The sequence below is a fragment of the Gordonia cholesterolivorans genome, from assembly GCF_039531975.1.
GTDB lineage: Bacteria > Actinomycetota > Actinomycetes > Mycobacteriales > Mycobacteriaceae > Gordonia > Gordonia sihwensis.
Genome location: NZ_BAAARB010000012.1, coordinates 56,241 through 113,069 on the forward strand (window position 1 = coordinate 56,241; position 56,829 = coordinate 113,069).

General features: G+C 67.1%; 54 protein-coding genes (1 of these 54 cut by a window edge). 29 read left to right on the plus strand and 25 right to left on the minus strand.

Annotation, left to right across the window (positions count from 1 at the left end; all coding sequences use genetic code 11):
* Positions 1-7: 7 nt before the first annotated feature.
* Both ABFX36_RS12070 and ABFX36_RS12075 read right to left on the minus strand, forming a co-directional pair.
* Complete coding sequence (locus ABFX36_RS12070) at positions 8-1,438, minus strand: NAD(P)/FAD-dependent oxidoreductase (protein ID WP_006895064.1); 1,431 nt, start codon at positions 1,436-1,438, stop codon at positions 8-10.
* 92 nt (positions 1,439-1,530) lie between these two features.
* Positions 1,531-2,151: a GNAT family N-acetyltransferase gene (locus ABFX36_RS12075; protein WP_006895062.1), complete on the minus strand. Its 621-nt coding sequence runs from the start codon at positions 2,149-2,151 to the stop codon at positions 1,531-1,533.
* A 119-nt stretch (positions 2,152-2,270) separates the two neighbouring features.
* Between ABFX36_RS12075 and ABFX36_RS12080 the strand changes: the two genes are divergently transcribed.
* Genes ABFX36_RS12080 through recD form a run of 4 tightly spaced genes read left to right on the plus strand, consistent with a single transcriptional unit; the run spans position 2,271 to position 11,400 of the window.
* Entirely contained in the window at positions 2,271-2,702 is a 432-nt protein-coding gene (locus ABFX36_RS12080; protein WP_062367703.1) for an acyl-CoA thioesterase, read from the plus strand.
* Between the two features lie 60 nt (positions 2,703-2,762).
* The gene (gene recC, locus ABFX36_RS12085; RefSeq protein WP_346076529.1) at positions 2,763-6,143 is read left to right on the plus strand and encodes an exodeoxyribonuclease V subunit gamma; all 3,381 of its coding nucleotides are present in this window, start codon (positions 2,763-2,765) and stop codon (positions 6,141-6,143) included.
* The gene (locus tag ABFX36_RS12090) at positions 6,140-9,508 is read left to right on the plus strand and encodes a UvrD-helicase domain-containing protein (RefSeq protein ID WP_346076531.1); all 3,369 of its coding nucleotides are present in this window, start codon (positions 6,140-6,142) and stop codon (positions 9,506-9,508) included. The genes recC and ABFX36_RS12090 overlap by 4 nt, the downstream gene beginning before the upstream one ends.
* Positions 9,505-11,400 carry an exodeoxyribonuclease V subunit alpha gene (gene recD, locus ABFX36_RS12095; protein WP_346076533.1) on the plus strand — a complete coding sequence of 632 codons (1,896 nt, stop codon included), beginning with the start codon at positions 9,505-9,507 and terminating at the stop codon, positions 11,398-11,400. The genes ABFX36_RS12090 and recD overlap by 4 nt, the downstream gene beginning before the upstream one ends.
* Positions 11,401-11,408: 8 nt before the next feature.
* On the opposite strand, the gene ABFX36_RS12100 is transcribed toward recD, so the two are convergent.
* On the minus strand, positions 11,409-12,173 hold the full coding sequence (locus ABFX36_RS12100; protein ID WP_006895056.1) for a PIG-L family deacetylase: 765 nt from the start codon (positions 12,171-12,173) through the stop codon (positions 11,409-11,411).
* A gap of 50 nt (positions 12,174-12,223) precedes the next feature.
* Here ABFX36_RS12100 and htpG point away from each other — a divergent pair, with 50 nt between their 5' ends.
* Both htpG and ABFX36_RS12110 read left to right on the plus strand, forming a co-directional pair.
* Positions 12,224-14,164, plus strand: a complete 1,941-nt coding sequence (gene htpG / locus ABFX36_RS12105) for a molecular chaperone HtpG (RefSeq protein WP_039866851.1) — start codon at positions 12,224-12,226, stop codon at positions 14,162-14,164.
* Positions 14,165-14,168: 4 nt separating this feature from the next.
* Positions 14,169-14,639 (plus strand): nitroreductase family deazaflavin-dependent oxidoreductase, encoded by a 471-nt coding sequence (locus ABFX36_RS12110; protein WP_006895053.1) that lies wholly within the window; start codon positions 14,169-14,171, stop codon positions 14,637-14,639.
* A gap of 127 nt (positions 14,640-14,766) precedes the next feature.
* On the opposite strand, the gene ABFX36_RS12115 is transcribed toward ABFX36_RS12110, so the two are convergent.
* From ABFX36_RS12115 to ABFX36_RS12135, 5 genes are all read right to left on the minus strand, one after another.
* Positions 14,767-14,910 carry a hypothetical protein gene (locus tag ABFX36_RS12115; protein WP_156150511.1) on the minus strand — a complete coding sequence of 48 codons (144 nt, stop codon included), beginning with the start codon at positions 14,908-14,910 and terminating at the stop codon, positions 14,767-14,769.
* A 121-nt stretch (positions 14,911-15,031) separates the two neighbouring features.
* On the minus strand, positions 15,032-16,066 hold the full coding sequence (locus ABFX36_RS12120; RefSeq protein ID WP_346076537.1) for an LLM class F420-dependent oxidoreductase: 1,035 nt from the start codon (positions 16,064-16,066) through the stop codon (positions 15,032-15,034).
* A 137-nt stretch (positions 16,067-16,203) separates the two neighbouring features.
* Positions 16,204-18,405, minus strand: a complete 2,202-nt coding sequence (gene katG, locus ABFX36_RS12125) for a catalase/peroxidase HPI (protein ID WP_062367709.1) — start codon at positions 18,403-18,405, stop codon at positions 16,204-16,206.
* A gap of 38 nt (positions 18,406-18,443) precedes the next feature.
* On the minus strand, positions 18,444-18,905 hold the full coding sequence (locus ABFX36_RS12130) for a Fur family transcriptional regulator (protein ID WP_006895049.1): 462 nt from the start codon (positions 18,903-18,905) through the stop codon (positions 18,444-18,446).
* A gap of 9 nt (positions 18,906-18,914) precedes the next feature.
* On the minus strand, positions 18,915-19,958 hold the full coding sequence (locus ABFX36_RS12135; RefSeq protein WP_006895048.1) for a phosphotriesterase family protein: 1,044 nt from the start codon (positions 19,956-19,958) through the stop codon (positions 18,915-18,917).
* 177 nt (positions 19,959-20,135) lie between these two features.
* Between ABFX36_RS12135 and ABFX36_RS12140 the strand changes: the two genes are divergently transcribed.
* On the plus strand, positions 20,136-20,789 hold the full coding sequence (locus ABFX36_RS12140) for a phosphatase PAP2 family protein (protein WP_006895047.1): 654 nt from the start codon (positions 20,136-20,138) through the stop codon (positions 20,787-20,789).
* A 14-nt stretch (positions 20,790-20,803) separates the two neighbouring features.
* A complete protein-coding gene (locus tag ABFX36_RS12145; RefSeq protein ID WP_346076541.1) occupies positions 20,804-22,735 on the plus strand; it encodes a serine/threonine-protein kinase in 1,932 nt (643 codons plus the stop codon).
* A 10-nt stretch (positions 22,736-22,745) separates the two neighbouring features.
* Here ABFX36_RS12145 and ABFX36_RS12150 read toward each other — a convergent pair whose 3' ends face one another.
* Positions 22,746-23,456, minus strand: a complete 711-nt coding sequence (locus tag ABFX36_RS12150) for a CPBP family intramembrane glutamic endopeptidase (RefSeq protein ID WP_062367710.1) — start codon at positions 23,454-23,456, stop codon at positions 22,746-22,748.
* Between the two features lie 148 nt (positions 23,457-23,604).
* On the opposite strand from ABFX36_RS12150, the gene ABFX36_RS12155 reads away from it, so the two are divergent.
* Positions 23,605-25,992 carry an ATP-binding cassette domain-containing protein gene (locus tag ABFX36_RS12155; protein ID WP_062367711.1) on the plus strand — a complete coding sequence of 796 codons (2,388 nt, stop codon included), beginning with the start codon at positions 23,605-23,607 and terminating at the stop codon, positions 25,990-25,992.
* A gap of 23 nt (positions 25,993-26,015) precedes the next feature.
* On the opposite strand, the gene ABFX36_RS12160 is transcribed toward ABFX36_RS12155, so the two are convergent.
* Both ABFX36_RS12160 and ABFX36_RS12165 read right to left on the minus strand, forming a co-directional pair.
* Positions 26,016-26,501: a nuclear transport factor 2 family protein gene (locus ABFX36_RS12160; RefSeq protein ID WP_062367712.1), complete on the minus strand. Its 486-nt coding sequence runs from the start codon at positions 26,499-26,501 to the stop codon at positions 26,016-26,018.
* A 56-nt stretch (positions 26,502-26,557) separates the two neighbouring features.
* Positions 26,558-27,343 (minus strand): SDR family oxidoreductase, encoded by a 786-nt coding sequence (locus tag ABFX36_RS12165; protein ID WP_062367713.1) that lies wholly within the window; start codon positions 27,341-27,343, stop codon positions 26,558-26,560.
* Positions 27,344-27,455: 112 nt separating this feature from the next.
* On the opposite strand from ABFX36_RS12165, the gene ABFX36_RS12170 reads away from it, so the two are divergent.
* Complete coding sequence (locus ABFX36_RS12170; protein ID WP_062367714.1) at positions 27,456-28,310, plus strand: MarR family transcriptional regulator; 855 nt, start codon at positions 27,456-27,458, stop codon at positions 28,308-28,310.
* Positions 28,311-28,322: 12 nt separating this feature from the next.
* Here the strand turns inward: ABFX36_RS12170 and ABFX36_RS12175 are convergent, their stop codons facing one another.
* On the minus strand, positions 28,323-28,763 hold the full coding sequence (locus ABFX36_RS12175) for a MarR family winged helix-turn-helix transcriptional regulator (RefSeq protein ID WP_045538462.1): 441 nt from the start codon (positions 28,761-28,763) through the stop codon (positions 28,323-28,325).
* Between the two features lie 246 nt (positions 28,764-29,009).
* On the opposite strand from ABFX36_RS12175, the gene ABFX36_RS12180 reads away from it, so the two are divergent.
* The 5 genes from ABFX36_RS12180 to ABFX36_RS12200 are packed head-to-tail and all read left to right on the plus strand — an operon-like array spanning position 29,010 to position 33,449.
* Positions 29,010-29,657: an ABC transporter permease gene (locus ABFX36_RS12180; protein ID WP_174302276.1), complete on the plus strand. Its 648-nt coding sequence runs from the start codon at positions 29,010-29,012 to the stop codon at positions 29,655-29,657.
* On the plus strand, positions 29,654-30,886 hold the full coding sequence (locus tag ABFX36_RS12185; RefSeq protein WP_062367715.1) for an ABC transporter ATP-binding protein: 1,233 nt from the start codon (positions 29,654-29,656) through the stop codon (positions 30,884-30,886). The genes ABFX36_RS12180 and ABFX36_RS12185 overlap by 4 nt, the downstream gene beginning before the upstream one ends.
* Positions 30,886-31,656, plus strand: a complete 771-nt coding sequence (locus tag ABFX36_RS12190) for an ABC transporter permease (protein WP_006895037.1) — start codon at positions 30,886-30,888, stop codon at positions 31,654-31,656. Before ABFX36_RS12185 ends, ABFX36_RS12190 begins: the two co-directional genes overlap by 1 nt.
* Positions 31,653-32,657, plus strand: a complete 1,005-nt coding sequence (locus tag ABFX36_RS12195) for a glycine betaine ABC transporter substrate-binding protein (protein ID WP_231650211.1) — start codon at positions 31,653-31,655, stop codon at positions 32,655-32,657. The genes ABFX36_RS12190 and ABFX36_RS12195 overlap by 4 nt, the downstream gene beginning before the upstream one ends.
* Positions 32,658-32,711: 54 nt before the next feature.
* Positions 32,712-33,449 carry a 1-acyl-sn-glycerol-3-phosphate acyltransferase gene (locus ABFX36_RS12200; protein WP_062367716.1) on the plus strand — a complete coding sequence of 246 codons (738 nt, stop codon included), beginning with the start codon at positions 32,712-32,714 and terminating at the stop codon, positions 33,447-33,449.
* A gap of 10 nt (positions 33,450-33,459) precedes the next feature.
* Here ABFX36_RS12200 and ABFX36_RS12205 read toward each other — a convergent pair whose 3' ends face one another.
* From ABFX36_RS12205 to ABFX36_RS12225, 5 genes are all read right to left on the minus strand, one after another.
* Entirely contained in the window at positions 33,460-34,023 is a 564-nt protein-coding gene (locus ABFX36_RS12205) for a peroxidase-related enzyme (RefSeq protein ID WP_006895034.1), read from the minus strand.
* Positions 34,024-34,120: 97 nt separating this feature from the next.
* A complete protein-coding gene (gene bluB, locus ABFX36_RS12210; RefSeq protein WP_006895033.1) occupies positions 34,121-34,774 on the minus strand; it encodes a 5,6-dimethylbenzimidazole synthase in 654 nt (217 codons plus the stop codon).
* A gap of 80 nt (positions 34,775-34,854) precedes the next feature.
* Positions 34,855-35,364: a GNAT family N-acetyltransferase gene (locus ABFX36_RS12215; RefSeq protein ID WP_006895032.1), complete on the minus strand. Its 510-nt coding sequence runs from the start codon at positions 35,362-35,364 to the stop codon at positions 34,855-34,857.
* Positions 35,361-36,107, minus strand: a complete 747-nt coding sequence (locus ABFX36_RS12220; protein ID WP_006895031.1) for a methyltransferase — start codon at positions 36,105-36,107, stop codon at positions 35,361-35,363. The genes ABFX36_RS12215 and ABFX36_RS12220 overlap by 4 nt, the downstream gene beginning before the upstream one ends.
* A complete protein-coding gene (locus ABFX36_RS12225) occupies positions 36,104-37,096 on the minus strand; it encodes an iron-containing redox enzyme family protein (protein WP_006895030.1) in 993 nt (330 codons plus the stop codon). Before ABFX36_RS12225 ends, ABFX36_RS12220 begins: the two co-directional genes overlap by 4 nt.
* A 90-nt stretch (positions 37,097-37,186) precedes the next feature.
* On the opposite strand from ABFX36_RS12225, the gene ABFX36_RS12230 reads away from it, so the two are divergent.
* Positions 37,187-37,411 (plus strand): CDGSH iron-sulfur domain-containing protein, encoded by a 225-nt coding sequence (locus ABFX36_RS12230; protein WP_081598062.1) that lies wholly within the window; start codon positions 37,187-37,189, stop codon positions 37,409-37,411.
* 22 nt (positions 37,412-37,433) lie between these two features.
* Here the strand turns inward: ABFX36_RS12230 and ABFX36_RS12235 are convergent, their stop codons facing one another.
* Complete coding sequence (locus ABFX36_RS12235) at positions 37,434-39,230, minus strand: acyl-CoA dehydrogenase (RefSeq protein WP_006895029.1); 1,797 nt, start codon at positions 39,228-39,230, stop codon at positions 37,434-37,436.
* 158 nt (positions 39,231-39,388) lie between these two features.
* Between ABFX36_RS12235 and ABFX36_RS12240 the strand changes: the two genes are divergently transcribed.
* Entirely contained in the window at positions 39,389-40,006 is a 618-nt protein-coding gene (locus ABFX36_RS12240; RefSeq protein ID WP_006895028.1) for a TetR/AcrR family transcriptional regulator, read from the plus strand.
* 13 nt (positions 40,007-40,019) lie between these two features.
* Here ABFX36_RS12240 and ABFX36_RS12245 read toward each other — a convergent pair whose 3' ends face one another.
* Together ABFX36_RS12245 and ABFX36_RS12250 are read right to left on the minus strand one after the other, a co-directional pair.
* Complete coding sequence (locus ABFX36_RS12245) at positions 40,020-40,472, minus strand: MarR family winged helix-turn-helix transcriptional regulator (protein ID WP_006895027.1); 453 nt, start codon at positions 40,470-40,472, stop codon at positions 40,020-40,022.
* A gap of 51 nt (positions 40,473-40,523) precedes the next feature.
* Positions 40,524-40,712, minus strand: a complete 189-nt coding sequence (locus ABFX36_RS12250) for a TSUP family transporter (protein WP_045538450.1) — start codon at positions 40,710-40,712, stop codon at positions 40,524-40,526.
* A gap of 365 nt (positions 40,713-41,077) precedes the next feature.
* On the opposite strand from ABFX36_RS12250, the gene ABFX36_RS12255 reads away from it, so the two are divergent.
* Positions 41,078-41,479 (plus strand): hypothetical protein, encoded by a 402-nt coding sequence (locus ABFX36_RS12255; protein WP_231650209.1) that lies wholly within the window; start codon positions 41,078-41,080, stop codon positions 41,477-41,479.
* A gap of 589 nt (positions 41,480-42,068) precedes the next feature.
* On the opposite strand, the gene ABFX36_RS12260 is transcribed toward ABFX36_RS12255, so the two are convergent.
* On the minus strand, positions 42,069-42,365 hold the full coding sequence (locus ABFX36_RS12260) for a helix-turn-helix domain-containing protein (RefSeq protein ID WP_006895015.1): 297 nt from the start codon (positions 42,363-42,365) through the stop codon (positions 42,069-42,071).
* Positions 42,362-42,715 carry a type II toxin-antitoxin system RelE/ParE family toxin gene (locus ABFX36_RS12265; RefSeq protein ID WP_006895014.1) on the minus strand — a complete coding sequence of 118 codons (354 nt, stop codon included), beginning with the start codon at positions 42,713-42,715 and terminating at the stop codon, positions 42,362-42,364. The genes ABFX36_RS12260 and ABFX36_RS12265 overlap by 4 nt, the downstream gene beginning before the upstream one ends.
* Positions 42,716-43,502: 787 nt before the next feature.
* Between ABFX36_RS12265 and ABFX36_RS12270 the strand changes: the two genes are divergently transcribed.
* From ABFX36_RS12270 to ABFX36_RS12295, 6 genes are all read left to right on the plus strand, one after another.
* Positions 43,503-44,609, plus strand: coding sequence for a tyrosine-type recombinase/integrase (locus ABFX36_RS12270; RefSeq protein ID WP_278127435.1), 1,107 nt, complete (start codon positions 43,503-43,505; stop codon positions 44,607-44,609).
* Positions 44,606-44,938: a helix-turn-helix domain-containing protein gene (locus ABFX36_RS12275; protein ID WP_005203177.1), complete on the plus strand. Its 333-nt coding sequence runs from the start codon at positions 44,606-44,608 to the stop codon at positions 44,936-44,938. Before ABFX36_RS12270 ends, ABFX36_RS12275 begins: the two co-directional genes overlap by 4 nt.
* Positions 44,939-45,320: 382 nt before the next feature.
* Positions 45,321-46,475 carry a hypothetical protein gene (locus ABFX36_RS12280; RefSeq protein WP_346076552.1) on the plus strand — a complete coding sequence of 385 codons (1,155 nt, stop codon included), beginning with the start codon at positions 45,321-45,323 and terminating at the stop codon, positions 46,473-46,475.
* 273 nt (positions 46,476-46,748) lie between these two features.
* Positions 46,749-47,855, plus strand: a complete 1,107-nt coding sequence (locus ABFX36_RS12285; RefSeq protein WP_346076554.1) for a tyrosine-type recombinase/integrase — start codon at positions 46,749-46,751, stop codon at positions 47,853-47,855.
* Positions 47,852-48,184, plus strand: a complete 333-nt coding sequence (locus ABFX36_RS12290) for a helix-turn-helix domain-containing protein (protein WP_346076555.1) — start codon at positions 47,852-47,854, stop codon at positions 48,182-48,184. The genes ABFX36_RS12285 and ABFX36_RS12290 overlap by 4 nt, the downstream gene beginning before the upstream one ends.
* 359 nt (positions 48,185-48,543) lie before the next feature.
* Positions 48,544-49,695 (plus strand): hypothetical protein, encoded by a 1,152-nt coding sequence (locus ABFX36_RS12295; RefSeq protein WP_346076557.1) that lies wholly within the window; start codon positions 48,544-48,546, stop codon positions 49,693-49,695.
* Between the two features lie 31 nt (positions 49,696-49,726).
* Here the strand turns inward: ABFX36_RS12295 and ABFX36_RS12300 are convergent, their stop codons facing one another.
* Positions 49,727-51,085 carry an MFS transporter gene (locus ABFX36_RS12300; protein WP_346076559.1) on the minus strand — a complete coding sequence of 453 codons (1,359 nt, stop codon included), beginning with the start codon at positions 51,083-51,085 and terminating at the stop codon, positions 49,727-49,729.
* A gap of 73 nt (positions 51,086-51,158) precedes the next feature.
* Between ABFX36_RS12300 and ABFX36_RS12305 the strand changes: the two genes are divergently transcribed.
* Together ABFX36_RS12305 and ABFX36_RS12310 are read left to right on the plus strand one after the other, a co-directional pair.
* The gene (locus tag ABFX36_RS12305; RefSeq protein WP_346076560.1) at positions 51,159-51,548 is read left to right on the plus strand and encodes an ArsR/SmtB family transcription factor; all 390 of its coding nucleotides are present in this window, start codon (positions 51,159-51,161) and stop codon (positions 51,546-51,548) included.
* Between the two features lie 45 nt (positions 51,549-51,593).
* Positions 51,594-51,758, plus strand: coding sequence for a helix-turn-helix transcriptional regulator (locus ABFX36_RS12310; protein ID WP_346076562.1), 165 nt, complete (start codon positions 51,594-51,596; stop codon positions 51,756-51,758).
* Positions 51,759-52,156: 398 nt separating this feature from the next.
* On the opposite strand, the gene ABFX36_RS12315 is transcribed toward ABFX36_RS12310, so the two are convergent.
* Both ABFX36_RS12315 and ABFX36_RS12320 read right to left on the minus strand, forming a co-directional pair.
* On the minus strand, positions 52,157-53,692 hold the full coding sequence (locus tag ABFX36_RS12315; RefSeq protein WP_067478257.1) for an acyl-CoA synthetase: 1,536 nt from the start codon (positions 53,690-53,692) through the stop codon (positions 52,157-52,159).
* 115 nt (positions 53,693-53,807) lie between these two features.
* Positions 53,808-54,446 (minus strand): TetR/AcrR family transcriptional regulator, encoded by a 639-nt coding sequence (locus ABFX36_RS12320; RefSeq protein WP_006897085.1) that lies wholly within the window; start codon positions 54,444-54,446, stop codon positions 53,808-53,810.
* Between the two features lie 98 nt (positions 54,447-54,544).
* Between ABFX36_RS12320 and ABFX36_RS12325 the strand changes: the two genes are divergently transcribed.
* The 3 genes in view from ABFX36_RS12325 to ABFX36_RS12335 are tightly spaced (at most 52 nt apart) and all read left to right on the plus strand, a layout consistent with a single transcriptional unit that may run on beyond the window.
* Positions 54,545-55,432, plus strand: coding sequence for a CoA transferase (locus ABFX36_RS12325; RefSeq protein WP_008382193.1), 888 nt, complete (start codon positions 54,545-54,547; stop codon positions 55,430-55,432).
* A 23-nt stretch (positions 55,433-55,455) separates the two neighbouring features.
* Positions 55,456-56,661, plus strand: a complete 1,206-nt coding sequence (locus tag ABFX36_RS12330; protein WP_006897083.1) for a thiolase family protein — start codon at positions 55,456-55,458, stop codon at positions 56,659-56,661.
* 52 nt (positions 56,662-56,713) lie between these two features.
* Positions 56,714-56,829 carry the 5' portion of a long-chain-fatty-acid--CoA ligase gene (locus tag ABFX36_RS12335; protein ID WP_008382195.1) on the plus strand. 1,558 nt of this gene lie beyond the right edge of the window, so the window shows 116 of its 1,674 coding nt (coding positions 1-116); the start codon lies at positions 56,714-56,716; its stop codon lies beyond the right edge, outside the window.

Here is a 56,829-nt window from a genome sequence, read left to right on the forward strand (position 1 = left end):
CGATCGGTCAGCCGGCAGTGTCGGTCCGTTCGGGGCCGTCGCCGTCGGCGCGGGCGGCCTCGGCCAGCCGGAGCCGTTCGAGATAGGACAGTTCGGTGAGGGCGGTCCGCGCGTACACCTGCTGCTCGGTGACCGCCAGCTGAGTGCGCCCGCGGGTGTTGAAGGCGAAGAACCAGTTGATGATGGTGTTCAACCGGTTGCGGAAGCCCACCAGGTACACCAAGTGGAGTGCGAGCCAGCCGAGCCAGGCGATGTAACCCTCGCTCTCGAACTTCCACTTGGTTCCGGGGATCGGCACCTGCATCACGGCGCTGAAGCGTGAGACGGTGGCCATCGAGCCCTTGTCGAAGTAGCTGAAGGGCTTGCGCTGGTCGGGCGTCTGCCCCTTGCGGATCTCCGCGAGAATCGCGTCGGCGGCGTACCGGCCGCCCTGGATCGCGCCCTGCGCGACTCCGGGGACGCCGTCGACCGCCATCATGTCGCCCACGACGAAGACGTTGGGATGACCGGGGATCGTGAGGTCCGGTCCCACCTTCACCCGGCCCGCGCGGTCGAGTTCGGTGTCGGACTGATCGGCCAGCACCTTGCCGAGCGAACTGGCCTGCACACCGGCCGACCACACCTTGCACTGGCTCTCGATGCGCCGGGTGGTGCCGTCCTTCTCCTTGACGGTGAGACCGTCGTAATCGAGATCGGTCACCATCGCACCGAGTTGCACGTCCACGCCGAGGCGTTCGAGCCTGCGTCGCGCCTTCTCGCCGAGTTTGGGGCCGAAGGGCGGAAGAACGGCGGGCGAGGCGTCGAGAAGGATGACGTTCGCGTCGGTCGGATCGATGTTGCGGAACGCGCCGCGGAGCGTCTTGTCGCTCATCTCGGCGATCTGACCCGCCAGTTCCACACCGGTCGGGCCCGCACCGATCACGACGAAGGTCAGCAGCTTCTTCTGCTCGGCCGGATCGTTGGAGAGCTCGGCCTGCTCGAAGGCGCCGAGGATGCGGCCGCGCAGTTCCAGTGCGTGGTCGATGGTCTTCATGCCGGGTGCGTACTCGGCGAAATGATCGTTGCCGAAGTACGACTGGTCGGCCCCGGCGGCGATGATCAGGTCGTCGTAGGCGGTCTCGGTGACGCGCTCGAGCAACTGCGAGCGGACCACCTGGTTCTCGAGATCGATGTCGAACACCTCGCCCAGGAGGACCCGGGTGTTCTTCTGCTTCCGCAGCACCACCCGGGTGGCCGGGGCGATCTCGCCCTCGGCGATGATGCCGGTCGCGACCTGGTACAGCATCGGCTGAAACAGGTGATGGGTGGTCTTCGCGATCAGGGTCACGTCCACGTCGGCCTTCTTGAGGCGCTGTGCCGCGAACAGACCGCCGAAACCGGAGCCGATGATCACCACCTGTCGGCGGCGCCGCAGGCTGGTGGCTGGGCTGCTGGTCATTGAATGTCTCCTGGGTGGTGGGTTCACATGACGAGGTGAAGCGGATGCTCGGTGATGCCGGGCCCCTGACCGATCACGGTAGTCCGCGACGATCAGGCGGTCATCTCGACGGTGCCGGGGCCGCGCGCACGGTGCCGGGGTCCGGACGGTGCGACGGCTGCGGGCCGGCGGGTCCGGAGCCAATCGGCGCGGCAGATCTCGTACTCCACATCGTGACCGGTGAATCCGTCGTCGAACTGCTCGCGACGCAGGTGTTCGGCCGCCAGACGCATGCCGAGTTTCTGCATCACCCGCTGCGATCGCATGTTGTCCGGGTGAGTGCTGGCGAAGATCCGCTCGGTCCCGGTCTCGGTGAAGGCGACCGAGATCAGTGCGGACGCCGCCTCGGTCGCCAGTCCTCGGTGCCACGATTCGCGCCGCAGCCGGTAGCTGAGCTCCAGCTCCGGCACCGCCGAATGCCGGGGTGCCCGCAGCCAGACCCAACCGGTGAACAGCCGGGTTCGGCGGTCGAACGCGACCCAGAGGCCGGTTCCGCATTCGCGGAACTGCGCCTGGGATCGGGGGATGACCCAATCGGTGATCATCGCCGGCGCAGTGGCTTCGCCTCCGGTGACGAACTCCATCACCACCGGGTCGGCGTCCAGGCCGTGCAGCAGCGGTGCGTCGTGAGGTGCCACGGGGCGCAGCCGAAGTCGTCGAGTCCCGATGTCCACGTGGGGAGTGTATCGGCGACGACCGACATCGCGGCGCGACTTCGGGTCCGTCGGCGAGGCGCACCGACCGACCCGTCCCGGCGGGCCGGACTGTCGGAGGTGGGCGATAGGGTGCACGCATGCCCGACACACCGTTCGTCGTCGAGATTCAATTGCGCTGGGGTGACATGGACCCGCTCAGCCACATCAACAACGTGCAGTTCGCGCGGATCCTCGAGGAGGCTCGGGTCCGGGCCATGCACCTGTGGTTCCAGAAGGACGATCGGCGGTTCGGCTTCCTGATCGCGCGGCAGGAGATCGAGTTCGTCACTCCGCTCCTCTATCACCACGAATCGGCCAAGGTCGAGATCTGGATCTCACGGATCGGCGAGAAGTCGTTCGACTACGGCTACCGCGTCCGCGCCTGGGACGGCGAACTCGCTGCGCTCGCCGAGACCACCTGTGCCGTGGTGGATCTCGCGACCGGCCGACCCGCGCCGCTCCCGGAGGCGGTGCGTGCGGGGCTCGCCGAACACACCGGCGGGGAAGTGGAGTTCCGGCGGCGCCGCTGACACCGTCCCAGACGGCCGAGCAGTCCGGTAGCGCCAGTTGAGCAGAGGGGAGAGTCGCCAGTGCTGACCGTGCACCGCGCCGAGCAGGCGGGATGCCTCGTGGAGGCGCTCGCCGACACCCTGTCCCAGCCGCTGGCCGATCCCATGCGGACCGAGATCGTCGCGGTCCCCGAGCGCGGAGTGGAACGCTGGCTCCGGCAGCAGCTGTCGCTGCGGCTCGGCACCTCGTGCGGCGGCGACGGCATCGCCGCGAACATCGCCTTCGACTCGCCGTCGTTCCTGCTGCGTCAGGTGCTCGACGGCGTGTCGGACGATCCCGAGGCCGCCGAGAGCTGGTTCGCCGATCGTCTGCGATGGCCGGTGCTGCGGGTGGTGGACGGCCACATCGACGATCCCGTGCTCCGCGTTCTCGCCACACATCTCGGGACCGGAGACGCCCGCGCCGATCGCGGACGTCGGCTCTCGACCGCGTCGACCATCGCCGCACTGTTCACCTCGTACGGATGGCAGCGGCCGACGATGATCGCCGAGTGGGCCTCCGGCTCCGACACGGACGGTGCGGGAGGAGAACTCGCCGAGCATCTGCGGTGGCAGCCGTGGCTGTGGCGGCTGGTCCGCGAGGAGGTGGGGCATCCGCATCTGGCGGAGCAACTGCCGGTCGTGGTGGACCGTCTGCGCGCCGACGCGGACGCCGTCGACCTTCCCGAACGGCTCTCGTTGTTCGGGGCCACGCGGATCCCGCAGACGCTGCGAAGCGTGCTCGCGGCGCTGTCGGAGCGGCGCGAGGTGGGCTTGTATCTTCCGCATCCCTCGCCCGAACTGTGGTCGGCGGTCCAGACCGCGGGGCCGCAGCGGAGTGGACGGCTGCGCGCCGAACGCCGACCGGTGCGCGTGCGGCACCCATTGCTGGCGAGCCTGTCCCGGGACGTGCAGGAGCTCCAGGAGGTGCTGGCGCCCGCGGTCGGCGCCACCCGCCACCATTCCGCGGAACACCGTCGTCCCGCGACACTGCTGGGTGCGCTTCAGGACGGCATCAGGCGCGACGATCCCGGGCGCCCGGCCGAGGGCGAGGGACTCGACCCCGGTGCCGACGGCAGCGTCGAGGTGCACGCCTGCCACGGTCCGCAGCGCCAGGTGGAGGTGCTTCGCGACCGGCTTCTGCACCTGTTCGACGCCGACCCGACTCTGGAACCGCGCGATGTGCTCATCATGTGTCCCGACGTGGAGGCGTACGCACCGCTGATCGGCGGGGTCTTCGGGCAGTCGAGCCGCGTCGGCGACCATCCGGCCTTCTCGCTGCGCGTGCGGCTCGCCGATCGGGGCATCCGTGCGCAGAACGCGGTGCTCGACGTGCTCGCCCGCGTCCTCGACCTCGCGGCGGGCCGGGTCCGGGCCGGCGATCTGCTCGATCTGGCCGCGACGGAGCCGGTGCGCCGCCGGTTCGGCTTCACCGACGACGATGTCGACACGATCACCGGCTGGGTCCAGCGCTCAGGTATCCGGTGGGGCGTCGACGAGACCCAGCGGCGCCGATTCGGGCTCGGCGGTTTCCCCCAGGGCACCGTGCGGACCGGGCTCGACCGCATCCTGCTGGGCGTGGTCGCCGAGGAAGCGGAGAACGAGTGGCTCGCCACCGCTCTGCCACTGTCGGGAATCGATTCGACGGACACCGATCTCGCCGGAAGATTCGCCGAGTTCGCCGAGCGCCTGACCACACTGCTTGAGACCGTGTCCGAACCCCATGCCTCCGGTCAATGGCTGCGAACGATGATCCACGCCGCCGATCTGCTGACCCACACCGACTCGGAGACCGAGTGGCAGCGGGCGCAAGCCGTCGGCATGCTCACCGATGCGCTCTCGGTTCCCGAGGGAACCCCGGAGTCCGAACTCGAGCTCGCCGACATGCGCGATCTGATGGCGCAGCTGCTCATCGCGCGTCCGACGCGATCGAACTTCTGCACCGGCGAGCTGACCGTGTGCTCGATGGTGCCGATGCGCTCGGTGCCGCATCGGGTGATCGTGGTGCTCGGCATGGACAGCGGTCAATACCCGCGGGCCGGGGCCGTCGACGGCGACGACATCCTCCAGGTCGCGCCGATGGTGGGGGAACGGAATGTGCGCGACGAAGACCGCCAGGTGTTCCTCGACGCGATCTGTGCGGCGACCGAGCACCTGCTGGTGTTCTACACCGGCGCCGATGCGCTGACCGGTGCCCGGACGCCGCCGGCGGTGGTGGTCTCCGAGCTGCTCGACGCCCTGCGCGGGGTGCTCGGGGTCAGCGTCGGCGATCCGGTTCCGGTGCTGTACCGGCACACCCTGCACGCGTTCGACGAACGGAACTTCGTCGACGACGGTTCCGGGCCCTTCAGCTACGACGCGGCCCTGCTTCCGGGCGCCCGTGCTCTGAGCGCACTCACCCGATGCCGCGAGCGGGGACCCGCGCTGCCGGTGATCGCCGATGAGAGACTCCCGCGGGCGCCGGGCGATGCCGACGTCGACCTCGACGAGCTTATCAGCTTTCTGGCCGCACCGGTGGAGGGTCATGCACGGCAGCGTCTCGGCGTGGGGCTGCCCGAACAGGCCGACGAACATCGGGACGAACTCGCCGTGGAGTTGGACGGTCTCGAACGGTGGGGCGTGGGCAACCGCTACCTCGACGCGCTGCTCAGCGGTGCGGATCCGCACGCCGCGCAGGGAGCCGAACTGCGGCGCGGCAGTCTGCCGCCCTTCGCGTTCGGAACCAGAGAGTTCGGTCCCATCCGCGACAAGGCGCAGGCGGTGGCGACTGCCGCACACGGCTATCGTGACGATTCCGCCGACGCCGTCGACGTCCGCGTGGTGCTGCCCGACGGCCGCCGGGTGTACGGGACGGTCGGAGACGTCTTCGCCGGCAGGCTGGTGCCCGTCAGCTATTCGCGGCTCGGGCCCAAGCATCGCCTCGCGGCCTGGATCCGGTTGCTGGCGATCCGGGCCGGTTCCGACCGCGACGTCGCCGAAGCCGTCGTCGTCGGCAGTGCCTCCGGTCGGTACCCGTCGGCCAAGGTGAGTCGAATCCGCACCCCTGACGACGCAGGGGACCTGCTGGCGGTGCTCGTCGCCATCCGTGACGCGGGACTGACCGCGCCGATCGGCCTGACCCTCGATGCCGCGGTGGCCGCGGCGTCGGAGTTCGGCAGGTCGGGCGACCCGGCGAAGGCCCGGCGTCGAGCCGAGTGGGCGTACAAGAAGTCGTACGGCGATCAGAACCGGTACGCCGGGCTCGTCTTCCACGGGGATCCCGACGCGGCGGTCGGATTCGAGACGATGGCCGCGGCGGTGCCGCAGCCGGAGGCGCTGTCGTCCGTGGCGGGTCTGCTGCCCGGCGACGACGCGACCGACATGTACATCCGACTCGCCGCGGCCCTGTTCGGGTCGCTCCTGGCGCACGAGGAGGACCGATGACGGCACTCGGAAGCGACACCGCCTTCGATCTCACCGGACCGCTGCCCACCGGGACGCTGGTCCTCGAGGCCAGCGCGGGCACCGGCAAGACATACGCGATCGTCGCGCTGGCCGTGCGCTACATTGCCGGCGGCGTCCCGGTGTCGGAGTTGCTCATGGCGACGTTCTCGAACGCGGCCTCCGCCGAATTGCGGGACCGGACGCATTCTCGTCTCACCGAGTGCGTCGCCGCGCTGCACGATCGGGCCACCGCACGCACGTCCGGCGACGATCTGATCGCCTTCCTGGCCGACGCGGACGCCGACGAGGTCGCACGGCGGCGTCAACGGCTCGCGGACGCCCTGTCGGACTTCGACGCCGCCACGATGACGACCACCCACACCTTCTGCAATCGAATGCTCTCGGTCCTCGGCTTCCTCGGCGGCCGTCAGCAGCAGTTCCCGATCCTCGAGAACGTCGACGACATGGTCGCCGAGCTCGCGCGAGACGCTTACCTCGCGCGTTTCGCCGGCGACCCGGACTCGGCGCCCGGGTACGCCGAAGCCGAGCAGATCGCCGTCGCCGCGATCCGCGATCCCGCTGCGGCACTGGCTCCCGACCGGGAGGACGAGCGGACCGAGGAATCGGACCTGCGAGTGTGGATCGCTCAGCAGGCGCGCGCACACACGGCGCTGCGCAAGCGGCTGGCCAGGGTCCGCACTTACGACGATCTGCAGCAGGCGCTGTTCGAGATCGTCACCGACGCCGAGATCGGCGATGAGGCGTGCCGCCGGATCCGCGCACAGTTCTCGGCCGTGCTCATCGACGAGTTCCAGGACACCGATCCTCAGCAGTGGGAGATCGTCAGGCGATGCTTCCACGATCACCTGCCGCTGGTGCTGGTGGGCGATCCGAAGCAGTCGATCTACGCCTTCCGCGGCGCCGAGGTGCTGAGCTACCTGAACGCGGTCGAGGCGGCAGACGAGCGGCAGCGGCTGACCATGAACTGGCGTTCGGACGCCGCGGTGGTGGACGGGCTCGGCGCGCTCTTCGAGGGCGCGACGCTCGGTCACCGACAGATCGCCTATCAGCCGGTTCGGGCGCGCCGTTCCGGATCGCGGATCCACGGCGCGCCCGCGGTCCGTATCCGCGGATTCCTGCGCGGCGACTTCACCACCACGACGCAGGACGGCACCACTCCCTTGGTCGCCGAAGTCCGCGAGCGCGTCACCGACGACGTCGCCGACGACATCGCGGGTGTGCTGGGCGGCGACGTGACCATCGACGACGGCTACGGCGCCCGGTCGGTCGAACCCGGCGACATCGCTGTTCTGCTCCGCGCCAACCGCACGATCGCACCGCTGCAGCGTGCCCTCGCCGAACGGGGCATCGCCTCCGTCGTCACCTCGGGCACCTCCATCTTCGCCACACCCGCGGCCCGATACTGGTGGTACGTCCTGTCCGCCATCGATACGCCGTCCCGCCAGCCACGCGTGCGTCTGGCCGCGCTGACGCCGATCCTCGGACTGTCGGCCCAGACGCTGGAACGGCAGGGCGACACGGGTGTCGGCGCGCTGTCGGGACGGCTGGCCGAACTCGGTCGCGTCTTCGCCGACGGCGGGTTCGCGGCGATGGCCGCACGGCTCTTCGGCGAGTTCGGCACCGCGGAGCGATTGCTCGGCGTCGACGGAGGCGAGCGTCTGCTCACCGACGTGCTGCAGATCTCCGAACTGTGCAATCGGCATGTCACCGAGTCGTCGACCGGGATCGCCACGCTGGTCGACTGGCTCGGACGACAGATCGACGAGGGTTCGCAGTGGGGACAGCAGCGTGACGCGACGCGACGGCTCGACCGCGACACCGAGGCCGTCCAGATCATGACGGTCCACGCGAGCAAGGGACTCGAGTTCCCGATCGTCTACGTGCCGTTCGGCTGGGACGGCGCCAGCCACCCGAATCCGGCCACCTTCCTGTTCCACGAAGGCGATCGCCGCTATCTCGACGTCGGAGGGAAACAGGCGCGCGGCTATGCGCGCCGCGATCGGCAGTCCCGCTCCGAAGGCGCCGGTGAGGATCTTCGACTGCTCTACGTGGCCGCGACCCGAGCCCGCAGCCAGGTGGTCCTGTGGTGGGCGCCGAGCACGACGACCGCGCGCGGGGCCCTGCACCGGCTGCTCTTCACCGCCGACGAGCGTCGACTGGCCGCACGGTCCGGCGACCTGTCGCCGATTCCGGACACCGTGCCGATCCCGGCCGGGGACACCGAGTGCGTCGGCGCTCTGCGCGGCGTCGCAGCCGGGAACCCCTCGGTCGTCGTGGAACCGGCGGGTCGCCGCGGCCGCACCGAGTGGCGCCCTCCGTCCGACGCGGGCACGCCTCCGGAACTGAGCGTGGCACGGTTCACGAGAAACATCGATCAACGGTGGCGCCGAACGTCGTATTCGGCCATCGTGGCCGCGGCGCACGCGGCATTCCACGCCGAGACGCCCGGACCAGCCTCGCCGGTTCAGGCGGGGAGCGAACCCGAGGACGTGCTGCGGCCCGACGAGCCCGACGACGCGCGGGCGGAGGCCGGTGCGGTGTCCGGAGAAGTCGTGGGCCCACCGTCGCTGATGAACGGGCTGCCCTTCGGCGCCGGATTCGGAACCCTCGTCCACGAAGTACTCGAGCATGTGGACACCGCGGAGCCGGATATGGCGGCGCACGTGCGTCAGATGTGCGTGCAGGGCGCCGCGGCACGGGGAGTCGAGATCGACGTCGATGTTCTCGCCCGCGCGCTGATCGGGGTGCTCACCACACCTCTGGGATTCGGCGATCTGTGGAGCATCGAACCCGGCGCGCGACTGGCCGAGATGGACTTCGAACTGCCGTTGTCCGATACCGCCGGCGGGTTCGGCCTCGAGGAGGTCGGAGATCTGCTCGCGCGGCATCTGCCGGGCGACGATCCGCTGGCACCGTATGCGGAAATGGTCCGGACGGTCTCCGACGAGACCTTCACCGGCTATCTCACCGGCAGCATCGACTCGGTGCTGCGGACCGCCGAGAACCGATTCGTGGTCGTCGACTACAAGACCAACCGCCTGCGTCCGGGGGATCTGGCGGTCGAGGACTTCGGTGGCGAGGCGATGGCCGAGGAGATGATGTCCGCGCACTATCCGCTGCAGGCACTGCTGTATTCGGTGGCACTCCACCGCTATCTGCGCTGGCGGCTCGCCGGCTACGACCCCGCACGGCATCTGGGTCCGGTGCAGTATCACTTCGTGCGCGGGATGGCCGGTCCGCAGACTCCGCCCGGCTGCGGCGTCTTTCAATGGGACCTGCCGCCCGCCCTGATCGTCGAGATGTCGGAGCTCCTCGCCGGCCGAACGGAAGGAGTGGGGCGATGACCGACCCGTCCGCGACCGCCGGAGCACTGTCGGACCGCTGCGCGCCGCAGCGTGTGGCCTCGGGATCGGATCTGCTCACGACGTTCAACGCGGCGGGTGTGCTGAACGCCGCCGATGTGCACGTCGCCAGGCGCGTCGCAGCGCTGTGCGGCGGACCCGTCGACGAGCAGGTGCTCCTTGCCGCAGCGCTGGCGGTCCGTGCCGTCCGGACCGGTTCCACCTGCGTCGAGCTGGACAGGATCGCCGATCTCGCGGCGGCCGGTGACGACCAGACGCCGCTGCCGTGGCCCGCACCCGACGCGCTGCGTGCGGCGCTGGCCGCGTCGCCGCTGGTGATCGGCGGCGGCACCGGCCCACTGCGACCGCTCGCCCTCGCCGAATCGGCCGACGGCCCGCTGCTGTATCTGCGCAAATTCTTCCGGCAGGAACAGAGCATCCGGCAGATCCTCGACGCACGCGCCGCGAGCCGGCCCGCGGTCGACGCAGCCGTGCTGACGGCGGCGCTCGATGCGGCGTTCGGGGCCGGCGACACGAGCGGCTACGACCGCCAGCGTGCCGCCGCGGCGCTGGCGGCCACCTCGTGGACCACCGTCCTCGCAGGCGGTCCCGGTACCGGCAAGACGTACACGGTCGCTCGCATCCTGGCCGTGATGGAGACGCTGTCCGGCGGCGACCTCCGGATCGGGCTGTGCGCGCCCACCGGACGCGCCGCGGCCCAGTTGCAGACGGCGATCGGGGAGTACCGCCGCGAACACCAGACCCTGCGGAGTGACCCCGCCGCGGTGACCGTGCATCGCCTGCTCGGATCTCGGCCGGACGGAACGTTCGTCCGCGGGGCGGGCAACCGTCTGCCTTTCGACGTCGTGGTGGTCGACGAGACCTCGATGCTCCCGGTCACGATGATGTGCCGTCTGCTCGAATCGCTGCGCGCCGACACCCGGCTCATCCTCGTCGGCGATCCGCACCAGCTGGTGTCGGTGGAGGCGGGCGCGGTTCTCGCTGACCTCGTCGACCGGGATGTGACCGCCGGGGCCGGCGCCGTGCTTCCGGACGCGTTCACGGCTGTGTGCGATCTCGCGGCGGCCGACTTCGATTCGGCGGAGACCTCCGCACTGGCGCGCGGCGTCATCACGCTGCGCCGCGGACACCGCTACGGAGACCGCATCGGCGAGGTCGCCGAAGCGGTCAACGCCGGCGACGCGGACCGGGTGATCGAGCTCATCGGCCACGGCGCGCGGTCGGAGCATCCGGTCCGGCTGATCGATCCGGATGACGCCGACGTGGTGCGGACCGAAGCCGTGGGCTGGGCACGGAGCCTGCGCGAGGCGGCGCGGAGCGGCGACGCCCGCGGCGCCGTGGTGGCACTCCGGGGGCACCGCGTGCTGTGCGCGCACCGGGACGGTCCCTACGGGGTCGCGGGCTGGTCCAGACGGGTGATCGGCTGGATCAGCGACGACCTCGGCGGTGCGGCCGGAACGGGCCGCTGGTATCCGGGCGAACCGCTGCTGGTGACCGCGAACGACCGGACGCAGGACGTCTACAACGGCGATTCCGGAGTGGTGATCGACGATGCAGGCGGGCTCGCCGCGGTCTTCGAACGCGGTCATGAGATCAAGCGGCTTCACCCGAGTCAGCTCGCCGACGCGATTCCGGTCTACGCCATGACCATTCACCGGAGTCAGGGCAGCCAGTTCGGCACGGTCACCGTGATCCTCCCGCCCCCGGACGCGGAACTGCTGACGCGGGAGTTGCTCTACACGGCGATCACCCGCGCCGAGCGCGAGGTGAACATCGTCGGCACACCGGAATCCCTGCGCGCCGCCGTCGGCCGCCGGGTGGCGCGGGCGTCAGGGCTGCGCACCGATCTCGTCGAGGTCGTGTCGCCGGCCTGAGCCGGGAGTCAGGCGAGCTCGGCTCCGCCCGGAACGAGATCGCGCCGCAGATACGACTCCCACTGCAGAAACAGTCGCTGCGGATCGCGGGGGAGTGCTCCGAAGGCCTTCATCGACGCGCTGCGCGCGATCTCCGTCTTGTGCGAGACGATCGCGCGGATCTTGCTGCCGAGGCAGTCGTCGACGTCGACGGCGAGGTCGATCCGGTCGCTGGGCGTCCCGGACACGGGAAGATGCGAGTCCTCGGTGAGGTGCGGTTTCAACGTGGTCACGGTGGTCTCGGGAATGGTGATGAAGTAGAGCGAACGGACCTGCCAGGGCTCGCCCGCGTCGGGGCGGTAGGCGCCGATCGCCGCGGCGTCGGCCGCGGCGCACGTGAGCCGGTTGGCGTGGATGTGATCGGGGTGGCCGTACATGCCGTAGGCGTCATAGGTGACGAGGATGTGCGGCTTGATCTCCCGGATGTGTGCCACCAGAGCCGCGACCTGCTCGTCGAAGGGCGCTGAGACGAACGGAGTCGCGCCGGGCGCGGACTCGGGGACGAAACTGTCGGCGTAGCCGAGCATGATGGGCTCGCGAGACAGTCCCAGTTCGCGGGCGGCGTCGAGCAACTCGCCGTGGCGCGCGGTCCCGGGCACCCACGTGCATGTCACCAGCGAGACCTCGCCGCCGCGCCGGGCGTGTCGTGCCATGGTGCCGCCGGTCCACAACGACTCGTCGTCGGGATGAGCGTGGACGAACAGAGCACGTGGAACCCCAGACACGCCCTTCACAGTACGCGCAGCCGCCCCGGTACACTCAGCGGCGCGAAATCAGCTCAACGATGAGGAGTTACGCGGTGACCTCGCAGGTGTACGAGTTCCAAGCCCAGGCACGCCAACTGCTGGATCTGATGGTTCATTCGATCTATTCGAACAAGGACAGCTTTCTTCGCGAACTGATCTCCAACGCGTCGGACGCGGTCGACAAGCTCCGCTTGGAAGGCTTGCGCGACAAGGACCTCGACGTCGACATCTCCGATCTGCACATCCGGCTGACCCCGGACGCCTCCGCTCGGACGCTGACCGTGTCCGACAACGGCATCGGCATGTCGCGCGAGGAGGTCGTCGACCTGATCGGAACCGTGGCGAAGTCGGGCACCGATGAACTGCGCCGGAAGCTCGCCGAGACCGACGCCAAGGACGCCGGGGAACTGATCGGCCAGTTCGGCATCGGCTTCTACTCGGTGTTCATGGTCGCCGATCGCGTCGAACTGGTCACGCGCAAGGCCGGCGAGACCGTCGGAACGCGCTGGGAGTCGACCGGCGACGGGACCTACACCCTCGACGAGGCCCCCGACGCTCCGCAGGGCACGTCGATCACCCTCACCCTCAAGGCCGTCGACGAGGAGAACGCGGTCCACGACTACGCCGACCAGAACGTGCTGCGCGCTCTGGTCAAGAAGTACTCCGACTTCATCTCCTGGCCGATCCGCATGCGGGTGACCAAGCAGGTGCCTGCCGCCGAGGAAGGCGGCGAGCCCACGACCGAAGAGGTCGACGAGACCCTGAACTCGCAGAAGGCGCTGTGGGCGAAGTCGCCCGGCGAGGTGTCCGAGGAGGAGTACGCCGAGTTCTACCGTCACATCTCGCACGCCTGGGACGAGCCCCTCGAGACCATCTCGCTGCACGCCGAGGGCACGTTCGAGTACCAGGCCCTGCTCTTCATCCCGTCGCAGGCGCCGTTCGATCTGTTCATGCGCGAGCGCACCAGCGGCATCCACCTGTATGTCAAGCGCGTGTTCATCATGGACGACGCCGCCGAGTTGATGCCCGAGTATCTGCGGTTCGTCCAGGGCGTGGTCGACGCCGCGGATCTGTCGCTGAACGTCTCGCGCGAGATTCTGCAGCAGGACCGTCAGATCCGCGCCATCCGGCGACGTCTGGTGAAGAAGGTCATCTCGTCGGTCCAGGAACTGCAGGACCGTCGTCCGGAGGACTACCAGACCTTCTGGAGCAATTTCGGCCGCGTCTTCAAGGAAGGTCTGATCAACGACCACGACAACGCGAAGGCGATCCTCAAGGCGTCGGTGTTCGGGTCCACCCACAGTGAGACCGAGCCGACCACACTGGTCGACTACCTCTCGCGGTGCAAGCCCGATCAGGACGTGATCTACTACATGACCGGCGAGTCGCGGACGCAGATCGAGCGGTCGCCGCACCTGGAGGCCTTCCGCGCGAAGGGCATCGAGGTGCTGCTGCTGTCCGATCCGGTGGACGAGGTCTGGGTCTCCTCCGGTCTCGACTTCGAAGGCAAGCAACTGGTGTCGGTGGCCAAGGGCGTCGTCGACCTGGATGACGCCGACGCGGACGCCGACGGCGAGGAGAAGTCGAAGCGCGACGAGGAGTTCGCACCGCTGCTGTCCTGGCTCGCCGAGACGCTCGCGGACGACGTCTCGGAGGCGCGGCTGAGTTCGCGGCTGACCGAGTCGGCGGCGTGCCTGGTCGGGGACACTTTCTCGATGACCCCGCAGTTGGAGAAGCTGTATCGGGCGTCGGGCCAGCCGGTGCCCAAGTCGAAGCGGATCCTGGAGCTGAATCCGGACAACGCCCTCGTCACGGCCCTGCGGAGCAAGTTCGACGCGGACGGCGACGATCACACGGCTCTCGAACCGACCGCCAAGCTGCTGTACGCGACGGCGGTGCTCGCCGAGGGCGGAGATCTCGACGATCCGGCGGAGGTCGCGAGGCTGTTGGCCGACACGCTCACCAGAGACCTCGGCTGACCCGGTGGGGATCCTCACGCGGCTGGCGATCCTGATCGGGTCGATCTCCTGGCTGCCGCGGTACCTCCCGTGGATCGTGAAGGCGGACACCGTGCTTCAGAAGGTCTCGCGCGGCCGAGTGGATCTGCTGCGGATCGCCGGACTGCCCGGGATCACCATCACGGTGCGCGGCCGCAAGAGCGGAGTGCTGCACTCGACGCCGGTGCTCGCGGCGCCCGACGGCGAGGACTGGATCGTCGCCGGCTCGTACTTCGGGGGACCGCGGACGCCTGCGTGGGTCTACAACATCCGGGCCGCCGATTCGTTCGACGTCGAGGTTCACGGGGCGGCGACGCGGATGTCAGCGACCGAGCTCTCCGGCGTCGAGCGCGCCGCCGCGTGGGACCGGCTGCTCGGCGTGTGGCCGAACTTCACGTTGTACGAGAAGCGCACGACCCGGGTGATTCCGCTGTTCCGCCTGCACCGCGTGAGCTGACCGTCGTCGCCGGGCCGTCCGCCGGCCGCTCCTGAACGACGACTTGTTCACAACCCTCCGAAACAGCAGTGGTCCCCGACGGATTCGTTCCGTCGGGGACCACTGCTGTTTCGTGTTGTTCGGGCCGTCAGCCGACGCCGAGCACCGCGACCGGAGAGTTTCCGAGTTGCAGGCTCAGGCGCTCGTTGGCGCTCTGGTTCATCCGCGCGGCGATCCGGCGAATGTACGCGTGAAAGGTGGACGCAAAGGTCGAACCTGTGCTGTTTCGCATGGTGGAGACCTCCTTCGTTCTTTGCAGTCCATACCTTTGTAACCTCCGCGCAAGGTGAAGTCAAGCGTTATTCGGGTCGCGTTAACCTTTCGTTCACCTAATCAAGGTTGCGGTCAACGGCTCAGTCGAGCAATGCGGCGAGGCGTTCCACCTCGGCCACGGTGCCGGGGGAGACGAGCATCGTGGTGACCCCGGCGCGCTCCCAGACAGCCATCTGTTCGCGTACGTGGGCCTCGTCGCCGACGATCGCCGAATCGTCCACGACCGCGTCCGGGATGATCGCCGCGGCCTCCTCCTTGCGGCCGGACCGGAACAGCGCGGTGACCTCGTCGACTACCTCGGCGTAGCCCATTCGGCGGTAGACCTCCGCATGGAAGTTGGTGTCCTCGCTGCCCATACCGCCCATGTACAGCGCGAGGAAGGGCTTGATCGCGGAGTAGGCGGCGGCGACGTCGTCGGTGAGGACGAGCTGCGCCACCGCGGCGATCTCGAACGTCTCGCGGGTGTGGCGGGCGCCGGGTCGGGCGAACCCCTCGTCGAGCCAGGCGTTGTACTGGTCGGCCATCCGGGGTGTGAAGAACAGCGGAAGCCAGCCGTCGGCGATCTCGGCGGCCAGGGCGATGTTCTTGGGGCCCTCCGCGCCGAGGTGGACCGGGATGTCCCGGCGCAGCGGATGCACGATCGACTTCAGGGGTTTTCCGAGGCCGGTCGCCGACTCGTCGGACAGCGGGAGCGGATAATGCGGTCCGGGACTGGTCACCGGTGCCTCCCGCGCCCACACCTGGCGCATGATGTCGACGTACTCCCTGGTGCGTGCCAGCGGCTTCGCGAATCGCTGGCCGTACCAGCCCTCGACCACCTGCGGGCCGGAGACGCCGAGACCGACGATGTGCCTGCCGCCCGAGAGGTGGTCGAGAGTCAGGGCCGCCATCGCACACGCGGTGGGCGTGCGGGCCGACAGCTGAAGCACGGACGTGCCGAGTCTGAGGCGTTCGGTGTCGCTCCCGTACCAGGCGAGGGGAGTGTAGGCGTCCGAACCCCAGGCCTCCGCCGTATAGACGGAGTCGAAGCCCGCCCGTTCGGCGGCCTGAACGAGTTCGCGGTGGTTCGTGGGCGGCTGGGCGCCCCAGTATCCGAGTTGCAGACCGAGTTTCATCCCTCGAGGCTAACGGGGCAGTCGCGGGCGAGGCCCGCCATCGGGGGGCTGAACTGAGATCCGTCGGGGCAGCGGTGCCGGAGGGCGGATCACCCTCGGACGCCGCTGACCCGACGGATCTCGGCCTGGTCAGTCGGTCAGCGGTGCAGGTCGAACCGGTCCGCGTCCATCACCTGCGTCCACGCGGCGACGAAGTCGTCGACGAACTTGGCTTCGGCGTCGTCGGCCCCGTACACCTCGGCCAGCGCCCGGAGCTGGGCGTTGGCTCCGAAGACGAGGTCGGCGCGCGTGGCCGTCCACCTCGTCTCTCCGGTGGCGAGGTCGGCGCCGACGAAAGTGCCGTCGCCGGCGTCGGTCCACTCTGTCTCCATATCGAGGATGTTGACGAAGAAGTCGTTCGTCAACGTCTCGGGACGGTCGGTCAGCACCCCGTGCTGCGATCGTCCGTGATTGGCGCCGAGCACACGCAGACCGCCGACCAGCACCGCCATCTGCGGGGCGCTGAGCTGAAGCAGCTGCGCGCGGTCGACCAGCAGGTACTCCGCCGGGATCGGCGCGTCGGCGGCGAGGTAGTTGCGGAAACCATCCCAGCGGGGCTCCATCACCTTGAACGACTCGACGTCGGTGTTCTCCTGCGTGGCGTCGGTGCGGCCGAGTGAGACCGGCACCTGAACCGTGTGGCCGGCCGCACCCGCGGCCTTCTCGATCGCCGCGGCCCCGCCGAGGACGATCACGTCCGCCACCGAGACCTGCTTGACGCCGGACCCGGCGTTGAACTCCTGGGCGATCCCCTCCAGGACGGGGAGCACTTCGTCGAGCTCGGCGGGCTCATTGACGGTCCAGTGGCGCTGCGGCTCGAGACGGAGACGACCGCCGTTGGCGCCGCCGCGCTTGTCGCTGCCGCGGAACGACGCCGCAGCCGCCCACGCCGTCTTGACCAGCTGAGACACGGTCAGGCCCGAATCGAGGATCCGCTCCTTGAGCGCCTGGGCGTCGGCGTCGTCGATCTGCTCGTAGTCCGCTACGGGGACCGGGTCCTGCCAGACCAGGGTCTCCGACGGGACCTCGTCGCCGAGGTAACGGGGAAGCGGGCCCATGTCCCGGTGCGTCAACTTGAACCACGCGCGTGCGAAGGCGTCGGCGAACTCGTTCGGGTTCTCCAGGAAGCGGCGCGAGATCTTGCCGTACACCGGGTCCTCGCGCAGGGCGATGTCGGTGGTCAGCATCATGGGCTGATGCCGCTTGTCGGGATCCTGCGGGTCGGGGACGCTGGTGGAACCGGCGTTGTCCTTGGGCCGCCACTGGATGGCTCCGCCCGGACCGGTGTACGTCTCCCACTCGTAGCCGAAGAGGGTCCAGAAGAAGTTGTTGTCCCAGGTGATCGGCGTGCTGTTCCACGCTCCCTCGAGCCCGGAGCTGATGGCGTCGGCACCCGAGCCGGTGCCGTAGGTGCTCTTCCAGCCCAGCCCCATGTTCTCCATCGGAGCGTCCTCGGGCAGCGGTCCGACATGGTCGGCCGGACCCGCGCCGTGCGTCTTCCCGAAAGTGTGACCGCCGGCGATCAGGGCGACCGTCTCCTCGTCGTTCATCGCCATCCGGCCGAAGGTCTCGCGGATGTCGACGGCGGCCTTGAGCGGATCCGGATTCCCGTTGGGGCCTTCGGGATTGACGTAGATGAGGCCCATCTGGACGGCGGCGAGCGGATTCTCGAGGTCGCGGTCGCCGGTGTAGCGTTCGTCGTCGAGCCAGGTGGTCTCCGGTCCCCAGTAGATCTCCTCCGGTTCCCACTTCTCGGTGCGGCCACCGGCGAACCCGAAGGTCTTGAAGCCCATCGATTCGAGGGCCACGTTGCCGGCGAAGATGATGAGGTCGCCCCACGACAGCGCGGAGCCGTACTTCTTCTTGATCGGCCACAGCAGTCGGCGTGCTTTGTCGAGGCCCGCGTTGTCGGGCCAACTGTTGAGGGGCGCGAACCGCTGCATGCCGTGGCCGGCGCCGCCGCGACCGTCGGCGACGCGGTATGTGCCGGCCGAATGCCAGGCCATCCGGATGAACAGCGGGCCGTAGTGGCCGTAGTCGGCGGGCCACCATGCCTTCGAATCGCGCATGAGCGCCTCGATGTCGCGGCGGACCGCGGTGAGGTCGAGGGATTCGAAGGCCGCGGCGTAGTCGAAGTCGGCGCCCATCGGGTCGCCCTCGGCCGGGTTCTCGGCGAGGAGCTTGAGATTCAACTGCTTCGGCCACCAGTCACGGTTGCCGCCGCCTTCGGCAGGGGCTGCCATCGCGGCCGCGTGGACCGGACATCCTGATGCGTTCTGAACGGGCTGTGGGTCGGACACTGCGGTTCCTTTCGGTGGGTGAAACTCCGGGGTGGCGATCAGTGAGCTGAACTGTCAGGACGACCGGAGTCGCCCGGAACGTCCTCGGCGGCGAGACAGTCGGGGCAGACGCCCCAGTAGATGACCTCGGCCTCGTCGATCTGGAAGCCGTGGTCGGTGGCCGCCTGCAGACACGGGGCTTCACCGACCGCGCAGTCGACGTCGCGGACGTCTCCGCATACCCGGCAGACCAGGTGGTGATGGTTGTCCGCGATCCGCGTCTCGTAGAGCCAGACGTGTCCCGACGGCTGGATCCGCCGGATCAGGCCGGCGTCGGTCAACGCGTGGAGGACGTCGTACACCGCTTGCCGCGAGACGCCGGGCAGTTCTTCGCGAACCGTCGTCAGAACGGTCTCGGTCTCGGCATGCGGATGCGCGTCCACGGCCGCCAACACGGCCAGTCTGGGCCGGGTGACTCTCAGCCCGGATCGCCGGATGACGGTGGAGTAGTCGGTGGCCATGCGCCCACTCTACGGCTTTTCTGGACTAAATCCAGTTTTCTCGAAATCTGCCACGGTGATGACGGCGTCACTCGACACGGACGAGCCCGCCGACCTGGTCAGAAAGGCCCGAGGGACGGCACGCATCATCGTGTCGATGACCTCGCGGCTCACGCCGGCGGCGAGAAGATCTGGAATCACGCGTCCGGTCACCTGGAAGTAGTCCCAGTCCGGCGCGGCCTCGGCCAGGCTCGCAGGTTCGAACCAGTCACTGAAGCAGAAGGCGTCCTGCGACAGCATGATCCGGTCTGAGTACCCGCGCTCGATCAGAGCGAGAAGCGTGCGCATACGGTCGGCGTACGGCAGGAGGACGTCGACGCCGAATCGATCGAGTCCGAGCAGCGAGCCGGCATCGGCCAGCCTCATGAGGTAGTCCAGATCCGTGGTGTCACCGCAATGCGACATCCGGACCCGGCTCAGATCGACGCCCTCTTCGGCCAGGACCCGCTGGGCCACCAGTCCGGATGCGGTGTGCGGGTTCGTGTGAACCACCACCGGCGCGCCTGTCTCGACAGCCGCCCGTCCCACGGCCCGCATCACGCGCTCGACGCCCGTGCTCAATCCCTCGGATTCGATCGCGCAGTAAAGGAACCCGGCCCTGATCGCGCTGCGGCCGATGCCGACTGTCAGGTCACGGACGAACCGGCGCTCGAGCGGGTCCGGCGCGTCGAAACCGAGTCCGGGTCCGGTGTAATGGAACTGAAAAGGCAGATCGTGATAGGTGTACAGGCCGGTGGCCAGCACGATGTTGAGGTCCACGCGGTCGGCTACGGCGGCGATCCGCTCCACGTTGCGGCCGAGCCCGGGCACCGAGACATCCATCAGTGTGTCGATGCCCGAGGCCTTGAGTCGGGTCAGCGTGGCGACCGCCGCATCGATCTGGGCCTGCTCGTCCCAATCCGGCAGGAAGTTGACGCGGTAGTCGTCGTTCACGACGAAGATGTGTTCGTGGGAGAGCACGTTGCCCAGGCGGTCCGCGTCGATCGGACCGGCCGCGGTTTCGATGCTCTCCATGGCGCCTCTCACAGAAATGGGCACCGTAGCGGCGCCCGCGATCATTGCCAACCTAGCCGCAGGAGACGCGCCTTGGCGCCGTAACCGCAGAAGCCGTCCCACCGCACTGCTCATGGTTCGCAGATCGGGCCCCGACCTGCGGACTTCTCAGCGTCTGCTCAGTGAGCGGAGCCGAAGATGGTCAGTATGCCGAAGCCCTCGATGACCGTCGGAGTCCTACTGCTGCTCACGACCGCCGCTCTCGGTGCGGTCGTCTACGACGTCCACGGCCCGCTCGCCGCCGACCGGAGCGTGTGGGAGTGGACGCTCGCACAGCGTTCCGGAACCGCGACCGGCGTCGCCGTGTTTCTCTCCACCGTTCTCAGCCCTGTCGGAACCATCGTGCTCGGCGCGGTGGCCGCGATGGTCCTGTGGCGCCGAGACGGCGGCGTCGAGCGAGCCGCGGCCCTGCTCTCGACGGTCGTGGCCGCGGCCGCCGTCGCGGAGGTGTTCAAGATCGCGGTGCATCGGACCCGGCCTCCGGTCGCCTGGCAACTCGAGGCCCACGAGACCGCTGGGTCGTTCCCGTCCGGACACACCACCGGCACCGCGGCGCTCGCGTTCGGGCTGGTCGCGGTCACCGCGGCGTCGGCGTCCGCCGCGACCAGAGTCGTCGCGGCGTGCGGAGCGCTGGCCGTGGCGCTCGCGGCCGCCGCATCCCGGCTCTACCTCGGAATGCATTGGATCACCGATGTGACCGCAGGCATTCTGGTCGGGGCAGCCGCCGCGCTGATCGTTCCGCCGCTGGTGCACGCCGTGCTGCGGCATGCGCCGCTGCATGCGAGGTCATGACCTAGGCTGTTCCCATGTTGAGCCCGGGCCAGTACTTCGCCAACTACTTGATCGAGCGAAGACTCGGGGTCGGCGGCATGGGGGAGGTGTACCTGGTCGCACATCCGCGGCTCCCCCGGGAAGATGCGCTCAAGGTGCTGCCCGCCGAGCTGACCGGTGACCCCACCTATCGGGCCCGGTTCATCCGTGAGGCCGATCTGGCGTCCCAACTCGATCACCCGGGCATCGTGAGCGTGTACGACCGCGGTGAGTTCGAGGGGCAGCTCTGGATCGCGATGAAGTACGTCCCCGGGGCGGACGGCGACGCCCTGCTCCAGCAGTCGGGACCGCTCGACCCGGCGACGGTCTGCGAGATGATCGGCGCCGTCGCGGACGCTCTCGACTACGCGCACTCGCGGGGAATGCTGCACCGCGACGTCAAGCCCGCGAACATTCTGGTGGACGACTCGACCGCGGCGCACCGCAAGGTGTATCTCACCGACTTCGGAATCGCTCGCACCACCACAAGCGACACCGCGCTGACAGCGGCGAACCTGACGGTGGGGTCGATCCAGTACTGCTCACCGGAGCAGTTGCGCGGGGCCGCACTCGACGGACGCACCGACCAATACGCGCTCGCCTGTACCGCATTCCGGCTCCTGACCGGCCGAGCGCCGTTCCCGCTCGCGAAACCGACCGACATCATCAACGCTCATCTCCATGCTCCGGCCCCGAGCGCCACCGCGGTTCTGCCCACTCTGGCACCCGCCGTCGACCTGGTCCTCGCACGGGCGATGGACAAGGACCCCGCCCGCAGGTACCGGACGTGCCGAGAGTTCGCAGACGAATTGGACGGGGCGCTGCGCAGACCGGGCTTCACACCGCAGGCGGCGACGCCGCACGCTCCGGCGGCGTACGCGCCGACGATGATCAATCCGGCTCCGACCCCACCGCACAGCGGGGCACAGCCCACCGCGCCCCTCGCGCCGCAGTCGCCGCCGGCGCAGCAGGGCCCGTCGCCGGCGCAGCCCTACCCGCAGCGTCCCCGAATCGGCGCCTTCGGCCCGCCCCCGGTACCGCAATCTCCGGTACCGCAGCCCCCGGCACAACAGCCACCTCATTTCGGGCCGCCGCCCGGAGACTTCGGCCGGCAGCAGCCCTACGGTGCGCCCGGGTATCCGCCCGAGCCGACGGACACCGGCAGGCGGAAAGCCGTGATCGTGGCGGCGGTAGTGCTGGTCGTCCTCGCGGCGATCGCGGTCGCCGGATTCTTCGTCTTCCGCGGCGACGACGGTCCCGACACCGCGGCCGGGACATCTACCGTGCCGTCCACTCCCGAGTCGACGTCGTCGCCGGTGAGTACCTCGGCTCCCTCGACCACTGCCGGCGGGCCCGCGGTGGTCGCCGGCGTTCCGACGCTGTGTGCGGGCGGGGTCACGACGCAGTCGTCGTCCGCGTCCAGAGTCGGGACCGGACCGATCTCCATTCCGTCGAACGACCTTCCGGTCAGCGGCTGGGATCCCGACAACATCTCGCAGATCCCGTTCGCGGTGACGGCCAACGGCATCAAAGCCTCACGCCCGGCCGGCACGTCGGGGTGGATGGCGCAGATCGCCGTCGGCACGCTGCCCGCATCCTTCCGCGATCGCACGGAGCCCATCGCCAGGAAACTGGTGGAGTGTCTGTCGTCGAGTTCGGGGTACTCGGGAGTCGACGCCTCACCGGCCCGGATCGAGGACGTGCGCAACGACCGGCTCGACAACAAGATCACCGAGTACACGCTGATCCGGGCTCGCATCGACGTCCGCAATCAGCGCTCCGGTGTGCTCGGTGACGATGTCACGGTGGTCGTCGTGAACAGTTCTCCGATGACCTTCGCCTTCGGAGTGAGTCCGATCAACGATGCGACCACCAGGGCCGAAGTCGACAAGGCGATCGTGAATCTCCGCGTGCAGACCGGGAATTGATCGGCGCGAGTCAGAGCAGCTGCCAGGCCAGGGCGGCGCCGAGCGCACCCGAGGCGTTGAGAGTCCAGTGCAGGACGATCGGGGCGAGCAGATTGGCCGTTCGGAAGCGCAGCCAGCCGAGGATCCATCCGGCCGCGGAGGTCGCGACCACCGCGCCGACCACGCCGGCGACGGCGGCTCCGACGCCGGCGCCGATCGCATCGGTGACACCGGCGTTCCCCGCCGAGAGTCCGAGCGACGAGGCGATGTGCCACAAACCGAACAGGGCCGCGCCGGCGATCAGGGTGAGCCGCCGGCTCATCACTCGCCGCAACGATCCCTGCAGCACACCGCGGAACAACAGTTCCTCGGGAATCACGGTCTGCACGGGAATCCACACAAGAGCGGCGAGCAGCGCGTCACGCGCGGACGAGTAGCGGTCGTTCAGGAAGAACGTCCGGGTCCAGGGGATGGCGACGCCGGCACCGACCACCACGACGACCGCGACCACGACGATCGCCGACCACCGGAACCCGTACTTGAGCTCCGAGGAGCTGATGCCCATCTCCGACCACGCCAGGCCCCGCATCCGCGCGAGGAGCACCACCGCGACCGCGCCCACCGGAACCGCGAGGAGCCCCGGCCAATGCCCGGCGAAATGCGCCAGGGCGTTGACCGTGATCAATGCCGCGACCACGACGCCGACGATCGCCCAGTCTCGATGGTTGCGCGCCTGGCTCACTCGGCCTCCGGTCTGACGATTCTTCGAGCATCCCCCGCCACCTGAGCTATCTGACATGCGGCAGTGTGGGAACCACCGAACAATACCCGGACCGGGCCCCTCCCGGAGCGTCCACGCGATCCGGTCCGGGTAGGGGACAATGTGCTCCATGTCTGCCGACCGCCCCACTACCGCGCCCGCCGACAGTCACGACGTCATCAGAGTCGGTGGCGCGCGGGTCAACAACCTCAAAGACGTCAGCGTCGAACTGCCGAAGCGCAGGCTCACCGCCTTCACCGGAGTCTCCGGGTCCGGAAAGAGCTCGCTCGTCTTCGGCACCATCGCAGCCGAGTCGCAACGGCTGATCAACGAGACCTACAGCGCGTTCGTCCAGGGATTCATGCCGACGCTGGCCCGCCCGGACGTCGATGTGCTCGACGGCATCACCACTGCCATCATCGTCGACCAGGAGCGGATCGGTGCGAATCCGCGGTCGACGGTCGGCACCGTCACCGACGCCAACGCGATGCTGCGGATCCTGTTCAGCAAGCTCGGCGATCCCCACGTGGGCAGCCCCAACGCGTACTCGTTCAACGTCCCGACCGTGTCGGGCGGCGGTGCGATCAAAGTCCAGCGAGGCAAGCAGACCAAGGCGGTCAGACGGTCCTTCGAGCAACTCGGAGGGATGTGCCCGCGATGCGAGGGGATGGGAACGGTCTCCGACATCGACCTGAGCGAGATCTACGACGCGGACAAGTCGCTGTCCGGCGGAGCGCTCAAGGTGCCCGGCTACAGCATGGACGGCTGGTACGGCCGCATCTTCGCGGGCAGCGGCTACTTCGACATGGACAAGCCCGTCGGCCGGTTCTCCGATCGCGAACGCGATGATCTGCTCTATCGCGAGGCCACCAAGATCAAGGTCGAGGGCATCAACCTCACCTACGAGGGCATCATCCCGAAGATCACCAAATCGATGCTGTCCAAGGACATCGACTCTGTGCAGCCGCATGTGCGGGCCTTCATCGAACGCGCGGTCACGTCCACGACCTGCCCGGAGTGCGACGGCACCCGACTGGCCGAGCACGCCCGGAACTCCCGGATCGGCGGAGTCAGCATCGCCGACGCATGCCGGATGCAGATCTCCGACCTCGCGGACTGGGTGGCGGGGCTCGACGAGCCGACGGTGGCACCGCTGGTCGAGAAGCTCCATGCGGCACTCGAGTCGTTCGTCGAGATCGGCCTGGGCTACCTGTCCCTGGAACGGCCCACCGGAACACTGTCGGGCGGGGAGGCTCAGCGCACCAAGATGGTCCGCCACCTCGGATCATCGCTCACCGACATCACCTACGTCTTCGACGAACCCACCGTGGGACTGCATCCGCACGACATCGCCAGGATGAACGCCCTGCTGCTGCGACTGCGCGACAAGGGGAACACGGTCCTGGTGGTGGAGCACAAACCCGAGGCCATCGTGATCGCCGACCACGTGGTCGACCTCGGGCCGGGCGCCGGATCGCTGGGCGGAGAGATCTGCTTCGAGGGCACCGTCGAGCAATTGGCGGCCTCGGACACCTTGACCGGGCGTCATCTCCACGACCGCGCGCGGCTCAAGGACAGTGTGCGGACCCCGTCGGGATTCTTGGAGATCCGAGACGCCACCACCAACAATCTGCGCCACGTGGACGTCGACATCCCGCTCGGCGTACTCGCCGTCATCACCGGTGTCGCGGGGTCGGGCAAGAGCTCCCTGATCCACGGCTCGCTGCCCGCCGACGCCGACGCGGTGTCGATCGACCAGACGGCGATCCGCGGCTCCCGGCGGAGCAACCCGGCGACCTACACCGGTCTGCTCGACGCCATCCGGAAGACCTTCGCGAAGGTCAACGGAGTCAAACCCGCTCTGTTCAGCCCCAACTCCGACGGCGCGTGCCCGAACTGCAAAGGCGCGGGCGTGATCTACACCGATCTCGCCACGATGGCCGGCGTGGCGACGCCGTGCGAAGTCTGCGAGGGGAAGCGGTTCGACGCCGCGGTGCTCGACTACCGGGTCGACGGCCGGGACATCAGCGAGGTGCTGGCGATGTCGGTGGACACGGCGTTGGAGTTCTTCGACGACGGTGACGCACGCACGCCGGCAGCCCACAAGATCCTCAAGCGTCTCTCCGACGTCGGACTGGGCTATCTGACCCTCGGCCAGCCGCTCACCACGCTCTCGGGAGGCGAGCGCCAGCGCATCAAGCTCGCGATCGCGATGACTGAGAAGGCCGGCGTATACATCCTCGACGAACCGACGACCGGACTGCATCTGGCCGACGTCGAACAACTGCTCGGGTTACTCGACGCCCTGGTGGAGGCGGGGCGCTCGGTGATCGTGATCGAGCATCACCAGGCGGTCATGGCGCACGCCGACTGGATCGTCGACATCGGTCCGGGCGCGGGTGACGACGGCGGCCGCGTGGTCTTCGAGGGAACGCCGCGCGACCTCGTCGCATCGGCTTCCACCCTCACCGGCCGGCACCTGGCCGAGTACGTGGGCGCGGGTACCGGCGCCGACTGAACCCGGTGTCGGAGGCTCCCGCGCTACGTCGCGGGCCGGTGGACGGCCGGTCCCTGCTCCACGTGCATCCGGGCCGCCGACAGACTGCCTCGCGCCTCGAAGGTGCGCTCGTATCCGGTGGAACTGATGCGCCAGCCGTCGGGTGTCCGCCGGTAGGCGTCGCGGTAGAACGCGGCTCCGATGATGATGACGTCGTACTCCGGAACGATGACGCGGTCCTGCAGGTACCAGCTGCCGGTGGCGGTGTCGCCGTCGGTTTCGATGATCGGATGGTCGACGCGATGCTCGGTCACCATGGTCGGAGCCATGATCGTGCTCAGATGTGCGACCAGAGAGGCTCGGTCGTCGAAGGTCAGCGGCCGGCCGTTCACCTGCGATCCGTATTCGGCGTGCACGTCGTCGGTGAGCGTGTCGGCCAGCGCCGACCAGTCCTTCGTGTCGACGGCTCGCAGGTAGCGGTACTTCACGGTCTCGATGGCGCGCAGATCGTCGGCGGTGGTGATCGTCATGGGGGAGTCCTAGGGGCTGTCGGCGGGAGGTCGTCGGCCGGTGATGGGGCGGGCGGTCAGAGATCGGGGAGCGGCATCACCATGTTGGGGGCGATGAGACCGCCGTCCACCTCGATGGTCTTGCCGGTCATGTACGCCGAGCCGTCGCCTGCCAGGAACACCGCGGCGGCGGCGATGTCGTCCGGCACACCCAGTCGGCGCAGCGGGGTGCGGCTGACGATCTCCTCGCGGATCGCGTCGTCTTCGGCGACGTAACCGAGCGCGGGTGTGTTGATGGTGCCGGGTGCGATGGCGTTCATCCGAATGCGCGGCGACAGGTCCTGCGCGGCCATCCGGGTGTAGTGCGCGAGGGCCGCTTTAGCCGTTCCGTAGGCCAGCAGCCCGCGTCCCGGCTGAGTCGTGATCGACGAGGTGATGTTGATGATCGAACCGCCGCGGTCGTTGGACAGCATGCTCGGCACGGCCGCCAGATTGAGCGCGTGCGCCGTCCCGACGTTGAACGCGAAGGCACCGACGAGCGCTTTGACGCTGGTCTGCAGAAAGGGCTTCGGGAGGGCGCCGCCGACGTTGTTGACGACGATGTCGAGCGCACCGAACTCCCGCGTGGCGGCGCCGACCAGATCGGCGGGGTCGTCTTCGGCGACATTCGCGGGCACGGTGATCGCGCGTCGGCCCAGTCTCCGGATCCGGTCGGCGACCTGCTCGAGTTGGTTGGCACTGCGGGCAGCGATCACCAGGTCGGCGCCGGCTTCCGCGAGACCGAGCGCGATGCCGGCTCCGATGCCGCGGCCGGCACCCGTCACGATCGCTGTTCTGCCCTCGAGGGACTGGGTCTGGCTCATGGGACCGCCTTCAGGAATCGAATATTCGAATAGATGTGATTGAATATCCGTCACAAGGTAGCGGGGTATGGGCCGCGACACAAGATCGGCACGCATGCGGGGGAGGACACACATGGCCGGATCGCCACCGACGCGCCGGGTGATCGACACCCTCGAACTCCTCGCCCGCGTCGAGCGCCCGCAGACCATCGCGGAGATCGCCGACGAGCTGGGCGTGGCCCGCGCCACGATGTCGGCGATCCTGGCCGAGCTCGACGACGCGGGGTGGGCCGAGCGCGACGCCTCTCGTGCCTATCGGCTGGGCCCGGCGGCGATGGCACTCGGCGGAGTCTCGCCTCCGGCGCTTCACCTGCCGAGTCCGGGCGTGGCGCAGGTTCTCGAAGAACTCGTCGCGGCCACCGACTGCGGAGTGACGCTCGCGCGGATGGCGCCCGGCGCGATGACCGTCGTCGCCAAACGGCACAGCGAGGTGCGGCCGGTTCCCGGCCTGGGGCTCGGCCAGTCGTTGGCGATCGTCTTTCCCGTCGGGGCCGCGGCGATGGCCTGGCGGGAGGCCGACCAGGAGGCCTGGCTGGGCGAGCGAGACCGTCCGAGACGGAGGCTCCTGCTCGAATCGGTACGTCGGCGCGGTTTCGCGGCGTACCGCCCGGAGTCGTCGGACGCGATGCTCGTCGAGGTGCTCGCCGAGTTGCTCGGCGCGGTGGGTCCGCTTCTCATCGACCCCGCGCTCCGCCACACGGCGACCCGCCGGCTCGCGCAATTGTCGTCGCGTGCGTATTCCGACGACGAACTCGACGGCGCTGACGCGCAGCCGATCAGCTATCTCGCAGCACCGGTCTTCGCCGGCGACCAGGCCGAGTTCGAGTTGCAGCTGGGGGTGCTCAAATCGGCGGTGGACGGTCGGGAGCGTCGCAGGCTCGTGACCGCGCTCGTCGAGGCGGCGGACCGGATCTCGGCACTCATTTGATCCGGCGGCGGCTCAGACTTCACTCGCGGCCAAGGCGTCGCTGAGGAGTTCGAAGGCGCGCTCGACGAGTTGCCGGTCGGCCGGTTCGAGCGTCTCGAGAGCCTCGGCGATACGCCGCACCCGGGCGTTCCGCGTCGTCGAGACCACTTCGCACCCCGATTCGGTGGGATAGAGCAGTCGGGCCCGCGCATCGAGTGGATCGGGTCGCCGCTCCACGTAGCCCATGTCCTCCAGGCCGGTGACGATCCGCGAGATGGCGGGGGTGGAGACCGACTCGATCTCGGCCAGTCGGGACAGCCGAAGGGGTGCGTGCTGGGTGATCGACCACAGGGCCGCGGCGGTTCCAGCGCTGAGACCGGAACCGGAACCGGCCACCCGCAGCACTCGATTGATCCGCACGAGCCGGTGGTGCAGCGAACGCACGTCGACGAGCTGCTCCTCGTTGTCCGACACCTGCTGCCTCCTCCGATGAACCGTTCCCACGCATGGTAGTCGGAGGCTCCCGGAGGGCTCGGGCCGCGTATGCGGCCACCGGCGGGGTCTCGACGCCCGCAGCCGCCGCCGAAGTGTGAACGTCGCTCCTTGCGCTCTGTCGGAATCGGTGCGTGGCGCTAGGTTCTGACCTGCGATTACACCGTGACCGCGCGAACCGTCCGCCGATATGCGCTACGGTGAAAACGCTAATAGAGGGGAATTGTTCTGAACGGGATCTGGGATTTCATATCGAGCCGCAAGTCGCAGCTTGTGGTCGATTCCTACTTGCACGTCAGCGCAGTGATTCAGTGTCTACTCCTGGCGACGATCATCGGAGTGGGCGTCGGAATCGCGGTATATCGCAGCCCCGGAGGCTCGGCTATCGCAACGGCGCTCTCGAGCACCATTCTGACCATTCCGTCGTTCGCACTTCTCGGTCTGCTCATTCCGATAGTGGGCCTCGGTGTTCCGCCGACCGTCATTGCGCTGACGATGTACTCGCTTCTGCCGATCGTGCGTAACACCATCGTCGGTCTCGGCGCGGTCGACCCCGCGGTCACCGATGCCGCACGCGGCATCGGAATGAGTCGTCTCCGCGTGCTGACGCGGGTCGAGTTGCCGCTGGCATGGCCGTCGATCCTCACCGGCATGCGTGTCGCGACGCAGATGGCGATGGGAATCCTGGCGATCGCGGCCTACGCGAAGGGCCCCGGCCTGGGCAATCTCATCTTCTCCGGTCTGTCGCGCGTCGGTAGCCCCACGGCTATTCCGCAGGCGCTGACGGGCACCGTGTTGATCGTCATCCTGGCTTTGATCCTCGACGGGATCTATGTCCTGATCGGCCGATTGACAACGTCGAAAGGGATCCGTTGACCCACAGCAAAGATGACGCAGAGAATGAGATCTCCGGAGTCGAGATCGTTCTCGAGCATGTCTCGAAGATCTATCCCGGCCAGCGCGAACCTGCTGTCGAAGACGTTTCTCTGACCATTCCGGCAGGCGAGGTGGTGGTCTTCGTCGGGCCGTCCGGCAGCGGTAAGACCACGACGATGCGCATGATCAATCGGTTGATCGAGCCGACGAGCGGCCGAATCACCATCGGCGGCCGGGACGCACTGTCGATCGACGCGAACAAACTGCGACAGAACATCGGGTACGCCATTCAGCAAGGTGGCCTCTTCCCGCACATGACGGTCGCACAGAACATCGCCGTGGTGCCCAAGCTGCTGAAATGGGATAAGAAGCGGATCGCCGACCGAGTCGACGAACTGCTCGACATGGTCGGCCTCGACGCCGACGAATTCGGCGGTCGGTATCCGCGCCAGCTCTCGGGTGGACAGCAGCAGCGCGTCGGCGTCGCGCGAGCCCTGGCCGCCGATCCTCCGGTCCTGCTCATGGACGAGCCCTTCGGCGCGGTGGACCCGATCACCCGAGGCGTCCTGCAGGACCAGTTGATGCAGTTGCAGGCGGAACTCCGCAAGACCATCGTCTTCGTGACCCACGACTTCAGTGAGGCCGTCAAACTCGGCGACAAGATCGCGGTGCTCGGCGCGCGCTCGAAGGTGCTGCAGTACGACTCGCCGGAGGCGATTCTGGCCAACCCCGCCAACGAGACCGTCGAGGGCTTCGTGGGCTCCGGTGCGTCGCTGCAGCAGCTCAACCTGCTGCGCGTGCGCGACGTGGACATCGAGCAGCGGCCGACGGCCCACGAAGGAGATTCGGCCGCCGACTTCGCTGCACGGATCGGCAGTGACTGGGGAATCATCCTCGACAGCCGTGACCGGCCGATCCGGTGGACCGACGGGCGCCATCTGGTCGGCGCATCGTCGATTCGCGGCGTCGGTATCCCGCTCGGTGAGACGGTCGCCACGAGCTCGACCCTCCAGGACGCACTCGAAGCGATCCTCGCCGAACGTAACGCGTCCGCCGTGGTCACCGGTGCCCGCGGCCGCTACGTCGGTGTGGTCACCATCGAGACGCTGATCGACTCGATTCGCGCGCTGCGCGAGGAGCACGAGGGCAGTCCCGCGATCGTCGACCCGCACGCCGATGACCCAGCTGCGGACCTGACCGCGGACGCCTCGCCGGAAGGCACCAGCTGATGACCAGCGCGGAGGCGGTGTCCAAGGAGACCGGTGCCGGGAGGGCCAGCAATCTTCAGCTGTGGATTCAGCCGACGATCGCGGTGCTGCTCGCGGCGGGCGTGCTCGGTTGGGCCTTCTCCCGCGACCTGACCGCCACCCAGAAGGCGACCATCAATCCGTCGTACATCGGGCAGCTCGTCGGTGAGCATCTGGCCTTGACCGTCGCGATCGCCGCGATCGTCGTCGTGGTGGCGGTACCGCTCGCCGTGCTGGTCACACGACGTCGATTCCGCTGGCTGGCACCGTTCTTCATCGGCGTGGCCAACATCGGGCAGGCGGCGCCGGCGATCGGTCTGCTGGTGCTCTTCTTCCTCTGGACCGCCACGACGGGCTTCTGGATCGGCGTGCTGCCGATCGCGTTCTATTCGCTGCTCCCGGTGCTGCGCAACAGCATGCTCGGCCTGCAGGAGGTCGATGCGGCGACCATCGACGCCGCCAAGGGACAGGGGATGTCGGAGCCGCGAGTGCTGGCCCAGGTGGAGCTGCCCCTGGCGGTGCCCTTCATCCTCGCCGGCCTGCGGACATCGCTGGTGCTCGCGGTCGGCACCGCGACCCTGTGCTTCCTGGTCGACGCCGGGGGACTGGGCATCCTGATCGACACCGGTTACAAGTTGCGCGACAACGTGACACTGGTCGTCGGAGCCGTGCTGGCCGTCGCGCTGGCGCTCGTCGTCGACTGGTTCGGCGCGCTCGCCGAACGGTACCTCGGACCCAAGGGGCTGCGATGACACCGCACCTGCCCGCGGCCGCACGCCGCCCACTGCGCTCGCTCGTCGCGCTGATCGCGGTGGCCGCCCTCGTCTTCGGTGCCGCGGCCTGCGGTCTGCAGTCGGGCGGTGCGCTTCCGCTGCCGGTGAAGCCGGGTTCGATCACCGTGCAGCCCGATCTCGAAGGACAGACCATCACGGTGGGCTCCAAGGACTTCACCGAGCAGGTGATCCTGGGGTACATCCTCGGCTTCTCCCTCGCCGCCGCAGGCGCCAACGTCCGCGATCTGACCAACATTCAGGGATCCAACAGCGCACGCGACGCGATGGCCGCGGGACAGGTGGACGTGACGATCGAATACACCGGTACCGGCTGGATCAACTATCTCGGCAACGAACAGCCGATCCCGGACTCCACCAAGCAGTTCGAGGCCGTCCGTGACGCGGATCTGGCGAAGAACGGCATCGTCTGGATCGACCCGGCGCCGATGGACAACACCTATGCCCTCGCGGTGAATCAAGAGAACGCCGCGAAGACCGGCGTCAAGACGCTCTCCGACTACGCCGCGCTGGTGAAGAAGGATCCCGCGGCGGCGACCACCTGCGTCGAGACCGAGTTCCGCAGCCGGCAGGACGGCTTCCCGGGTATGGCCGCCAAGTACGGGTTCGATCCGGCGCAGGTGCAGATGCAGATCCTGCAGACCGGCATCATCTACCAGGCGGTCGCCAACGGGAATTGCGTGTTCGGAGAGGTCTTCACCACCGATGGCCGGATCAAGGCACTGAACCTCAACGTGCTGGAGGACGACAAGCAGTTCTTCCCGCACTACAACGCGGCGGTCACCATGCGTTCCGATGTCAACGAACAGTTCCCGTCGATCGCGAAGGTGATGGCGCCGGTGATGGCGAAGCTGACGTCGGAGCAGATCAGCGAGCTGAATCGTCAGGTGGACGTGGACGGACGCGAGCCGGCCGACGTCGCGCGCGACTGGCTGGTCGAGAACGGCTTCGTCAAAGTCTGACTCGACGCTGTTCCCCGTGGTTACGGAACCGTAAGTTACGGTACCGTAGCTCGCATGGACGTAACGCTCGAGAACGCCGACGAGGTGTACCGGTATTACAGCGACCACCGTCAGACCCGGATGAAGGCGCTCGCCATGTACGGCGTACTGGCGGCTCGACACCGTCCGCGTGTCCGCTTCGAAGACGACGCGCGCGACCGTCTGCGCGCTGTTGTCGGGCGAAACGAGGTGCCGCTGGTGATCGCCGCCAATCACGTGCGCCAGACCGATCCGTTCATCCTTGCCGCATCCGGCTTCTTGTCGCCGCTGCGCCCGCGGATCGGGCGGATGCGTGTGTTGGCCAAAGACGAACTCTTCGACGATCCGGACCGTCGCCGCAAGATCGACGACCTCGGCGGCATCCCGGTCTTCCGTCAGAAGGACCACGGTCTCCGCGCCGCGGCCACCGCGGGCAAGCAGATGATGGACGTCTGCATCGAGCGGATGGGTCGGGGAGACTCGATCGCGATCTTCCCCGAGGGCACGTGCAACGAGGAGGATCCCCGGCTGCTTCAGAAGGTCAGCAGCGGAGTCGGCCACATCGCGAGCGGGGCACTGAAGAAGGGGAGTCGGCCGTGGTTGGTATGCGCGGGCATCGCCTATCCGGACCAGGACCGCCCGGTGGTGGTCTTCAGCGTCCCGATCGCACTCGATGCGGTCGCTCCGGCCACTCCGGCGCAGACGACCCGGCTGGTCGCCGCCGAACTGCAGCGCGCCGTCACGGCCGCCCATGCGTCGCTGCAGATCGGGTGATGCCGGGACGTCATCGCGCTTGAGCCGAGTACTCCGGGTTGGGACGCATGTCGATGCCGCTCGCCACCCGGTTCGTCATGTTGAAGAACGCCGCGGTCGACGAGATGTCGAAGATGTCGCGATCGGTGAAGCCCACCGCGCGCAACGCCTCTCGATCGGCGGCGTCGAGTTTCGAGGGCTGCTCGGTCATCTTCTCGGCGAAGAGCAGCATCGCACGGTGACGATCGGACAGATCGGCGGCCCGGAAATTCATGACGAGCAGTTCGCCCAGTTCGGGATCGCCCGACAGTTGGCGCACGGCGGCTCCGTGCGCGGTGAGGCAGTAGTAGCACTTGTTGATCGACGAGACGACGACGGCGATCATCTCGCGTTCCAGCTTCGACAGTCCCGAGTCGGCCAGCATCAGGTCGTTGTACATCGCGGTGAAGGCGCGAAGCTTGGTCTCGTCGAAGGTGTACGCCTGCAGGACGTTCGGGACCATCCCGAGCTTCTCGCGGCAGACGTCGAAGTACTTGAGCGTGTCGGCGCTCAATTCTCCGGCGGGCAGATCGAGCGCGGTGATTCGGTCGGTCATGGGGAATTCCTCTCGCAGCACGTCGTCCGGCCGCCGAAATGCGCGGCCCTGGCGATCGTATGACGACCGAACGAGTGATCGGTACCGATTAGGCGAGTCAGCGGATGAAGTAGCGCGTCTCCGGGTCGGTCCGGGCCTGCCAGCCCGCGCGTTCGAGTTCGGGCACCGAGTTCACCTCTTCCGGATAGCCGATGCAGAGGTAGGCGACGAATCGCCACCCGGGCGGAACGCCGAGGGCCCGGTGCACCTCGTCGGGTTCGACGATCGAGATCCAGCCGACGCCGATGCCGCGCGCGCGGGCGGCGAGCCAGAGACTGCTGATCGCCGTGACCACGGAGTAGGCGAGGGTCTCGGGCATGGTTCGACGACCGAGGCCGTGTCCCTGCTGCGGGTGGTCCTCACTGAAGACCGCGAGATGGACAGGTGCCTGATCGAGCCCGGCGAGTTTGAGCGAGGCGTACTGCTGGGCACGCTCTCCGCGGTATCCCTCCAGTGCCTCCGCATTGCACCGGGCGAAGGTGGACTTCACCACTGCCCGCAGCTCCGGCGATCGGACCTCGACCCATCGCCAGGGCTGGCTGTTGCCCACGGACGGCGCCAGTTCGGCGGCGGCCACGATCTCCTGAATCAGTCGCGGCTCGACCGGGTCGGTCCGGAAGCGTCGCACGTCGCGGCGCCAGCGGAGGAGTCGGTCGAACTCTTCGATGAACTGCTCGCCGAAACTGCCCTCGGCTTCGGGCGCGGTGGTCATCGTCTGCCTCTCGTCGGATCTCCGGGCCAATGGTATCGGCCGCACGCCGGCCGGTGATCGTCCGGAGACTCCGATCGTGGTCAGAGGCCGAAGGCCGCCGGATAGGCGATGACTCCGGAGGGGACGCGCGCCGCTGCGGTCAGCGGCAGTGCGAGGAAGCTGTCGTCGGGTACCGTGACCGGCGCCGAGATACCGAATCGGGACGCGGGAACGAAGCCGAACCGCGGGTAGTAGTCGGCATGGCCGAGGACGACGACGGTCTCGTCGCCGATCCGGCGGGCAGCGTCGAGCAGTGCTGAGATCACCGCCGTTCCGACGCCGGTGCCTTGCTGTGCCGGAACCACCGCACACGGTGCGAGGGCCAATACCGGCGTTCCTCCGACGGTCGCCCGGGTGAGCAGGGCGTGCCCGATGATCTCGCCGTCCTGTTCCGCGACATACGACAGCCCGTCGATCCACGCCGCCGGGTCGCGACGCAGTTCGTCGACCAGATCCGCCTCGGCCGGCGTCGGGAACGCGGCTGCGTTGACCGCATGAACCGCCTGCGCGTCGCCGTCGCCCTCCGGGCGCACCGACCACGCCCCGGTCATCGCGACGCTCCCCGCGGCACGGCCGACGTCGACCGCACGGCTCGTATCACCACCACGCGCTCGGTGCGTTCGCCCGGTTCGATGAAGCCCTGCGATTCCAGCCAGAGCGCGCGCTCGTGCATCACCGGACCGAAGTCGACAACGACTTCGTCGGTGACTGCCGCGTCGAAGCCCCGGTCCGCCAGTCCGGAGAGGGTGGGCGTCACACCGCAGACGTCCGACTGGACCAGCAGTGCCGCACCCGCGGGCCGAACGAGCTCGGGCAGCACGCCGATGATCGAGTCGACCACGCTCCTGCCGTTCGGTCCGGCGTTCCAGGCGTGTCCGTCGGGCATGTGCGCGGGCGCCGGGACATACGGCGGGTTGGCGACCACCAGGTCGGCGGGATCGAGCCGAGGGAGTGCGCGGACATCGGAGCGGACGACGTCGACGGTCACATCGTTCGACGCCGCGTTGACCGCGACCGCCTCGACCGATTCCCGGGTGTCGTCGACCGCCGTCACGCGGGCGCCGGCCAGAGCGGCGTAGACCGACGCGATTCCACTCCCAGCGCACAGCTCGATCACCGAGGTCACGCCCTTCGGGTGGGTCTGCATGTGGTTCACCATTCGACGGCACAGCATCGCCGAGTCGACCGACGGCCGGTACACGCCCGTCGGCGCGGTCACGGTGGGCTGGGGCAGGGGCAGGGTCCCGAGGATCCGGCCGGCGGTGGCCTCGCCGACCGCCCATCGGCCGATCACCGGGCGGACCCCACGCGCAGCGACGACCGGCCCGCCTCCCACGCGGCCCAGATGTGCTGTGCGGCCAGCCGTTCCACCGCCAGACAGGTCAGTGCGCCGCGCAGGAGGCCGATGCGGCCGTCGGGTGTGTCGCCGAGCGCTCCGGCGACCTCGCGGACGACGAGCTGTTCGTGCACCGCATCCGCCTCGACGTGTTCGTCGAAGAACAGCCGAACCGGGCGCCCGAATCCGAGGCGGCGCAGGCCACGGCTGTACTGCCTGCTCGGCAGTGACGACGTGGTCTCCACCATGCACAGATGTCCGACGAGTTCGCGGACCCTTCCGCGGTGGAGGCCGAAATAGGAGAGTGTGTTGACGGCCGCCAGGGTGGGAGCCGGAATGCTGTCGATATATGCGGCGTATCCGGAATCCAGATCCATTCCCCGCATCAGATCGGCCCACAGAGTGGCATGCATGTAATCGAGTCGGCCGCCGCCGTATTCATCGCTCTGCACTTCGATCAGCGCAGCCTTGGGTGCGCCGCCCAGGCGCGGAATGCCCAGCGTGTGAACATCGGCTTCCCGCAGCTGGTTCAGCGATCGGTGAATCACGAGTTCCCGGAATTGATCGACGGTTCCCGACCGCGCGAGAAATGCCGCCAGCGGCGGACCGTCGTCGTCCGCGCTCGCCTGGAACAACGCTTCCACGACGTCGTCGGGGTCCTCGATCGGGCCGACCAACGCGTTCAGTTCCGATTCCAGACGTTGTTCGAGTTCGCCGCGCACCTCGAGCAGTCGCAGGTCCCACTCCGCCCGATCGTCGACGCCGCGGATGCCGCGCAGGTGCAGTTCATACAGCATCGTCAGGGTGAGCTGGGCGTCTTCGTCGTCCAGCACGGGACTGCGATGTGCGGCGACCGCGGCCGAGAGGGGCTCGGCCGGACCGTCGAGATCGAGCAGCAGTTCGGCCAGTGCCGCGCTCACCGGGCCGCGGGGCGCGGGCATCGGCATGCGCGGCTGCGAACCGTTGGCGCCGTCGTCCGAGGTGAGTAGGCTCGCGCTGAGCGATGAATTCCGCACGTTCCCAGGAATTGAGGACAAATGACCTCCAACGATCAGGGCGGCGACCATCGGGACGATGACGTCACCGTCATTCCATGTCCTTCAGGGCCGCTATTGGTACGCGGGCCGATTTCGGTGATCAAGCCCGATGGTACCGCCTATTCGCCCCGGCGGCGCACGGTCGCATTCTGTCGATGCGGCCGGTCCACCATCGCCCCGATGTGTGACGGCTCGCACAAAGTGCGGACCCGCCCCGGACGGTGACCGAGGCGACGGACGGACCGATTCAGAACCAGTTCGGTTCCATGACCGCGGTGGTGTCGTCGAGAGACGCGAGCAGGGCCGTCCACGGTCCGGTCTGCGGGAGTTCGTGGGCGAAGAAGTAGCGCGTGGCCATCCTCTTGCCGTCGTAGAAGTCGCCGGACCGGTCTTCGCACGCGAGATACTGGTCGAGCCAGAGCCAGGCGACCACCACGTGACCGAAGGCCTCCAGGTACACCGAGGAGTTCGCCAGTGCCGTAGCGGGATCACCGTCCGCCCACAGGGTCCCCGTCACTTCGACCACCCGCCGCCAGGCGTCGTCGAGACCGTCGGCGAACGCCGACGCGGTGCCGCCGCGACCGCGGGCGGCGTCGGCGGTCGCGGAGATACGCGCGCCGAGCAGGCTCAGCCCCCTGCCGCCCCGCATGATCACTTTGCGGCCGAGCAGGTCGAGCCCCTGAACGCCGTGCGTGCCTTCGTGGATCGGATTGAGGCGGTTGTCGCGGTAGTGCTGTTCGACGTCGTAGTCGCGGGTGTAGCCGTAACCGCCGTGCACCTGGATCGCCAGATCGTTGGCCTTCAGACACCACTGCGACGGCCAGCTCTTGGCTATCGGTGTCAGGACGTCGAGCAGCAACTCCAGGTCGGCTGCGGTCTCCGCGTCGGCGGCGGTGTCCAAGTCGTCGACGAGTTTCGCGCAGTACAGGCCCAGTGCCAGACCGCCTTCGACGTAGGCCTTCTGTGCCAGCAGCATGCGGCGGACGTCCGGGTGCGCGATGATCGGGACCGGCGGCGCGGCCGGATCTTTGGCGCCGATCGGGCGGCCCTGGGTGCGCCCGGCCGCGTAGTCGACGGCCTTGAGATATCCCACGTACCCGAGTGCGGTCGCCAGGAAGCCGACGCCGATCCGCGCCTCGTTCATCATGTGGAACATGTACGAGAGCCCGCGGTGCTCCTCACCGACGAGATAGCCGACCGCGCCGGCCTCGCCGCCCGGTCGATGGGTGCCGTCACCGAGGGCCAACGCCGTATTGACGGTGCCGCGATTGCCCATCTTGTGGTTCAGCCCGGTGAGCGTGACATCGTTGCGCTCGCCGCGGCCGCCGTCGTCGCCGGGCAGGTACTTCGGCACGATGAACAGCGAGATGCTGTGCACACCGGGCTTGCCGCCCGGCGTCTTGGCCAACACCAGGTGGACGATGTTCTCCGACAGTTCGTGATCGCCTCCGGAGATCCACATCTTCGATCCGACGACCCGGTAGGTGCCGTCCGGCCTGCGTTCGGCGCGGGTGGTGATGTCGGCCAGCGAGGATCCGGCCTGGGGTTCGGACAGGCACATGGTGCCGAACCAGCGTCCTTCGAGCATGGGCCGGACGAAGGTGTCGATCTGTTGAGGCGTGCCGTACTCGGCCAGAAGTGCCGCGTTGGCCGCGGTGAGCAGCGCGTACGACGAGGTTCCGGCGTTGGCGGCCTGCAGCCAGGCCATCGAGGCCCGCGCGAGGGTGGTCGGCAACTGCATGCCGCCGACCTCGTGGTCGAACGGTCCGGCGATCAGCCCGGATTCGGCATACGCCGCCAGTGCGCGCTGGACGTCCGGGATCATCTCGACCGTGCCGTCCGGACGCATCGTCGGCTCGGAGGCGTCGGCGAGCCGGTTGTGGGGGATGAAGTACTTGTCGGCGAGGTCGGCCGTGAGGTCGAGGACGCCGTCGAAAGTCTCTCGGGAATGATCGGCGAACCGTTCGCGGGCGGTCAGGGATTCGACGTCGAGCCACTCATAGAGCAGGAAGTCGAGGTCGCGGCGAGAGAGAGCGTGCGTCATGGGAGGGTTCCGATCGGTCGGGGGCCGGGCGACGTACGGCTCGGGGCCCCGTCACTCCGTCTGGCGTCATGTACTATGCAAACGCATAGAAACTATGCATACGCATATTTCAGGACTGTGTGCGCCGTGTCAATCCCGACCGGAGACAGGAGAGTTCGATGACCGCCACCGCACCCGGTCCGGCCGACGGTGTACCGGGTTCGAAAGCCGCCGCACGGATCCGGCGGGCGGCCTGCGAGGTGTTCGCGGCGAAGGGCTACGGCCTGGCCACCACCCGTGAGATCGCTGCGAGTCTTGGCATGAGTCCCGGCGCGGTGTATCCCCACTACAAGACCAAGGAGTCGCTGCTCTTCGCGATAGCGACGGAAGGCCATCGGGCGGTTCTGGACGCGCTGCTCGCTGCGGACGATCCGGCGCGGTCGCCGACCGAACGGCTCCGGGCCGCCATCGCGTCGTTCGTGAGGTGGCATGCGGAGAACCGGGCGATCGCTCGCGTCATCCAGTACGAACTGCGGGCGCTGACCGACGATCACTTCGAACTGATCGCCGGTCTGCGACGCGCGACCACGAGAGTGTTCACCGAGATCGCCGAAGCCGGCGCCGCCTCGGGCGAGTTCTCCTTCGGTGACGTCTCGACCGTGACGCTCGCTCTGACGTCCCTCGGGATCGACGTGAGCCGATGGTTTCCCGTCAGGAATCACGCCGACGCGGACGATCTCGCCGACGACTACGCGGAGATCGCGCTACGGATCGTGGGTGCCCGGGCGGCACGGTAGTCGCGGGTGAGGCTCAGCTCAATCGGTCGCGAATCTTCTGGAAACTCGTCGCCAGGACGTTCAACTCGGCGGGACTGAGCACGTCGATCATCGTCTCGCGGACTTCGTCGACGTGCGCCGGGGCGGCGTCGACCAGCTTGGCCAGACCGGCGGGGGTCAGATGCGCCCAGGCTCCGCGGCGGTCGTCGACGCACGGGATTCGCTCCACCCACCCCTTGTCGACCAGGCGGTTCATCGCTCGGGTGACGGTGCTTCGCGACGTGGCGACAGCGTCTGCGACACCGCTCATCCGCAGTTGGCGGCCGGGCGCTTCGGAGAGGGCGACGAGCAGTGAGAAGTCGGTCAGCGACAGCTGTGCGTCCCGGACGAGCTGATGGTCGAGCGTATTCATCAACAGCCGGGTCGCGTCGAGGTAGGCGCGCCATGCCGCCTGTTCCTCGTCGGAGAGCCATCGTGGAGAGTTCATACGTCGACCTTACCGAATTAGTTGATTATGCAATTACTGGCCCTGCCGGCATCAGGCGGTCAGTGCCAGGTAGGGCGCGAGGGCGAGGAGGGCCGCCGTCAGGGCCATCTTCAGCACGCGCGTCGGCAGGGCCTGCGCGACGCGCCATCCCACCAGCACTCCCGCGAGTTCGGGAACGCCGATCAGGGCCGCGAGCGGCCAATCGATCGCCCCTTGCGCCGCGCATGACGAGTACGACACCGAACGACACCGACGTCCTCGATTTCTGGTCCGGTGGAGCCGGACGTTGGCGTGTGGAGCGAGACGGCGAGGTCCAGTACATCAGCGATGGCCGCCGCACGTTCTACCGTGACAGCAACGGCGCGGCAGTGGAACTCAGCGGCCGCGGTATCCGAATGCCGTGGCTGACGACTCACATAAGCCCGATCGATCTCGTGGGGCAATCCGGAGTCCTCCACCAGATGACGCGAGACGTCATCGCACTCACCACGCCGGTGCCCGTCCGCTGCGATGGGCGGCCGGCGTGGTCGACCCTGCTAGGCCGACCCGGTGCCACGGAGCGAGAGCGGCTCACGATCACGATCGACGACCGGTCGGGTTTGATTGTGGAACTGTCCTCGGGGCGAGGCTTCGCGCTCACCGTGACGAGCCTGTCGAGCGGTCCGGTGGACGATGACGCATTCGCCTGGCCGTGGCCGGGCAATCCGCCCGTGGAGGAAGTGATCTCCGATAGACAGCGGACGATCGATCGTTCGGCGATTCTGGAAGCGATCACGTCGGCTGTCGACCGCCGTACGGAAGTACTCGCCGCCATCGCATCGTCAACAGTGGTCGACGATGCACGGACGGCCGTCGCGGGGCTGCTGGGAACCGACGAGGCCGGAACTGACGCGGTACTGGCGATGCAGTTGCGTAAATTTACCCGGTTCGAGCGAGAAAAGATCAGAGACGAGGCGGAAAACCTCCGCGCTCTCCTCGACAACGCGAATGATGCAACCAATGGCTAGATGCCCGGAAAACGTGAAGCCCTACGACGCCCGGACCGAGCTCACGCTCTACAGAGATGAGAACATTGCCGTCTGGATGGACTCGGTGTACGTCTACCTCGACTCGTTCGAGTTCTCGGTCTCAGTGCGCAAGCGAAGGTGGCATCCGCCAACGTCGACTCCCCAGTTCGGGCGATATCCGCGTGTGGTTCGCCTGACCGTTCTATGGGAATACAAGAGCGATCATTCGTTCTCGACGGAAATCTAATTGTAGAAGATTCGAAGCACGCCATCGAGTTGTGGCCTTCCGAAGGTGCGTCTCCCGACCTCAAGTCGCGAGCCGTGAATTACCCGGTAGAGATCGAACCTGCGAGTTGGTTCGGGACCCGAGTACCAGCGGGGCCAACTATCGCCGCAACCACCATCGGCGACTTCCTGGTCGGCGAGGATGGAGGCTGGGTTCGAGCTGAACTGCACGCGGCGAGCACTTTACGGAGTCGATCGTGGCGACGACACCCGTCCGACTGGCATAGACCGCAAGTGCGAGAGGGATGATCCACCAAGCGGCCCCAGGCGGCGAGCACTTGCTGATGCATGACCGGGGGCGAGGTCAGGCGGCGTCGATGCTGACGGTGAGGCGGGCGCCGCAGGCGCGGGCGAGGCGCTCGAGAAAGTTGACGGTGGGAGTGCGGGAACCGTTCTCGACGGCGGCGACGGAGCTTTGAGTGGTGCCCATCCGTTCTGCGAGCTGGGCTTGGGTGAGTCCGGCGTCGATTCGAGCCTGGTAGGCGATTCCTGCTAGCTCCATCACGACTCCGGCGGTTTCGTATGCCTGGTCGTAGACCTCACGCTCGGCGGCGGTGAGGTCGGCGAGCGCCGCCTGCTTGTACTCGGTGTAGTTGGTCATGATTTCCCTTCCTTCTCCTGATCCCGGCGGCGCAGCACACTGCGGGCTCGCTGGACTTCTTTGCGCTCGTTGTTGCGCTGCTTGCGGAACGTCGTCAACGTGATCACGCGGCGCTCAGGCTGGATGGTGTAGGCGATTCGCTGGTTGACTTGATCACAGCGAAACCGGAGTTCCCAGAGATTCTCGTCGAGCTTGCGACTGTGCGGCATTCGGAGCATGGCACCTTCGACGGCCAGGAGGTCGAGTGCCCGGAACGCCTGTGCCCGTCCCTTCACTGTGAGGCCGTCGAGCCAACTGCGCACCTCTTCACTCAGCTCAATCTGCCACGTCGATCCCCGCTCGATTCCCACCCTCCGAGTATACCGGGAGAGCTATATAGCATCAACGGAATAATCAGCAACTGGCGTGCAAGCGTTCGGGGCGAGTTCGGTGTGTATCGGGTAGCCGCCTTCGCGGGTCAATGGCGGCGTGACTGGTCGTGTGGCCTCAGCGATGCACCTTGTCAAGAACGAACCGGACGGTCCACGACGCTGCGAAGTGGTGCTCGCATCGTGGTGGAGGCGGGAGTATTGCAGCGTGTATTGGTCGGGTCACGAGGACGGCGCAGCGGCCCAGGTGCGGCGGCTGCGCCGTCTGGTCATCGTCACAGTGACGATAAACTATGGGACCGCGAACCATGCTTTGACCAACTGCTTTGATCCAACTGGCTAACCAGGACCAGGATTGCCGAAAGCTGAGGTTTCCAACAAGCAGACCCAGCTCAATCGGTTAAGCACTTCTCAACAATTGCCAGTTGTGTGCAAAACGCGCTGAACTGTCGTCGACTGGCGAGTTGCATATATGGACATGGAACCCGAGCCGATAAGATACATTATGTCAAGTAGAACCCTGCGTATTGCAACAGATGAATCACTGCGGCTCCCCCATGCCCGGGCGCTTCGTTCATTCTATGGCGTCGGGACCAGCGGATACGTACCGGTTAGGCCAGCCGCCTTCCGGCGAGACCCCATGAGTCGCGTGGGCAGTTGCCCGGTCTTGATCGATTTCGTTGTCATTTTGACCTGCGGGTATTGACCTGCCGTCTCATTGGATGCATCATTGAATCATCAGATGAAACCGTTTCTGGTGGAGGTTCCGATGCGAATCGATGAGGTTGGCCGAGTACATCTGGTTGAATCTGTGCCGCTTCTGCGGCCGGAGGAGCGTGTCGTCGAGCTGATGCTCGACGGGTGGCGGAACCAGCAGCTGTCCAGGAACTTGCAGTTCTCGACAATCGATCGGCGAGTGCGCTGCGTGCAGAGGTTCATCGAGCATTCGAACGAGGAGCCGTGGAACTGGACACCGGCGATGGTTGAGGAGTTTTCCGCCGATCTTCGGTCGGTTCGTCATGTGATGCACTCGACGTTGCGCGGCTACCACGGCACACTGCGGGCATTCTGTTCCTACATCAGCAACCCTGACTACGGGTGGGACCGCGTCTGTGAGCAGCTGTTCGACGCGTACCCGGCCCAGGTTTTTTCCGCCTGGAACACCGCGAGCCACGTCCAGGAGTACGACGGGCGGGCGAGCAAGCGCCCGTACACCAAGGACGAGCTTCAAGCCTTGTTCGAGTACGCCGACGATGAGGTAGCTCGGATCGGTACGACCAGCAGGAAGGGCTGGCAGGCGGCCTACCGGGACGCCGCGATGATGAAGGTCGCCTACGCCTACGGCTTGCGGTTTAACGAGCTCACGCACCTGCAATTGGTGGACTTCGCCCGCAATCCCCACGCTCGCGAGTTCGGGAAGTTCGGCGTGTGCAAGGTCCGGTACGGGAAGGCGTTCCGCGGGTCACCTCCGAAACCCCGTTCGGTGTTGACGGTGTGGCGGTGGACGCCTCCGATCATCGAGGACTGGATCGCCAACGGCCGAGGTGATCCCGACAGTCTTGATCTGTTCTCCAGCGAACGAGGTGGGCTGGTGGTGGGGTCGACTCTTCTTCGTCGTGTACGCCGCTACTGTGTTGATCTGGGTATCCCCGACGGCGTCGATCTGCATTCGTTTCGGCGGTCGTACGCCACGCATTTACTCGAGGATGGCTGGGATCCCAGGTTCGTGCAGGACCAGATGGGGCACGAACACGCCTCGACGACGGGAATCTATCAGTTCACATCTGACGAATTTCGTCGGTCGACATTGAGATCGGTGTTGGACCGGACCGTGAGAGAAGCGTTGGACAGCACGACGAAGGGAACTGCCGAATGAAACGCAAGGTCGATTACACGTGGCGGCTGGCGGAGTTGATGGCTGCGCGCGGAATGAACACGACCACGGACTTGATCCCCTTGCTCGCAGAACGGGACATCTCGTTGTCCCGTCCCCAGGTGTATCGGCTGGTCAACCAGCGACCTGAGCGGGTGTCGCTGCAGTTGATGTCGGCGTTGTGTGACATCTTCGGGTGCGGCCCCGACGCGCTTCTCACAGTCACCGCCGTCAATGCTCGCGAGCACCACCGAGCAGCCAATGCCGGCCCGAACGTCATGCGGCTGGACCGCGCTGTGCGTCCGCGGCGCGCGAACATCCTCGACGAGTAGCACCACGCAATGAGGTGAAGACAGGATGGAACCTGACGGCCTAGTCCCCTATCGGCCAGTACGCGGCCGACCGCGACAGGCGAGTGGAGCGTGGGTCTGCGACCGGTGCGGCAGATCGACCACCCGGACGCAGGCACACTGGCCCGAAGGCCGAATCTGCTTCACCTGCTGGTTCACCGCGATCCACACTCACGGAACATGCCCGGTATGCGGCGTCGAACGACTTCTACCTGGACCACCCCTGCCCGACGGCACCCCGGTGTGCGGGCCGTGCGCAGGTATCGTCGACGACTTTCGATGCAGCCGCTGCGGCGAGGAGTCCGGTCACCACCGCGGGACGATATGCGCTCGCTGCGCCGTCCGGGACGACCTACACGAGATCATGGGCGGGCCGCCGTCCGACCCAATCCTCAGCGGCCTCGTCGACGCGCTATGCGTCGCTAAGCGACCCGAGTCGACGATGATCTGGAAGCGGTCACCGAAAGTCCAGGAACTGCTCAAGGGGCTAGGAACCGGCGCCATCGCCGCCACGCACGAAGGCTTAGACACCCTACCCAGTCGGGCAGCAGAACATCTGCGGACATTGATGGAATACCACGGCCTACTGCCTCCCCGAGACCGGTGGCTGCCACGCTTCGAACAATGGATCGATGACAAGCTGATCGACCTGCCGACCGAGGTCGCCCGGCCCGCTCGCCACTTCGCGACGTGGCACCATCTGCGGCGGATTCGCGCAATCGCCGATGCCGGCGGCGATACCCAGCCATCGGTGCGATCGGCCAAACAAGAGATCACCGAGACCGTCAAGTTCCTGAGCTGGCTGAGGTCCACCTACGGACGCACGATCGAGACCTGCACGCAACACGACGTCGACCAGTGGATCGCAACAGGTCCGACAACGCGATACACGATCCGAACGTTCCTGGTCATCTGCAAACAAGACAGACTCAATACCGCCGTGCAGCTCGGCCACCGGGCTCCGAAGACGACACCATCCTTGACTCAAGCCCAGCGGATCGCCTGGATCAGCGAACTGCTCACTGGTGACAGTGAGACTCTCCCTTACAGAGTCGCTGGGGTCCTGATTCTGCTGTATGCGCAGCCGCTGAAAAGCATTGTCCGACTGCAGACATCATCGATCATCGACGGCAATCCGATGGCGATCACTTTCGGCAAGCACCCCGTCGACGTGCCCAAACCGTTCGCTCAACTCGTCCGCGACGTGCTCGCCCATCGCACGAATCTACGCACCAGTGGACACGGCAATCCCTGGTTGTTTCCCGGCACGCATGCCGGAGATCATCTCCATCCCGACACGATCATGCATCGCCTGCGCCTGATCGGCATGAGCAACCTCGGTGCCCGCAACAGCGCACTCGACGACCTCGTGCTCGAGTGCCCTCCGTCCGTCGTCGCCGACGCATTGGGCTACAGCCATCAGGTTGCGTTCCTTCACGCTGAACGCTCCGGCGAAACGTGGGCTCGGTATGCCGGTCGACGACTGCTGCACACACTCCCATTAAGTTACCGCCGATAACTTACGTTATGACAAGTAGAACCCTGCGTATTGCAACAGATGAATCATTCCTGACCCCCGCCCCAGGAGGACCATCTTCCATCTTATAGCGCCGCGACCTGCACATACACACCCGTGCATTCCATACGCTGGTAGCGGTTTGGATGAGTGACAGCCACGCCGTTCGCTTGTCTGGTTGATTGCGGCACTCGATTGACCTGTGGGTATTGACCTGTCGTCTCATTGGATGCATCATTGAATCATCAGATGAGACATATCCTGGCGGAGGTTTCGATGCAGATCGATGAGGCTGGCCGAGTGCATCTGGTCGAATCTGTGCCGCTTCTGCGGCCCGAGGAACGGGTCGTCGAGCTGATGCTCGACGGGTGGCGGAACCAGCAGTTGTCCAGGAATCTGCAGTTCTCGACGATCGATCGGCGAGTGCGCTGCGTCCAGAGGTTCATCGAGCACTCGAACGAGGAACCATGGAACTGGACACCGGCGGCGGTTGAGGAATTCTCCGCCGACCTTCGGTCGATTCGTCACGTGACGCACTCGACGTTGCGCGGCTACCACAGCTCACTGCGGGCATTCTGCTCGTACATCAGCACCCCCGACTACGGATGGGACCGCGTCTGTGAGCAACTGTTCGACGCGTACCCGGCGCAGGTCTTTTCCGCCTGGAACACCGCGAGCCACGTCCAGGAGTACGACGGCCGAGCGAGCAAACGCCCGTACACCAAGGACGAGCTTCAGTCCCTGTTCGAATACGCGGACGACGAAGTCGCTCGGATCGGTGCGACAAGCAAGAAGGGCTGGCAGGCGGCCTACCGGGACGCCACGATGATGAAGGTCACGTACGCGTACGGCCTGCGGTTCAACGAGCTTACTCACCTGCAACTGGTGGACTTCGCCCGCAATCCCCACGCTCACGAGTTCGGAAAGTTCGGGGTGTGCAAGGTCCGCTACGGTAAGGCGTTCCGCGGATCACCGCCGAAACCTCGATCGGTGTTGACCGTGTGGCGGTGGACGCCTCCGATCATCGAGGACTGGATTGCCAACGGCCGAGGCGATCCCGACAGCCTTGATCTGTTCTCCAGCGAACGAGGCGGCCTGGTGGTGGGGTCGACGCTTCTACGTCGTGTACGCCGCTACTGCGTTGATCTCGGTATCCCTGACGGAGTGGATCTGCATTCGTTTCGGCGGTCGTACGCCACACATCTACTCGAGGATGGTTGGGATCCCCGGTTTGTGCAGGACCAGATGGGACACGAGTACGCCTCGACGACGGGGATCTATCAGTTCACCTCGGACGAGTTTCGGCGGTCGACGTTGAGATCGGTGTTGGACCGGACGCTGACACAGGCATTGGACAGCACGAGGAAGGGCACTCCCGAATGAAGCGCAAGGTCGATTACACGTGGCGGCTGGCGGAGTTGATGGCTGCGCGCGGAATGAACACGACCACGGACTTGATCCCCTTGCTTGCCGAACGCGACATCACATTGTCCCGCCCTCAGGTCTATCGGCTGGTCAACCAGCGACCTGAGCGGGTGTCGTTGCAGGTGATGTCGGCATTGTGTGACATCTTCGGGTGCGGTCCCGACGCGCTTCTCACAGTCACCGCCGTCAATGCTCGCGAGCACCACCGAGCCGCCAACGCCGGCCCGAACGTCGTGCGGTTGGACCGCGCGGTGCGTCCGCGGCGGGCGAACATTCTCGACGAGTAACAGCCACGCAGTGAGGTGAGTACAGGATGAAACCTGACGGCCTAGTCCCCTATCGGCCGGTACGCGGCCGACCGCGACTGACCAGTGGCGCGTGGGTCTGCGACCGCTGCGGCAGGTCGACCACGCGGACGCAGGCGCACTGGCCCGAAGGCAGAATCTGCTTCACCTGCTGGTTCACCGCGATCCACACCCACGGGACATGCCCGGTATGCAGTGTCGAACGGCTTCTACCGGGCCCACCTCTCCTCGACGGCACACCGGTGTGCGGGCCGTGTGCGGGAATCGTCGACGACTTTCGGTGTAGCCGTTGTGGCGAGGAGTCCGGTCACCACCGCGGGACGATATGCGCTCGCTGCGCTGTGCGCGACGACCTGCACGAGATCATGGGCGGGCTGCCGTCCGACCCGGTCCTCATTGGCCTGGTCGACGCCCTCTGTGCCGCCAAACGGCCCGAGTCGACGATGATCTGGAAGCGATCTCCGAAAGTTCAGGAACTGCTGCACGGGCTAGGGACCGGCGCCATCGCCGCGACGCACGAAGGCTTGGACACCCTGCCCAGTCGGGCGGCTGAGCATCTGCGGCATGTGATGGAGTACCACGGCCTACTACCGCCCCGAGATCGGTGGCTGCCACGCTTCGAACAGTGGATCGAGGACAAGCTCATCGACCTGCCTGCCGAGGTCGCCAGGCCCGCACGTCACTTCGCGACGTGGCACCATCTGCGGCGGATTCGCGCGATCGCCGACGCCGGCGGCGACACCCAGCCGTCAGTGCGGTCGGCCAAACAAGAAATCACCGAGACCGTCAAGTTCCTGAGCTGGCTGTGGTCCACCTACAGACGGACGATTGAAACCTGTACGCAACGCGACGTCGACCAGTGGGTGGCTGCAGGACCAACGACGCGGTACGCCATTCGTACGTTCCTGGTCGTGTGCAAACGAGACAGGCTCAACACCGCCGTGCAGCTCGGTCACCGGGCGGCGAAGACGGCACCGTCTTTGACCCAAGAGCAGCGGATCGCCTGGATCAGCGAACTACTCACCGGCGAGAGTGAGACGCTCCCCTACAGGGTCGCCGGCGTTCTGATTCTGCTGTATGCGCAGCCGCTGAAAAGTATTGTCCGACTGCAGACATCATCGATCATCGACGGCAATCCGATGGCGATCACGTTCGGCAAGCACCCCGTCGATGTGCCCGAACCGTTCGCTGAATTTGTCCGTGACCTGCTTGCCCATCGAACGAACTTACGCACCAGCGGGTGCGGCAACCCCTGGCTGTTCCCCGGCACACACGCCGGAGATCACCTGCATCCGGACACGATCATGCACCGCCTGCGCCTGATCGGCATGAGCAACCTCGGTGCCCGTAACAGCGCACTCGACGACCTCGTCCTCGAGTGCCCGCCCCCGATCGTTGCCGACGCTCTCGGCTACAGCCACCAGGTCGCATTCCATCACGCCGAACGCTCCGGCGAGACATGGGCGCGCTACGCGGGCCGACGAATCCGCTGACCCAGTCGGAGGCTGACCGCCTGTGCACCAGTCAGGCGGCCGAACGATGCTGGTGCGGCCACTCTCGGTGCAGGTCGTCGATGACGAACGTGTGAGTGTGGACATATCCTGCCGCAGTCGCCGCGGCACCACGAACGTGATCGACATCGGTGATGTCGGCCGGGTGCACGTGCTCGAGCGCCGCAGGCTCCCGAGCAGGCCAGCACCACAGCGCTGCACACGCGCCAGTCCCGGCCAGCCCAGCTAGGATCATCCACGTCACCGAGTAGCCGGCCACAGTGGCACCCCACCCGGCGATCGGATACGCAAGGAGCCAGCAGGCGTGCGACAGGGAAAACTGCGCGGCAAACACCGCGGGCCGATCCTGCGGCGCGCTCGACCGGCGCAGCACATTGCCCGTCGGCGTCAAGATCGCGCCACTACCGGCTCCGATGACCGCCCACAACACTAGTAGTGCAGGCCACTGCCACTGGCCGCCGCTGGTGAATGTGAACGCCACCACGCACACCGCAGCGCCAAACAGGACCGCGGCACCGGTGAGCATCACCACACGGTCACCGAACCGAGCGAACAGCATAGGCACAGCGAATGCGATCACCAACACCCCGAGCCCGTTGGCGGTCAACAACCACGCCACATCAGCGGCCGGGCGGCCCAGCGTGTCCTGCACGAGGTTGACCGTATTGACCATCACGATCGACCCAGCCCCGGCCACAGACAGATTCAGGCCCATCAAACCGCGCAGACGCGGGGTCGAAAGGAACACCCTCGCCCCCGACAACACGCGATCGCGAACCCGGTAGCCGCCGACAACGACAGCGTTGGGAACCCGACTGGACACCACCAACGCCGCCGACCCGAGGAACCCCGCCGCCGTTCCAGCGAACAGCCAATGGAAGTCGATCACGCTGATCAACAGCGCCGCCAGCAGCGGACTCAACAAAGTCTCCATCGTCGAGGCGAGCTGAGAGTACGACAGAGCGCGCGTGTACTGCTCCTCATCGGGCAGAACATCAGGCAACGCAGCCTGGAACGTCGGGGTAAATGCGGCCGATGCCGACTGCATCAACGCCACCAACACGTACACATGCCAGACCTGATCAGCGAACGGCAGCGCCACCACCACTGCGGCACGCACAACATCCAGACTCACCAGCAGCGCACGCCGATTGAACCGCCCCGCGTATGCCCCCGCAACCGGTGCCACCAGCACGTAGACCACCATCTTGATGGTCAACGCCGTCCCCAACACTGCCGCCGCATTCGCGCCAGCGAGCTTGAATGCCAACAGTCCCAACGCGACCGTCGCCAGCCCATTACCCGCCAACGCCACCACCTGCGCACCAAACAGATGCCGGTAATCACGCACCCCAAACAACGATCTCGTCATCACCCTGCCTCCCTAACCCGCCACGCCGACCAGACCCGGACGCGAACAGGCCCACTATGACATACTGGTGCTCATGTACGCACACGATGAGATTAGAGGTTGGGGCGCACAAGGACCGTCCGACGACGTCATCGACGCCGCCTCGGTCCTGCTCCGGATGCTCGCCGACCCCACACGGATGCGAATCCTCTGGCTCCTCGGGCAACGCGAATACGACGTGGCCGCGCTGACTGAGGATCTCCAAGCCGCGCGGCCCGCGGTCTCCCAGCACCTCGCCAAACTCAAACTCGCAGGACTCGTCCAATCGCGCAAAGACGGACGACGCAGCGTCTACAGCCTCCGAGACCTCCACCTCCAGGAACTGCTCACCGAAGTGTTCAGCGCCGCGGACCACCAAGCCAACGCGCTGCCCGACCACCGGCACAGCACATCGATCAGTACTGGACGCGGTCGAGCGGGCTGAAACGCGAAAATCGTCGATTGCCGGTGAACTGAATTGGAGGACTCCATGGCCGACTTCGCACCAATACATCCCGGCAAAACCCTCGCCAAGGACTACCTGCCCGAATGCGGGCTTCCCAGCGGTCTCGCCGAGGCTATCCACGTCTCGGCAGGCCGCATCAACGACATCATCCTCGGGCGTCGCGGGAATCACCCCGCTGGCGACCGCTGAGTACCTTCACCAGGAGCCGCCGGTGACAGTAGCGATCCACCCCCAAACCCACCGATCCCGAACTGCTGGCCCGGGTAGTCACTCTCGGCCGCCAAGCCGTCGTCGAGACGCCCACCGAGGCCCCTGATCAACCGGGACACGACGCACCGTCCGAGCGACGCATCGAAGGTATCGAACGAATGCGACGCGTCCGCGACAACACCGCCACGCGCGCCACAACACTGGCAGCCGAACTCATCGCTCAGTAGGACCGCTCACACCTGAGCCAGGCAATACGCACCAAAGTGATACGCACGGTATCCAGTAGGCGACGCCGAGTATCCCGCGAACTCGACCTCTCCCAGAGCGGGCCAAATGGCAGGTGGCTTGGTAGAGGAGCCTAACGAGCTATCCGATTGTTAGCTGGTGGCGACTGTGCCTTCCGTGATTGCATCACGCAGCACGTGCTTGAGAATCTTCCCCGAGGGGTTACGGGGAATGGGCCGGGTGATGAGCTCGCGCGGAAGCTTGTAACCCGCAATGAACTGGGATCCGTACTCGCGGAGCAACTCCAAGGTGACCTCGCGGCCCTCGACCGGGGTGACGACGGCGATGAGGCTCTCCCCGAACATCTCGTCCGGCCGCCCGACGACCGCCACATCGGCCACGTCCGGGTGGCCGGCGAGGGCCTGTTCGACCTCCACCGAGTACACGTTGCGCCCGCCCGTGATGATCATGTCCTTCATCCGATCAACGATCGTGATAAACCCGTCGGCGTCCCGGACCGCCACGTCGCCGCTGTGCAGCCAGCCGTCGCGGAGCGCATCGGCGGTGGCCTCGGGCTTGTTCCAGTAGCCCTTCATGATGGTCTCGCCTCGGTAAATGATCTCCCCGGGCTCGCCGACCGCGGTGTCGTTGCCCTCGTCGTCGACGATCCGCGTCTCGGCGTTAGTGATGGACGCCCGTCCGGTGGCATCTGGGCGGGCGCGTACTTCGTCCGGAGTGAGGAAGATGCCGGTCGGGCCGCCTTCGGTTTGGCCGCACAGCTGGAAGAACTGCACGTGCGGCAGGGTGGCGAGCAAGCTGGTCGCCGCGCTCGGCGGCATTGGTGCGGCGCCGAAGAAGCCCAGCCGCCACGCGGACAGATCGCGCGTGCCGAGCTCGGGGTGCTGCAGCAGCATCTGGTACATGGTGGGCACGCCCAGGAACACGGTGATGCGGTGCTTCTCCAGCGCATCCAGGACCGCCTTGGGCTCGAACGCTGGCAGCACCACGTGAGTGGTGCCCAGGCTGAACCCTGACATAACGAACAGGACCAGCTCCGCGCAGTGGTACATCGGCGCGACGTGCAGATTCCGGTCGAAGATATTCATACCGAGTGCGGAAACCGAGTTCCCCACCCACAGCATGCGGTGATGGTCGAACACCGCTCCCTTGGGACGCCCGGTCGTGCCCGAGGTGTAGAGGATAATGCAGTCGTCGTCCTCGATGACCTCCACTTCCGGCGCGGTGGTCGGCATGGTGTCTGCGAGCCGCGCGATGCCCTGCGCGGCGGGCTCGTCCAGCACCAGACTTTGCGGCGCGGACGGCAGCGGATCGAGTTCGTCGAGGCCGGCCACCACCACCGCGAGCCCCTCGGAGTACAGCAGCACCGTCGCACCGGAGTCCTCGAGCAGGTAGCGAAGTTCGCGGGCCGGCACGCGAGGGTTGAGAGGCACGGCAATGGCCCCCAGTCGGAACGCTCCGTACAGGCCCAGGATGTACGCGTCGGAGTTCGGGCTCAGCAGTGCCACCCTGTCGCCCTTGCCGACTCCGAGCGACGCCAACGCGTGCGCATACTGATTGATCCGGGCCGCGAGCTGCTCGTACGAGTAGGTGCTCTCGCCGAAGATCAGTGCGGTCTTGTCCGGGTGCCGGCGGGCATTGAGCGCGAGGGCGCCTCCGAGAGTGGCCATGGTGACTCCTGAGGTGTTGAAGACTCCGAGATCGGATATGTGACCCCGGACACAGCAGGAACAGTAACCGCCAGCGTGATGCTTGTACAGATGTTCAGTGAAAGTGAAACTCGAGTCAGGTGGCTGACCCGTGGGAACGATCGACAGCTCCTCCCCCGGACACGCTCACGCCGAGTTCGGGCTTGCTGCGCCCCTCGGTGTGGGTAAAGGTCCCGAGGTGGGTCCAGACGGCATCCACCAGCGGCTGCAGGAACAGCCGGCCCATCTGGTTGATGATCACGTCGACCACCTGGACGGAGTCGGCGCGACCCCGCGAGGCCGCGCCGGTCTCGCGCATCGCAACGACCTCCCGGTGGGTAAGTTCGGTGAGCCGCTCCAGCAGTTGCCCCCGCTGACCACCGGGTTCGAGTAGCGCCCGGCGGAGATAGTTGACCACCTCCGGGTTTCTGACCAGCATTTCCGAGACAGCCTCGTTCCGCACGCGAGCGATTTCTTCGCCGGCCCCGTCGGTCGGCGCCGAAGCAAGGGCCGACGCAAAACGCTCCACGACGATCTGCTCCACGGCCTCGCGGAGGCCGTCTTTGGACCCGTAGTGATGGACCACCAGCCCTACGGTAACCCCGGCGGCGGCCGCGACCGCCCGCATCGGTGTGCGGTCCTCGCCGTTGGCCGCGTAAAGCTCGAGAGCGGCGTTGCGGATTCGCGCTTTGGCGGTGAGATCTTGGTCGCCGGAGTGCTGGGCGGGGCGGTCCACGCGGTCTCCCTTCGGTCGACAAACGAGTCTACGGGGACGCGCCAATCGCTAAAGCTATACAGTGGCTAAGTTTACTGACTACTTGTATAGTCGCTGAAATGAGTCCCAGATCGCTCCGACCCCTGGCCGGCATACAGGTCGTCTCTTTGGCTACCAACCTGCCCGGTCCGCTGGCCGTGGCAGGCCTTCGTGACCTCGGCGCAGCGGTGATCAAAGTGGAGCCGCCGGTGGGTGACGCCTTGGCCGTGGCCGCGCCCTCCTGGTACGCAGAACTGACACAGGGAGTGGAGGTTCGTCGGGCCGACCTCAAAAGTCGTAGCGGCCTGGAGGAGCTGACCAGGCTGCTCGATACGGCGGACGTGTTGGTGACCGCCATGCGCCCGTCAGCGTTCTGCCGACTCGGCCTCGGCGATCTCAGCGACCGCTACCCGCGGTTGTGCCATGTGGAGATCGTGGGCTACGACGGCGCCGACGAGGAGGTCGCGGGCCACGACCTGACATATCAGGCGAGATACGGCACCATCCGGCCGCCGCACCTGCCGCTGGTCCCGGTCGCCGACACCGTCGGTGGGGAGCGGGCCATCTCGGCCGCCCTGGCCCTGCTGCTGGCCCGGGGACAGCACGACTCCGGCGGACATCAACGCATCACTCTCGACGCGGCCGCGTACGACTCCGCGGCTGCCCTCCGGCACGGCCTGTTTGGCAATGGAGCACCACTGGGCGGGGCTCTGCCCTCCTACAACATCTATGCCACCGCCGACGGCCACATCGCCCTGGGGGCACTCGAACCGCACTTCGAGGCCCGCACCAGAGAAGTACTCGATTGCGACGGCACATCCGCCGCCTACACCCGCGCCTTCGCCGCGCACACCACGGCCCACTGGGAGGATCTGGCCGCGCGCCACGACATCCCGCTCACCGCCGTTCGCGATGCCCACCCGGCCACAGCGCAGACCACTCACGCGCCCACGGCGCCCACCACCTGACCACCTTGAGGAAGGACCCAGTCATGACCGACTCCCCCCAGCCCCGTAGTTCCCGAGCCACCCGCGAGGCCGTGATCGTCGATGCCGTCCGGACCCCGGTCGGCAAGCGCGGCGGGGCGCTGGCCGCCTGGCATCCCGCCGATCTGCTGGGGGCCACCCTCAGTGAACTGGTTCGCCGCAGTGATGTGGCGCCGGAGAAAATCGACGACGTGATCGCTGGCTGTGTGATGACGCACGACCAGCAGAGCTCCAACATCGCTCGCCATGCGGTGCTCTCCTCCGGCCTGCCCGATTCGGTGCCGGCCGTGACCGTGGACCGACAGTGCGGCTCGGGGCAGCAAGCTGTCGCATTTGCCGCCCACGGTGTGGAGGCGGGGTCCTACGACCTCGCCATCGCATGCGGCGTGGAGTCGATGTCACAGGTGGCGCTGCCATCCTCATTACAACCCGGCGCCCCGCTAGGCCCGCAATACTCCCCCCGCGAACTGGCCCGCTACGACGGCGGACTGCTGGTTCAAGGCCCGTCCAGTGAGCTGATGAACACCCGCTTCGACCTCAGCCGGGAGGAACTCGACGCCTTCAGCCGCCGGAGCCACGAGCGGGCGCTGGCTGCCACCCGCGACGGCCGCTTCGAGACCCAGCTGGTTCCGCTGCGCCGCGACCCGCTCGATGACTCCAGCGAGCCCGTGACCGCGGATGAGGGGATCCGGGCCGAGCTCGACCCAGAGAAGATGGCGTCCCTGCGGGCGGTGTTCGCCGAAGACGGCAAGACCACCGCAGCCAACTCCTCCCAGCTCAGCGACGGCGCCGCCGCACTACTCATCGCCGACCGCGAGTTCGCCGAGGCCCACGGGCTCACCCCCCGCGCCCGCTTCGTGGTCCACGCGGTCGCCGCGGCCGATCCGATCATCCAGTTCACCGCAATCCTCGAGTCCACCCGCAAGGCCCTGGACCGGTCGGGGCTCACGGTGGACGATATCGACCTGTTCGAGGTCAACGAAGCGTTCGCGGGAGTACCGCTGATGTTCCAAAAAGAGTTCGGCGTCCCCGACGACAAACTCAACGTCAACGGCGGCTCGGTGGCTGTCGGCCACCCCCTCGGATCCACCGGCGCCCGCATGATGACGGACCTGCTGACCGAACTCGAACGCACCGGCAGCCGATACGGGCTACAGACCATCTGCGAAGCCCACGGCACCGCTAACACCACCATCATCGAACGCCTCTGACGAGCCCCCTCCGTCCCAGCCACCGTCCCAACCCCACTTCAGGAGCACCAACATGACGTCCCACCCCATCGTCACCGGTCTGCCGTCGACACACGGTGACAGTTACCAGCTCAACACCACCACCCTGCTGCGGCACTCCGCCCGGACCTACCCCGAGCAGGAGATCGT

Coding starts and splice junctions, on each gene's coding strand:
- ABFX36_RS12325 (WP_008382193.1), top strand. CDS start 54,545: ATGAGTCCCAGATCGCTCCGACCCCTGGCCGGCATACAGGTCGTCTCT.
- htpG (WP_039866851.1), top strand. CDS start 12,224: ATGAGGAGTTACGCGGTGACCTCGCAGGTGTACGAGTTCCAAGCCCAG.
- ABFX36_RS12090 (WP_346076531.1), top strand. CDS start 6,140: ATGACGGCACTCGGAAGCGACACCGCCTTCGATCTCACCGGACCGCTG.
- ABFX36_RS12135 (WP_006895048.1), bottom strand. CDS start 19,958: ATGGAGAGCATCGAAACCGCGGCCGGTCCGATCGACGCGGACCGCCTG.
- ABFX36_RS12115 (WP_156150511.1), bottom strand. CDS start 14,910: ATGCGAAACAGCACAGGTTCGACCTTTGCGTCCACCTTTCACGCGTAC.
- ABFX36_RS12330 (WP_006897083.1), top strand. CDS start 55,456: ATGACCGACTCCCCCCAGCCCCGTAGTTCCCGAGCCACCCGCGAGGCC.
- ABFX36_RS12315 (WP_067478257.1), bottom strand. CDS start 53,692: ATGGCCACTCTCGGAGGCGCCCTCGCGCTCAATGCCCGCCGGCACCCG.
- ABFX36_RS12240 (WP_006895028.1), top strand. CDS start 39,389: ATGACCGCCACCGCACCCGGTCCGGCCGACGGTGTACCGGGTTCGAAA.
- ABFX36_RS12275 (WP_005203177.1), top strand. CDS start 44,606: ATGAAACGCAAGGTCGATTACACGTGGCGGCTGGCGGAGTTGATGGCT.
- ABFX36_RS12130 (WP_006895049.1), bottom strand. CDS start 18,905: ATGGCCACCGACTACTCCACCGTCATCCGGCGATCCGGGCTGAGAGTC.
- ABFX36_RS12170 (WP_062367714.1), top strand. CDS start 27,456: ATGGCCGGATCGCCACCGACGCGCCGGGTGATCGACACCCTCGAACTC.
- ABFX36_RS12280 (WP_346076552.1), top strand. CDS start 45,321: ATGGGCGGGCCGCCGTCCGACCCAATCCTCAGCGGCCTCGTCGACGCG.
- ABFX36_RS12190 (WP_006895037.1), top strand. CDS start 30,886: ATGACCAGCGCGGAGGCGGTGTCCAAGGAGACCGGTGCCGGGAGGGCC.
- ABFX36_RS12310 (WP_346076562.1), top strand. CDS start 51,594: ATGGCCGACTTCGCACCAATACATCCCGGCAAAACCCTCGCCAAGGAC.
- ABFX36_RS12245 (WP_006895027.1), bottom strand. CDS start 40,472: ATGAACTCTCCACGATGGCTCTCCGACGAGGAACAGGCGGCATGGCGC.
- ABFX36_RS12305 (WP_346076560.1), top strand. CDS start 51,159: ATGTACGCACACGATGAGATTAGAGGTTGGGGCGCACAAGGACCGTCC.
- ABFX36_RS12300 (WP_346076559.1), bottom strand. CDS start 51,085: ATGACGAGATCGTTGTTTGGGGTGCGTGATTACCGGCATCTGTTTGGT.
- ABFX36_RS12235 (WP_006895029.1), bottom strand. CDS start 39,230: ATGACGCACGCTCTCTCTCGCCGCGACCTCGACTTCCTGCTCTATGAG.
- ABFX36_RS12285 (WP_346076554.1), top strand. CDS start 46,749: ATGCAGATCGATGAGGCTGGCCGAGTGCATCTGGTCGAATCTGTGCCG.
- ABFX36_RS12140 (WP_006895047.1), top strand. CDS start 20,136: ATGGTCAGTATGCCGAAGCCCTCGATGACCGTCGGAGTCCTACTGCTG.
- ABFX36_RS12230 (WP_081598062.1), top strand. CDS start 37,187: ATGACCTCCAACGATCAGGGCGGCGACCATCGGGACGATGACGTCACC.
- ABFX36_RS12195 (WP_231650211.1), top strand. CDS start 31,653: ATGACACCGCACCTGCCCGCGGCCGCACGCCGCCCACTGCGCTCGCTC.
- ABFX36_RS12290 (WP_346076555.1), top strand. CDS start 47,852: ATGAAGCGCAAGGTCGATTACACGTGGCGGCTGGCGGAGTTGATGGCT.
- ABFX36_RS12070 (WP_006895064.1), bottom strand. CDS start 1,438: ATGACCAGCAGCCCAGCCACCAGCCTGCGGCGCCGCCGACAGGTGGTG.
- recD (WP_346076533.1), top strand. CDS start 9,505: ATGACCGACCCGTCCGCGACCGCCGGAGCACTGTCGGACCGCTGCGCG.
- ABFX36_RS12155 (WP_062367711.1), top strand. CDS start 23,605: ATGTCTGCCGACCGCCCCACTACCGCGCCCGCCGACAGTCACGACGTC.
- ABFX36_RS12215 (WP_006895032.1), bottom strand. CDS start 35,364: ATGACCGGGGCGTGGTCGGTGCGCCCGGAGGGCGACGGCGACGCGCAG.
- bluB (WP_006895033.1), bottom strand. CDS start 34,774: ATGACCACCGCGCCCGAAGCCGAGGGCAGTTTCGGCGAGCAGTTCATC.
- ABFX36_RS12260 (WP_006895015.1), bottom strand. CDS start 42,365: ATGACCAACTACACCGAGTACAAGCAGGCGGCGCTCGCCGACCTCACC.
- ABFX36_RS12225 (WP_006895030.1), bottom strand. CDS start 37,096: ATGCCGATGCCCGCGCCCCGCGGCCCGGTGAGCGCGGCACTGGCCGAA.
- ABFX36_RS12270 (WP_278127435.1), top strand. CDS start 43,503: ATGCGAATCGATGAGGTTGGCCGAGTACATCTGGTTGAATCTGTGCCG.
- ABFX36_RS12120 (WP_346076537.1), bottom strand. CDS start 16,066: ATGAAACTCGGTCTGCAACTCGGATACTGGGGCGCCCAGCCGCCCACG.
- ABFX36_RS12080 (WP_062367703.1), top strand. CDS start 2,271: ATGCCCGACACACCGTTCGTCGTCGAGATTCAATTGCGCTGGGGTGAC.
- ABFX36_RS12205 (WP_006895034.1), bottom strand. CDS start 34,023: ATGACCGACCGAATCACCGCGCTCGATCTGCCCGCCGGAGAATTGAGC.
- ABFX36_RS12200 (WP_062367716.1), top strand. CDS start 32,712: ATGGACGTAACGCTCGAGAACGCCGACGAGGTGTACCGGTATTACAGC.
- ABFX36_RS12160 (WP_062367712.1), bottom strand. CDS start 26,501: ATGACGATCACCACCGCCGACGATCTGCGCGCCATCGAGACCGTGAAG.
- ABFX36_RS12145 (WP_346076541.1), top strand. CDS start 20,804: ATGTTGAGCCCGGGCCAGTACTTCGCCAACTACTTGATCGAGCGAAGA.
- ABFX36_RS12165 (WP_062367713.1), bottom strand. CDS start 27,343: ATGAGCCAGACCCAGTCCCTCGAGGGCAGAACAGCGATCGTGACGGGT.